Origin of the sequence: Fuerstiella sp. (assembly GCA_022447225.1) — a bacterium.
In the GTDB taxonomy this organism is placed as follows: Bacteria; Planctomycetota; Planctomycetia; order Planctomycetales; family Planctomycetaceae; genus S139-18.
The window spans coordinates 1-57,671 of the sequence record JAKVAZ010000008.1; the positions used below are offsets into that span (position 1 = coordinate 1).

39 protein-coding genes (1 of these 39 running past the window's edge) are annotated in these 57,671 nt (G+C 53.0%); 16 read left to right on the plus strand and 23 right to left on the minus strand.

Going from position 1 to position 57,671, the window contains the following annotated elements; all coding sequences use genetic code 11:
• A partial coding sequence (locus tag MK110_09430) for a hypothetical protein (GenBank protein ID MCH2211512.1) occupies positions 1–357 on the plus strand: 357 nt, incomplete at its 5' end.
• 298 nt (positions 358–655) lie between these two features.
• Entirely contained in the window at positions 656–1,102 is a 447-nt protein-coding gene (locus tag MK110_09435) for a hypothetical protein (GenBank protein ID MCH2211513.1), read from the plus strand.
• A gap of 320 nt (positions 1,103–1,422) precedes the next feature.
• On the opposite strand, the gene MK110_09440 is transcribed toward MK110_09435, so the two are convergent.
• From MK110_09440 to MK110_09465, 6 genes are all read right to left on the minus strand, one after another.
• Positions 1,423–2,550, minus strand: coding sequence for a lactonase family protein (locus tag MK110_09440; GenBank protein ID MCH2211514.1), 1,128 nt, complete (start codon positions 2,548–2,550; stop codon positions 1,423–1,425).
• Between the two features lie 144 nt (positions 2,551–2,694).
• Positions 2,695–4,521 (minus strand): hypothetical protein, encoded by a 1,827-nt coding sequence (locus MK110_09445; protein ID MCH2211515.1) that lies wholly within the window; start codon positions 4,519–4,521, stop codon positions 2,695–2,697.
• A 277-nt stretch (positions 4,522–4,798) separates the two neighbouring features.
• Positions 4,799–6,199: a DUF1552 domain-containing protein gene (locus MK110_09450; protein MCH2211516.1), complete on the minus strand. Its 1,401-nt coding sequence runs from the start codon at positions 6,197–6,199 to the stop codon at positions 4,799–4,801.
• 89 nt (positions 6,200–6,288) lie between these two features.
• Entirely contained in the window at positions 6,289–9,018 is a 2,730-nt protein-coding gene (locus MK110_09455) for a DUF1592 domain-containing protein (protein MCH2211517.1), read from the minus strand.
• 329 nt (positions 9,019–9,347) lie between these two features.
• Positions 9,348–10,229 carry an alpha/beta hydrolase gene (locus tag MK110_09460; GenBank protein ID MCH2211518.1) on the minus strand — a complete coding sequence of 294 codons (882 nt, stop codon included), beginning with the start codon at positions 10,227–10,229 and terminating at the stop codon, positions 9,348–9,350.
• A 120-nt stretch (positions 10,230–10,349) separates the two neighbouring features.
• The gene (locus MK110_09465; protein ID MCH2211519.1) at positions 10,350–11,654 is read right to left on the minus strand and encodes an MFS transporter; all 1,305 of its coding nucleotides are present in this window, start codon (positions 11,652–11,654) and stop codon (positions 10,350–10,352) included.
• Between the two features lie 204 nt (positions 11,655–11,858).
• Here MK110_09465 and MK110_09470 point away from each other — a divergent pair, with 204 nt between their 5' ends.
• Positions 11,859–12,875: a hypothetical protein gene (locus tag MK110_09470; protein ID MCH2211520.1), complete on the plus strand. Its 1,017-nt coding sequence runs from the start codon at positions 11,859–11,861 to the stop codon at positions 12,873–12,875.
• A gap of 27 nt (positions 12,876–12,902) precedes the next feature.
• Here MK110_09470 and MK110_09475 read toward each other — a convergent pair whose 3' ends face one another.
• The gene (locus tag MK110_09475; GenBank protein MCH2211521.1) at positions 12,903–14,699 is read right to left on the minus strand and encodes an MBL fold metallo-hydrolase; all 1,797 of its coding nucleotides are present in this window, start codon (positions 14,697–14,699) and stop codon (positions 12,903–12,905) included.
• A 520-nt stretch (positions 14,700–15,219) separates the two neighbouring features.
• On the opposite strand from MK110_09475, the gene MK110_09480 reads away from it, so the two are divergent.
• Both MK110_09480 and MK110_09485 read left to right on the plus strand, forming a co-directional pair.
• The gene (locus MK110_09480; protein MCH2211522.1) at positions 15,220–15,672 is read left to right on the plus strand and encodes a hypothetical protein; all 453 of its coding nucleotides are present in this window, start codon (positions 15,220–15,222) and stop codon (positions 15,670–15,672) included.
• A gap of 467 nt (positions 15,673–16,139) precedes the next feature.
• The gene (locus MK110_09485) at positions 16,140–16,907 is read left to right on the plus strand and encodes a class I SAM-dependent methyltransferase (GenBank protein ID MCH2211523.1); all 768 of its coding nucleotides are present in this window, start codon (positions 16,140–16,142) and stop codon (positions 16,905–16,907) included.
• 423 nt (positions 16,908–17,330) lie between these two features.
• Here MK110_09485 and MK110_09490 read toward each other — a convergent pair whose 3' ends face one another.
• The 5 genes from MK110_09490 to MK110_09510 form a co-directional block, all read right to left on the minus strand.
• Positions 17,331–18,152, minus strand: a complete 822-nt coding sequence (locus MK110_09490) for a putative capsular polysaccharide synthesis family protein (GenBank protein ID MCH2211524.1) — start codon at positions 18,150–18,152, stop codon at positions 17,331–17,333.
• Between the two features lie 420 nt (positions 18,153–18,572).
• Positions 18,573–20,213, minus strand: coding sequence for a hypothetical protein (locus MK110_09495; protein MCH2211525.1), 1,641 nt, complete (start codon positions 20,211–20,213; stop codon positions 18,573–18,575).
• 346 nt (positions 20,214–20,559) lie between these two features.
• Positions 20,560–21,420, minus strand: coding sequence for a hypothetical protein (locus MK110_09500; protein ID MCH2211526.1), 861 nt, complete (start codon positions 21,418–21,420; stop codon positions 20,560–20,562).
• A 127-nt stretch (positions 21,421–21,547) separates the two neighbouring features.
• Positions 21,548–22,750: a glycosyltransferase family 4 protein gene (locus tag MK110_09505; protein ID MCH2211527.1), complete on the minus strand. Its 1,203-nt coding sequence runs from the start codon at positions 22,748–22,750 to the stop codon at positions 21,548–21,550.
• A 92-nt stretch (positions 22,751–22,842) separates the two neighbouring features.
• Positions 22,843–23,028 carry a hypothetical protein gene (locus MK110_09510; GenBank protein ID MCH2211528.1) on the minus strand — a complete coding sequence of 62 codons (186 nt, stop codon included), beginning with the start codon at positions 23,026–23,028 and terminating at the stop codon, positions 22,843–22,845.
• A 1,182-nt stretch (positions 23,029–24,210) separates the two neighbouring features.
• Between MK110_09510 and MK110_09515 the strand changes: the two genes are divergently transcribed.
• The 4 genes from MK110_09515 to MK110_09530 all read left to right on the plus strand — a co-directional run bounded on the left by MK110_09515 (position 24,211) and on the right by MK110_09530 (position 29,931).
• Positions 24,211–25,470, plus strand: a complete 1,260-nt coding sequence (locus MK110_09515) for a glycosyltransferase family 4 protein (GenBank protein ID MCH2211529.1) — start codon at positions 24,211–24,213, stop codon at positions 25,468–25,470.
• Between the two features lie 240 nt (positions 25,471–25,710).
• Positions 25,711–26,484 (plus strand): class I SAM-dependent methyltransferase, encoded by a 774-nt coding sequence (locus MK110_09520; GenBank protein ID MCH2211530.1) that lies wholly within the window; start codon positions 25,711–25,713, stop codon positions 26,482–26,484.
• Between the two features lie 185 nt (positions 26,485–26,669).
• Positions 26,670–27,791, plus strand: coding sequence for a glycoside hydrolase (locus MK110_09525; protein ID MCH2211531.1), 1,122 nt, complete (start codon positions 26,670–26,672; stop codon positions 27,789–27,791).
• 442 nt (positions 27,792–28,233) lie between these two features.
• The gene (locus MK110_09530; protein ID MCH2211532.1) at positions 28,234–29,931 is read left to right on the plus strand and encodes a hypothetical protein; all 1,698 of its coding nucleotides are present in this window, start codon (positions 28,234–28,236) and stop codon (positions 29,929–29,931) included.
• A 6-nt stretch (positions 29,932–29,937) separates the two neighbouring features.
• On the opposite strand, the gene MK110_09535 is transcribed toward MK110_09530, so the two are convergent.
• The gene (locus tag MK110_09535; GenBank protein ID MCH2211533.1) at positions 29,938–31,386 is read right to left on the minus strand and encodes a DUF1501 domain-containing protein; all 1,449 of its coding nucleotides are present in this window, start codon (positions 31,384–31,386) and stop codon (positions 29,938–29,940) included.
• Positions 31,387–31,471: 85 nt separating this feature from the next.
• Positions 31,472–33,667, minus strand: coding sequence for a DUF1549 and DUF1553 domain-containing protein (locus tag MK110_09540; GenBank protein MCH2211534.1), 2,196 nt, complete (start codon positions 33,665–33,667; stop codon positions 31,472–31,474).
• A gap of 287 nt (positions 33,668–33,954) precedes the next feature.
• Here MK110_09540 and MK110_09545 point away from each other — a divergent pair, with 287 nt between their 5' ends.
• Complete coding sequence (locus tag MK110_09545) at positions 33,955–35,127, plus strand: glycoside hydrolase (protein ID MCH2211535.1); 1,173 nt, start codon at positions 33,955–33,957, stop codon at positions 35,125–35,127.
• 165 nt (positions 35,128–35,292) lie between these two features.
• Here MK110_09545 and MK110_09550 read toward each other — a convergent pair whose 3' ends face one another.
• Both MK110_09550 and MK110_09555 read right to left on the minus strand, forming a co-directional pair.
• Positions 35,293–36,981 carry a response regulator gene (locus tag MK110_09550; protein MCH2211536.1) on the minus strand — a complete coding sequence of 563 codons (1,689 nt, stop codon included), beginning with the start codon at positions 36,979–36,981 and terminating at the stop codon, positions 35,293–35,295.
• 126 nt (positions 36,982–37,107) lie between these two features.
• A complete protein-coding gene (locus MK110_09555) occupies positions 37,108–37,614 on the minus strand; it encodes a hypothetical protein (GenBank protein MCH2211537.1) in 507 nt (168 codons plus the stop codon).
• A gap of 601 nt (positions 37,615–38,215) precedes the next feature.
• Between MK110_09555 and deoC the strand changes: the two genes are divergently transcribed.
• Positions 38,216–38,944 carry a deoxyribose-phosphate aldolase gene (gene deoC / locus MK110_09560; GenBank protein ID MCH2211538.1) on the plus strand — a complete coding sequence of 243 codons (729 nt, stop codon included), beginning with the start codon at positions 38,216–38,218 and terminating at the stop codon, positions 38,942–38,944.
• Positions 38,945–39,117: 173 nt separating this feature from the next.
• Here deoC and MK110_09565 read toward each other — a convergent pair whose 3' ends face one another.
• From MK110_09565 to MK110_09590, 6 genes are all read right to left on the minus strand, one after another.
• A complete protein-coding gene (locus tag MK110_09565) occupies positions 39,118–40,365 on the minus strand; it encodes a hypothetical protein (GenBank protein ID MCH2211539.1) in 1,248 nt (415 codons plus the stop codon).
• Between the two features lie 88 nt (positions 40,366–40,453).
• Complete coding sequence (locus MK110_09570) at positions 40,454–42,466, minus strand: serine/threonine protein kinase (protein ID MCH2211540.1); 2,013 nt, start codon at positions 42,464–42,466, stop codon at positions 40,454–40,456.
• Between the two features lie 100 nt (positions 42,467–42,566).
• Positions 42,567–43,142, minus strand: a complete 576-nt coding sequence (locus MK110_09575) for an FHA domain-containing protein (protein MCH2211541.1) — start codon at positions 43,140–43,142, stop codon at positions 42,567–42,569.
• A gap of 444 nt (positions 43,143–43,586) precedes the next feature.
• On the minus strand, positions 43,587–44,405 hold the full coding sequence (locus MK110_09580) for a hypothetical protein (GenBank protein MCH2211542.1): 819 nt from the start codon (positions 44,403–44,405) through the stop codon (positions 43,587–43,589).
• Positions 44,406–45,241: 836 nt separating this feature from the next.
• Entirely contained in the window at positions 45,242–46,885 is a 1,644-nt protein-coding gene (locus tag MK110_09585; GenBank protein MCH2211543.1) for an anion permease, read from the minus strand.
• A 6-nt stretch (positions 46,886–46,891) separates the two neighbouring features.
• On the minus strand, positions 46,892–48,013 hold the full coding sequence (locus MK110_09590) for an aminopeptidase (GenBank protein MCH2211544.1): 1,122 nt from the start codon (positions 48,011–48,013) through the stop codon (positions 46,892–46,894).
• 221 nt (positions 48,014–48,234) lie between these two features.
• On the opposite strand from MK110_09590, the gene MK110_09595 reads away from it, so the two are divergent.
• The 3 genes from MK110_09595 (at position 48,235) to MK110_09605 (ending at position 52,295) form a co-directional block, all read left to right on the plus strand.
• Positions 48,235–49,371 (plus strand): glycosyltransferase, encoded by a 1,137-nt coding sequence (locus tag MK110_09595; protein MCH2211545.1) that lies wholly within the window; start codon positions 48,235–48,237, stop codon positions 49,369–49,371.
• Position 49,372: 1 nt separating this feature from the next.
• Positions 49,373–51,310 (plus strand): asparagine synthase (glutamine-hydrolyzing), encoded by a 1,938-nt coding sequence (asnB, locus tag MK110_09600; protein MCH2211546.1) that lies wholly within the window; start codon positions 49,373–49,375, stop codon positions 51,308–51,310.
• Between the two features lie 97 nt (positions 51,311–51,407).
• Positions 51,408–52,295 carry an alpha/beta fold hydrolase gene (locus MK110_09605; GenBank protein ID MCH2211547.1) on the plus strand — a complete coding sequence of 296 codons (888 nt, stop codon included), beginning with the start codon at positions 51,408–51,410 and terminating at the stop codon, positions 52,293–52,295.
• Between the two features lie 138 nt (positions 52,296–52,433).
• On the opposite strand, the gene MK110_09610 is transcribed toward MK110_09605, so the two are convergent.
• Positions 52,434–54,437, minus strand: a complete 2,004-nt coding sequence (locus tag MK110_09610; protein MCH2211548.1) for an HlyD family efflux transporter periplasmic adaptor subunit — start codon at positions 54,435–54,437, stop codon at positions 52,434–52,436.
• A 240-nt stretch (positions 54,438–54,677) separates the two neighbouring features.
• Here MK110_09610 and MK110_09615 point away from each other — a divergent pair, with 240 nt between their 5' ends.
• Together MK110_09615 and MK110_09620 are read left to right on the plus strand one after the other, a co-directional pair.
• Positions 54,678–55,532 carry an efflux RND transporter periplasmic adaptor subunit gene (locus MK110_09615; GenBank protein ID MCH2211549.1) on the plus strand — a complete coding sequence of 285 codons (855 nt, stop codon included), beginning with the start codon at positions 54,678–54,680 and terminating at the stop codon, positions 55,530–55,532.
• 45 nt (positions 55,533–55,577) lie between these two features.
• Positions 55,578–57,671 carry the 5' portion of an efflux RND transporter periplasmic adaptor subunit gene (locus MK110_09620; GenBank protein MCH2211550.1) on the plus strand. Its footprint extends 126 nt past the window's final position, so 2,094 of the gene's 2,220 nt are visible here — the first part of the coding sequence; its start codon is at positions 55,578–55,580; its stop codon lies beyond the right edge, outside the window.

The following is a 57,671-nucleotide window of genomic DNA, read 5'->3' on the forward strand; positions in this document are numbered from 1 at the left end:
GACAGCGCGTCGGGAGCAGACCCGAATCCGCCAAATCCCGATCCACCGAACCGCAAAGTCATCACGATGCAATGGCTGCGGATGGTAGCGGGGTATATCGCCATCTATTGGTTCTCATACTGGATTAATATCCTGTGGCGACAAGGTGGTTCCTGGATGCCCAACCTGTTTCACTTCTTTTTTCTTGGATTCCTGTTCCCCCTGTTTTTCATCGTGTGGACCAGGAGTTTTCTGAGACGTCAACATAACCTTGGTCGCCGGTATACGTGGATCTTATTGTTGGCAAGCATCATCATTTCTGTCGGGTTAGGATTTTATACCGTGTTATCCTGTTTCTACATCTTCGGAAGTGTTTAGACAGGCCAATTCGGGTGCACGCCTTGACATCGTTTCCGCCGTCCTCGCAATGAATCGCAGAACTTGCCGAAGCGTTCAGGTTGTCTGATCTGTTGAGCATTCCGTTGCCGCAGTTGCTCAACCGTCATGTTGTTGTGTGGGTCATCGGTCGGTTGATGCAGTTGCACCACAGGCAATACCGATCTGACAGTGACGAAAGTCGAACAGCTCTTGCAAATTTTCCGCCGAAGACATCATCAAGGATGTCTTCGGTGAGGTAACGGTCATCACAATCCGGGCGACGAAAAGAGATCACCGCATGGACCGATATGGGATCAAACAACCGGTTGGCTGGGCCCTGATTGTATTTTCGGTGTTTATCATGATCGGCACGCTACGAAACAAATACGGGGGAGGTCCACCGCTGCAACAATTGGTCCCGTACTTTGGGATTCCATTCGTTGTTGTGTATCTTATTGTTCAATCCGGACTGTGCTGCTGGTTCCGAACGAAAATAGGTTTTGTCTGGATGGCTGGTGCGCTTGTTGTTGGTCTGATCGGCGGAAGCATCGGTGAATCAGCCTGGAGCGAGAGAACGACCCCGCAAGTGAATCCGGCCGTGGAGCGAGTCCTCCAGGAACAAGGTGTTGCGACTTCCAGCTACGATTGGCCAAGCCAGTACGATTGGACGAGACACAAACTGATCTGCGGCGTTTGTCTAAGTGGAATTGCTCTCGGGTTCGGATTCATCCGGGAGAAACTGTAGTCCGAATCACCGACCGAGTATTTGACCGGGATCATCGATGCAAAGGTCTTCAGCATAAGATTCTCAGCACTTATCTTGCTGCTTTGCGCAGGGGGACCTGGTGGCGGATCAGGTAACGGCCACACCTGTGACTGGTCGTCACGCACTGCATCATCGCCCGCCTCTCGGGAATTGATTCAATTATCAAGGCGCGGCGTCAACGATGGATTTTTCCGGGTCAGCAGACAGGAAAGCTGAATACACAGACCTCTGGCTGAACAGTGTCTTCCGGTGGCTGGCGACGTTTAACTCACAAGACGTGCCCACAGTCCAGTCTGTTATTACGGCTCGACGTGGCCGCACACAACCCACAGAGGCATACCATCGGTCTCATAAGTGGCAGAGTGATCAAGCTTGCCGGTGGACTGGTCAATGCCGTACGCGAAGAGCGTCAAAGAACGCTGTCCGCCCGAATACACGAAACGACCAGTCAGATCGATGCAAAACGACCGTGGAAAGTAGGCGGTCGGAAAGTATCCGATCAGCTCCATCTCACCAGTGGACGGATCCAGAGAAATGCCGGCCAGGGTGTCCTGCATCGGTTCACCTTCAGCGCGTTTGGTTACGTCCCGGTTAGAGACATAAGCGAAACGACCATTTGGTGTAATCTTAATATCCGCGGCCGCACTGCGGCCTTCAAAGTTCGGCGGCACTGTTGACAGTGTCCGCAGTTGCGTGAGTTTTCCTGTCTCCGCGTCGAACTGCCATGCGGTGATCCCGCCTCCTTTCTCATTCGACGTGTAAGCAATGTCCAGATGCGGGTGATGAGCGTAGTGCCGCGGCTGGTGGTAGTTGTGTTCGGTGTCGGGGCCCTCGAGGTACGGTGGGTCGTTGGGAACCAGCTTTCCGTTCGACTGGTCGAGCCGATACTGGAACAGCTTGTTGGGCGTGGTACACGGGACATAAACGAAACGTCCGGAGGGATCAATCTCGACACTATGTGCCGCCAGATCGGCTTTCTGACGGTCGAGCAGTTCGTCGGTACAGATCCCGTCCACAATTCGATACACCGTGGCATCACCATTGCCATAACTGCAGGCTATCAGGTATCGCCCCTGTTTGTCGGTGCACAGATAGGGAGCGCCGCTGGAAATTCGCGAGGTCGCCAGCAGGGTGAGCGAACCATTGGCAGCTCGCTTAAACGTGGCAACACCGGCATGGTCACCTTCAAGTCCTGAAACCGCCGCATATAAAAATGCTCCGTTCGGCGAAATCCTCAAGGGACCGGGACTGACCGTCAGGTCGGTCGTGAACTTCCTGGTCAATGCGCCTGTGTCGTCATCCACAGCGTAGACGATAATCGATTTTGTAGTGGCCGAAGACAGATAAAGCACCTGGCCGCCCTGCACAAACGAGGTTGTGACAAACAGAATCGCCAGGAAAAACGCAGTCCGCAGAACATTCATCATGGTTCTGACTCGCAAAATTTCCAAAAAAATTACCCATTACCAGCTGCTGTGATACGACTCCAAGTGTATTGACAGAAGTCCCGTCAGCATACGCGATCAGCATACCCGGTGACAACGCGCGATATTAGTTTACCTCCGGTACCGCTATCGTGACAGCTGGTGCTGATCCCATGGAAACGTCATCGTCGGCTGATTGACGTAGCGATCCATTTTCAGAGTAAGGCGTCCACCACAGCCGGGGCCGAGTTCTACGGAAAAGTGCGACGCATCGATCTCCACACTGCTACCGGCACTCGAAGCCGATACGAATTGATGCTCAGCGTAACCTCCGGCCTGGATGACGACCGTCCGTGAGTCAAGTTGATTAACATTGACAAGCGTAACGACGACCTCATCGTCGGTCATATTCTCGATCAGGGCGGCGACTCCCTCAGGGACTCCGGCACGCCGTTCGGACGGATCGAAGTAGCGTAGCCGACAGCGCAGAGTCAATCCGTTCTTTGAAGGATAGAGGCCGCCCAGCATCAGTTCGACCAGCGATCGAGTCGCAGCCGGATTGAATCGCATAGGGTCATCGGCAAGCCGCGTGTCCGGAGTCGTTTCGTCGGCGCGCATGCCGGCGACCGCCCTTCGGATGTGTGCAAAGTCGTCCCGCAGCACCTGCTGCGGGTAGTTGGGATTCATTCCATTGAGGTACTTGAACCACGGATGAGACGGAACACGGCTGAGATCATCGTCTTTCATGGTTACGTAGTAGATCTCTTTCGTGCCGGCACTGTAGGGATCAGGCCGAAAGTTGTACCAGCCATCATCGCCGTACTTGTGCGGATAGAGTGTCTTTCCATCCACGATCTTTTTGTTGGAATTGACTTTGATAATCTGCTTCCGCCACAAAGTCACCAGACTGCGATCGCCTGTCAGCAGAAGTGCATTCATGAATCCTTCAATACCACGATTGAACGTGCTGCGGTGCGCCAGCGCGCCGGTTTGGGGAACGACAACCGTGAATCCCCAGCCATAGACCCCGCCATACCATTTGCCGTCAGCCGCGCTGCCGACTTTCCCGTCCAGTCCAATGTTCGTGGGAATTAAGAAGTCGTTCTCGATCATGCGTTTGCGCCAGGCCTCAACGTAGCCCACTATCCAGTCTTTGTATTTCGTGTCCTGCGTGATCATGTACGCGTTGAGCGCCAGTGCCGTAGCCAGCAGGTTCGACGGATGATCACCAACGATATCGTTGTAGTCTTTGAAGTGAGCGACCATCTGTTCGTAGGTGTTTTCACCATGTCGGGCGTCAAAGCGGCCTTCGACCTCGATCGGATCACCGGCCCAGTCGAGGCCTGTCGCTTTACGCAACAACGGACCTCTGCTGCCGTTGAACATGCTGCGAATCATCTTGTGTTTAAAGTCATAATTTGGAGCTTGCGGATCTTCATTCAAATAGAAGCCGGCGTAGCGTCGCACACGCTTTTGAAACTGCTCGTCGTACGGATCGGACAGTCCCTGCAGATTGAAAACGGTCAGACCTTCACTGTTGTGCAGCCAGTCGAACATGACCGGAAACTCTTTGTAGTACATGCCGTCGCGGGCAAACGGAACGTCAACGGTCCTGGCTTGTGTGAATTGCCGCAGGTGACCTTCCCACGCTTTCTTGTACATGTGCAGGATTGAATTCGGGGCACCTGCGGCGTGCAAAATGGGCCAACGCAGGAGACTCTCGATCGCGTCATCCGGACCATCGTTGCCGCCCCAGCGTTCAACGCACAGCAAGTACCCACGCTCATCGAAGTAGCGATCGAAATACTCCTGGCAAGCCACCGTATTGGCTCGCAACAGCTCGCGTTCCATCAACGCCCAGTTCGGTGGTGAGATCAGCTCATCAATCGCGATGCGGTGGTCCGCCAGACCGAGAGTCGGTGACAGCGCAAAACTGCAGAGACCCCAGAACAGAATACGAGTGAACAGTCGCATTTTTATCTCCCATGGAATTCGTTGATATGCCGATCGCACATCATGATGGAATCGCGACCTCACTCTTCGTCATGAGATGCACACGTTTTGAGGGGGAATTCCACCATCGTACGCGAAAGTGCGGAACAAAGTATCGTGGGAGAATCCGCTGACTGTCCGGCACTCAGGTCATCTGTGATGATCAACGGCATTCACGTGTCGTCGCTGGTCACTCCGCGCCGGGCCCCGGTCCGTGTTGTGAATATCCGATCAGACCGCGAAGCTTCGCTTCGGCACGTCAAACGGCATCCACCGTACCGGTGCTGTCGGCGAATCGGTCGGTCTCGACACCAAGTCGCTGCAGCATGGTCACAAACAGATTTGAAAGCGGGATGTCCTCGTGGGCCACCACTCTTTGCCACGGTTCCGGTGATTTACCGTCCCAAGGACCGCCCGCCGGCCTTTCAGGTCCATAGTTGAGATACTGTCCGTGGCGGAAGCCCATGTTCTTTCCACCGGACATAATCAGCGGGTAGTTGCGGGAAAGATGGAAGGCGCTTGATGCGGAACCGAACAGAAGCAGAGAGTTGTCCAGCATATTACCATCCATGCCAGGCTCGGGTGTGTCCTTCAGTCTTCCGACAAATCGTCCAAATTCTTCATTGAGAAAACGACAGTAGGTACCGAATCTCTTCCAGCCGTCTGGTCCCTTGGTGTCGTGTGACAGACCGTGTGATGCACTGAACCCAACGGCGCGAGCGAGATAGTCACTGATCCCCACGCCGTTCTCGCGACCAATCTGGTACGTCGCCACTCGCGTGGAATCGGTTTTAAACGCGAGATAGATCAGTTCATACATCGTCTGAAGATATGCACGGGGCTCTTCAGGAGTGAGGTCAAGTTTCAGGTGATCGGCATCGACTTCGGGAAGCGGTATGTTGACCCAGTGTTTTGCTTTTTCGACTTTGATTTCTGTATCGCGAACCGACTGGAGATACTCATCAAGTGTCTTCTGATCGTGGGGAGACAATGTCCTTCGCAAAGATCGTGCATCGGCCAGAAGGGTATCCAGAGCATTGTGGCTTAGCGCCAGGCGTTTTGCTGCATCGTCATCACTCTTTACAAACAGCATATCGAAGATGCGCTTTGGTCGATGTTCCGCCGGAATGGCCCGACCACTTCGATTAAAGGAGGCTGTGTGCGCACCACGCGGAGTACCAGTGCCTCCATCGGTTGACATGACCAGTGATGAGAAGCGGGTTTGATCTCCCACATGCGCAGCAAATTCCTGATCGAGGGAGATGGAGTTTCTGTAGTCTCCATTCGCGCCCGTGTGCCCCCCGGTGAGGAACTGATCTGCATTTGAATGCCCATGCGTACTCCGCACTGAAGGATGAGAAAATCCGGAGAGCACGGTCAATTCGCTGCGCAACGGTTCCAATGTTTCAAAGCATTTGGTGAACGTAAAATCCTCCCCGCTCCCATGAGGAAACCAGGCCCAGTCTTTGTGAGCCGGGTCCTCGGCCAGCGGCATCGGCACGCCGTCAGGAAAGTAGAAGCACGCCAGGCGTTTCGGCCGGGTCCGCTGTTCGGCAGCAGCGGTTGCCTGACGAGACGACTCGAACCACGGCAGGGCAAGGGCTACTCCGGCGCCACGAAGAAAGAAACGGCGGTCGAGCGAATCAATTTGGATATTCATAGCAAACGTCCTTCTGTGAGTAACCAAATTCTACCGCGCCGGTGCAGCCAATGCTACAGGACATCGCCGTCTGCCGCAGGACGGTGAAATCACTTCGACCGAAACAAACTGCTCGTGACAATCGACGTAACCATTGTGGCCAGTCCATCCCCCTGGCTACGAAGATCGGCGGTGATCCGGTCAACGTCTGACCGATCTGCAAACGTCAACGGTCTGCCAAGGGCGTAAGTGGTCATTTTGTGAACCATGGCGCGCACAAACTGGTCCTGACGATTTGCCAGCAGAAAACGTTTCAACCCGTTCATGCCGTCCAGTTTCTGTCTGTTAAACAGCAGACTGGTCGCATCGACGGGTTCTCCGTCGATCTGCGTGCGCCAGCTTCCCACCGCGTCGAAATTTTCGAATGCGATTCCCCATGGATCGATTTTTGCGTGACACGAGAGGCAGGCGGCATGATTTCGATGATTCTCAATCTGCTGCTTCAACGTCAGTTTTGCGATCTCAGGGTCGGCAAGGTCGATCTCAGGGACCGCCGGTGGCGGGGGTGGAGGAGGATCGTTCAACAGTCTTTCGAGCATCCAGATTCCTCGTTTGAGCGGATGGGAGTCCGTGCCGTCTGAATTCATCGCCAGCAGACCGGCCTGTGTCAGTAATCCACCTCTTCTGTGCTGTGGCTCGTAGTTCACACGGCGAAAATGGTTGCCATACACATCATTCAAACCGTAGTGCGCGGCAAGTCGTTCATTGGCCATGGTGTAATCAGCGTGGATGAAATCGAACACACTGTTATTTTTCTGCAGTACCTCATGGAAGAAGGCGACGGGTTCCTGCTGCATCGCTTCTTTCAAAGCCGAATCGAAGTTCGGATACGCGTTCCGGTTGATATTCATAAAATCCAGCAACTGCATTCCCAGCCACTGCCGCACAAAATGTTTCGAAAAACGCCAGGACCGCGTGTCTGCCAGCATACGGCTGACCTGACCGGCCAGAATATCCTGTTCACTCAGCTGTCCCTCCGCTGCCAGGTGCAGTAACTCGCTGTCAGGCGTGCTGGACCACAGAAACATGGACAGACGAGTTGCCAGTTCCGAATCAAACAGGCGGTCCTCGGATGAGCTGCCGTCGGTCTGGTTTGCCTGGTCCGACCGGACCAGATAAATAAATTTTGGTGAAGAAAGCACGGTTGCCAGAACTTCGACCATGGCATCCTCAAAATGATCGAACTCAGGACGAATCTTTTTGAACTGAGTCAGTTTCTGATCGACTTCAGCAGGAGTCACACCACGGCGCCATGCACGCGACATAAAACTCGTCAGTACTTCACGGGCGTAAACGTTTTCTTCGGCTCTATTGGCACTATCGATAAAAACTCGATTGTGCGAATCCGGCGGCCAATGTTCATAAACCGGCGCTGTGATCTCCACATAGTCAATCTGAATATCATCCTGTGACACCGAACTGTTGACCAGCTTCACAAACTCAGACGGATTAGGTGTGGCACCCATCTTTGCGGTCCTGCGCACCGAATTGCGGGGATAGATTTCACTCAGCGGAATGTCCCACTGCACAAACGTCGGGTTATCCGGAGCGGCATCAACCGCCAGGTCGTACTCAGAGATTTTTACAGATGCGGAAGAGTCGTTGCTTGCCTGCCAGCCAAATTCAAGCTGCAGACTGGGATGCCTGTCGTGCCCGACTGATGTCCGTGAAGCTCTAACACGAACACGAAGTGTCCCCGTGTCAGGAACCTGATTACCAAGTTCAACGATCAGTTTCTGTTTCGCCGGAATAACGGCCACATAATCGAGGACCGACGGTACCTCGGGACGTGAGTTTGTCGGTTTCCTTGCATATTTTGCACCATTGTAAGACCAGGATGCCGCCGCAGTTCGACCTGTCTTCTGATTTCTGTAGTGAGCGCGGGGCGGTCTGGCCTGATATTCAGCAGTCCGACGTTCAAGTTCCTGTTCCAGCTTTTCCGGATCGTCCTTGTGCGTTTCCCGGATCTTCTGCAGCTCCTGTTCCTGCTTCTTCCATTCACCGGCCGCTGCAGATTCGAACGACACTCCCCAATAGACAGGTCCCGGCTGTTCCCCGTGCACGGTTGCTTTCTTTAAGGCGTTTCGATTCAGTTCGCGATAAGTGCCAAACTGAGTAGTCGACATGTGCAGCAATTCGGAGCTGTTTTGAAAGCCGTCCGGTGATGTCGATTCCGGCGGCAGATCCCGAGTGAAGTTGTAGGGCAATCCCAGCAAATCCTGCAGCACATAGTTGTACTCATAACGAGTCATCCGTCGAAACGATGAATGTCCCTGTTGAGCACGACGAAAAGCTGAAGCCGTCTGAATCTCCGAAGACAGCCACTGAATGACTCTGTTGCGATCGTCATCCGCCAGTGGAGCTTCATCTACCGGAGGCATTTCACCATTGCTCAGCACAGCAAAAATTTCGAGCCACCAGTTTACATCGTCCCCCTGCAACAGATTCGCATCCAGCGTGTCGATGCGAATATTGCCCTCCTGAATGTCAGGACCGTGACATTGAACACAGTTTTGATTCAGGACAGGCTCGACGTCTGTTCGGAAACCGTCCAAATTCGGTTCCGGCGTTTCAGCACCGGCCGGTGGCCGCTGCTGATTGCGATAACTCGATCGGAGTGCGCCTTCTACTCTGAGTTCAGCGAGTGTCCGGGGCGCCGGATCACTTTCGTCGACTCCACCGGACCGTGGCCCTGCCGAGGGCGCTGAGCCGGCTCCACCGTCGTCCTGGTCCGCCGCAACTTCCCCCATAGCGCCCAGCAGAGCGATAAGTAAGATCACGCATCGACAGGCCGATTCAGTACTGTTTACTATCATGTCGATTCTGAAGCCGTCGTTTCAAACCGTTTTGCATTCTGCTGTGATTGTTTCCATCAGAAAATCCATTCTACCGCGCCAGCCAGGCATGAAGCAACTGGTCCTAAGTCATAACGTCAAAGCAAATTACGTCACACTGTCGTCTCGATGATGAGGGCAAATGGCACAACCGGTACCGGCCCCCATACGAATCCCCGGCGCGAAAGGCTCGGTTGTCGGAATACTGACCGGTATCGTACCGGTATCGTACGGAGACACAGTGCCCGAAACACCCTGATTCAAAACACGCCGTTCTATTCTCCTGCGGTGACAGCGTCCAGAAATCTGTAGACTTCCAGCGTAGCCGGGTCACCATGTTTCCCAAGATCATTGTTCAGACGGCTGTGATTGCTGTCTCGTTTGCCATACACGGCGGCCGGGATGCCGGCCTGCTTCAGTACGACTTCAAGATGCCGCGCCTGAGCTTTAGTGTCAGGATTACCGGCAAAGAACAGGATGAGGAACGGAGGGATGCCTTTGTTCTTTGCGACATGTGTCACAGCAGAAAAATCGACGTGTTTGTCCGGGTCGTTCCCAAACTTCTGGCGATGACCAAATGTGAACATCCTGCCGCCATAAAGAGTCTGCCGGTGCTCTGCCGTCATGATGATTTTGGGAATATCGTACGTGTCACCATCGACCGGCAGGCAACCTTTAAGGACATCAAAAGAAACGCCTTCTTCCCCCAGGAAACGATTATCGATACAGATCAATGCCGCGAGTTGAGCGCCGGCGGAATGTCCACCGACAAAAATTCGCCCTGGATCACCGCCATATTCAGCGATGTTCCTGTGCACCCAGCCAAGCGATTTTGCGACGTCGCGGATCAGCACACCCATGTCGACGTCGGGCAACAGCCGGTAGTTCGTTGATACGAAGACAAATCCCCGCTCGGTCAGTACCCTGGGCTTTAGGGCAACGTCGCTCTTGTCGCCAACCTGCCATCCACCACCGTGGATCCAGAACATGACCGGAAGGCTCCCTCCGATTGTTTCTTCGGGCGTATAAATGTCGAGAACCTGTCGTTCGTGACCGTTTTCAACGTAGGGAATGTCAGGCGTTAGATTCTGTGCACTGACGACACTGCAAAAGCACAGAGATAGAAGTGCAAAAGCGATGATGAGTTTACTGTTCATGGTGAAGACTCAATGAGTATAAAAACTGATCCGGATGCTTTACCTGACGATGGCAATCCAGTTGAGCGACACCACGGGTGTCGTCTGGCCATCACCGGTTCGCTGACAGCGTCCCCGGATTCACTCTTTCGATTGTTCAGCTTCCGCGTTTTCCGGTTTCCCCAGCCCTGTGAAAAAGGCAATGATGCCGAAGGCAATGAAACCGGCTGCGGCAAAGGAAAGTGCGACACGGTAATCCCCAGTCTGATCTGCTACTCGCCCGGTCATCTTCAGCATGGCATATTTGGCCACTTCGGCAACCAGGTAGGCTGCCGCGAGAACCGTTCCGAGACTGGCCATCGAACGCGATGACAACTCACTGACCAGCGTTGGAAACTCTGCTGCAAAACAAAAACACGCCATTGTATACAGTACGGGAACATACAAAGCGCTGCCCGACCAGATCGACACGATCACAATGACTCCACCAATCGGACCGGACAGACACAAAATGGCTCGTTGTGCGACACGCTCGGGCAGCACCGACAACAAACTACGAGTGAACAGGTACGCCAACCCGTGTCCGGCGACCGCCAAAGCAGGTTCAATCGGCAGATCATGAAAATGATTCTTCATAAACATCGGCAAAAAAATGTAGACCGTGTTGTCAGCTGACGCATGAAGACAAATCAGCACGATGACCAGTATTGATCGAGTGTTCAGCAGTCGGAACAGGCGGGTCCTTCGCGATGTCTGCTGCTGGTCCAGGTCTTGTTCTTCACTTTCAGTTGATTCCTCTCCGGGATTTCTTTGCAGACTCATCAGTAGTCCGCCACCAACAAGCGCGCCACCGACAATCAAAAATGGAACCCCAAGCACCAGTCGGAAGGTCTCATCTCCGCCGCCTTCGGACCAGTGCAGCATTGCACCGGCGAACAGCGGCAACAGCACCGTCGGTGCGGCCACCGACACCAGTCTGATAGAAAAAATTCGCCGTTTGAATGCCGGGTACAGTGCAAACAGGAACGCCGGATGAGCGACACTGCTGACGCCGATGAACAGACCCAGCAAGGTCAATCCGGATTGGAACATGATAATACTGCTACTCACACCGAGCAGCAGGAAGCCGACGCCAAAACCGACAAACCCCAACTCGGAGATCCGTCGCACGCCATACCAGGAAATCAATGGTCCGACCATCAGCAGCGCCAGGATGCGTCCCAGACTCTGCATGCCCATCAGAGACCCGAATTCCTCGGCTGACAGCGAAAATAATTCGGTGATCCGTGGACCAAATACCGGAAACACAGAGGTATACGCAGTGAAACTGCTCAGAAAAATCAGCGTGGCGGCCAGATTCCGACGTTCGGCACCGGGGGCATCTGTATTGTGTTCCTGAAGTTCGTCAGTGTGAGCGTGCGGATTGGATTTCTTTGGTAAACTCACCGCGAAGGTCATCCTTAATCTGTCGTTCTGGCCTGTCGTCACTCACCATTCGGTGTTTGCCTGGAACGCGACTGAATTCTCCACGAGTATATCAAACGTGAGGGTTTGGTGAGGTGTCACTGATCGGTTCCCCTGGGATCAGTAAACAGACGATGCCCCACTGAGTTCACTATCAAACGTCCCGACTTTGATCTGGAAAATGGTGTGATCGAGCGAATTGATCGGAAGCGACTGGCTGCGGCCAGGGCCATCATTGACTACGTGGTCCCTCGAGTGTCCGCAGAGGGGTTGTTTCACCCGGAAGACTCACTGTGGGCCGAAAGCGGTGTTTACCGATCTCAGCATGCGGGCACACTGGCTGTTGCCGGGCAGCTGCTGGATGACGATCGCTGCATTGAGGCAGCCCGGCGTATGCTGTATCGGACGATTGACGTCCGAATTCACAAACTCTGGAGCACAGACTGGTGGTGGGATCACCCGGTGTCAGAAACCGTCGCGGCTGACTGGAAAAACTGGCAGGAACAGAACCGTGTTGTTGAGGAAGGTTATGCTTCTCCTACCAACCTGTTCAATCTGGGGCTTTACTATCGCATCACGGGTGACGACTACGTCGTTGAACCATCGCGCGAGAGCATGGCCGCCATGTTCGCTCGCTGGGACTACACTCAGGACAACTGGCATCACATGACACCTGAATTCGCCGGTCTCGCAGTCTGGGCGTGGGAAGAAACGTTTCCCCAGTTCGCCTCAAAAAAGGATCCCATCGTTCGCCGCGTCATCGACAGGTTTGTCAAAGATGCCACAAACGATTTCCCATTTGTTCTGGCGGTGCGAATGACTCTGTTGCTTGCGGTCACCGGGACCCGGTACCTCCAATCGGTGCTCAAGCCGGGTATTGACGCTCTGCTCGCGGCATCTGCCCGGCGATACGAACAACGGCCGGACGACTTTCGGCATAGTGCTGTCACATCCGATCACATCAATATCCGCGCCAACATGGCCGTGGCCATCATGATGAAGCATTATGACCTTGCAGCAGGCGAACAGGTCTACACAGGCACTCCGCTGTATGCGTCACTCAGTGACTGGATCGACCTCATGAGAGCACCCGGTGGCAGCTATTATGAATGTCAGGACATCGTCACCGGTCGGAAGTACGGTCAGGGATCCCCGGCGCACTACATTCCGCTGTGGTGGATCCTGGCGGCGCGCCTGCCGTGAAATTCGTGGGCTGTCACCGACGATGCACTACCACCACGCAATGGCTTCCGCCAGTTCACCAAGTGTATTCCCCTGCCAGGTCACATCAGCCAGTACAGGTAATGAGTGAGTGCTAAACACCTGCGGAAATGCGGCGGTGACCTGACACGAAGCTGTACTGCCACCGGCAACCTCAATGACTGTTGCTACGGGAGTGAGTTCCACTCCCGCCACAGAACGAAACTTAAGTTCGCAGGTCCTGGTGTCCGGCTCATGATTAGTGATCCGAACAGTAAACTCGACGGTGTCTCCCGGTCGAATTCGGACTTTGTAGGGGTAGAATTCCACCCAGCCAGGGTCCATGCCTAAATTCGGATGAGACTGATCAATGATTTGCGTAAACAGATCCTGCCAGCGATTCATCCAGACCTGCCAGCGTTCGGTCTGCCTCCGGTCGTGATTGACGGCCCCGCCGTGGCCGGTCAGCAGCATGTCAGGGTCTGCCTCGAGAATCTGTCGCGGCATGTCTGCGTAGCTGGTCACCGGTGTCCGGTTCTTTGGAATAAACGAATGGATGTGGTCTCGCTGCTCCTGAAAACACATCCCTGAGATATTGTCACCGACTACCAGAAATCTCATGTCATCAACGTCAAAACGAATGAGCTGATGGTACAGAGTCTGCCCCGGATGCTGTTCAATAAAAAAATCCGTGCCACGCCAGTGGAACGCATCTCCCCGGCGGACCACCCGGTCCACATTCAGACCTCGAGGATCCAGACAGGGCATATCGTATCGCTCAGGGTGTTCGAGGATATCTTTCACCTCCGGAGACGACACAACACCGGTACCGTATCGATGTCGCAGAGCCGGATAACCCGCCAGATGATCATCGTGATAATGAGTTGGCAGGAACCATTCGACCGTGCGGATTCCCAGTTCGGGTTCCAGTGCTGGTGTCAGGTGATCGATAAAACGTGACGGGTTGGCCGAAATGGAGTCAGTGGAAACGTATCCGCAGTCAATAAAAACGGCGTGGCCGTCGTCGTCCTGAACAATGTAGGTGAACGCACCTGAGTTCGACACTTCGATGACATGGTCTGAGATGTGTCGAAACTGTGGCTGAAACCAGTCATAAGGTCGGGCGTAGAACAGTTCGTACAGTTCTTCAAGTGGCTGCTGAAGACTGGTGAATGCATCCTCAGTCGATTCAAACGGAGTGCCGTGTCCCGGCATAATCAGGTCCGACTGAAGCGATGCCGCCGTTTTCAGACTCTCCAGATGATGCGTATGCCCTTTGAAATCCATGTACTTCCACTGACTCGAAAAATATTCATGAAGTTTGCCCGGAGCCGACATCAAATCACCACATGCAAGCACACGTTGATTGTCGCACGTGAAGAGGTATCCGACCGAACCAAATGTATGTCCCGGCAGCGGAACCACTTCAAACTCCAGATCCCGCCACATCACTGATTCGTAATCGAACGCGTACCGTTCCGTGATGACATCACTGAGTATGCCGAAGTTCGGATAGTAGCTTTCATAGTTGTGCCAGGTGTCGTAGGACGCCTTGAGCAGATCACTCTCCTCGTAGAACCTTCGTTCTGTGAAGGGAACAACGATCTCAGCGCCCTGGTCCTGCCACGCTGCTGCCGCGGCACACTGATCACGATGAAAATGGGTCAGCAGGACGCGTTCGACCGGAGGGACTCCGGCATCCTGCAGCTGTCTCGGCGATACGTGCGTTCCGCAGTCGATCAGTAGCGCCGCATCACCCTGAGTGACGACATACACGCTGCAGGTGTCCGGAATCCAGGCAAGACTGTCAGTAATTTTCTGCAACATATTTTTCGATTCCCGCGACTTCCTGAACACTGTGATACTGACTCAGATTTTAACAACGCAACGCCTCAGACCACAGGCACTGTCGTCAGCCCGGGACAGATGACAGTTATTGCAAATAGTAAAACGAAGATGAAAGTACCGCTGGAACACCGGTGCCCACTCAACACTCTCCGACAGCACAAACAGAAAATGTCGACCATACACAACGTGCTGCAGGCGAAAACCACTGATCACAGGTGAAATTTTTCAGCAACATGATTAACAACCCGGAAGGTCAAGACCGGAACAACGGCAGGTTGCAGGTGTTGCCGCAGAAAAACCTGGATCAAATCCGGAAGCAGGTCGGTACAGGAATGTTGCAGATAGTCACCCGGACCATCGAGGAAGCAAATCCGGAATCAGGGGCAAAGAACTGCCCTGATGGATATCGATCCATAATGATTTTGATGAAGATAATCTGCGGTCAGAGAATGAGTCGTCCGGGACCAATTCACTGTTTCATGATGGTTGCGGGAATAACATGAATAAAGCATTCGTTCGTGAACCGGAAATCGACAGCCGACCGCGCTGTCCACGATGTGGATCACTCGGGGATTCGGTCGAAAAAGCCACACTCGATCATCATGTGCAGCCCGATTCGCGACGACAAATCGATAACACCGCATGGTTTTGCACCTATGCGCGCTGCGACGTGGCCTATTTTGATCTGTTTGAACGATGTGTGACCGTCGATGAACTGCAGGCTCCCGTTTACCCGAAGGATATCGACGCACCGGTCTGTGCGTGCTTCGATTTTACGATCGAAGACATCGACTCCGACGTTCAGGCAGGAACACCAACCCGGATCAGAGAGTTGCTCAAAAAATCCGAAACTCCCGATGCTCAATGCCATATCTGCGCAGCCAACGGTCAATGCTGCACGCGTGAAATCCAGCGTCTGTACATGAAGCAGACAGCAGAATCCGATCTCTAAGTAATCAGACTTTTGCAGTGGCTCTCGTGCAGAATGCTGCATTGCGTTTCGGCATCAGTTTCGAATCTGGCATCAACAGGAACAGAACCCCGCTGCGGGTCAAATGAAACCAGGAATCTGTTCGCAGCGAACACCGTAGCTACCAAGAGCCCGACAACTCGTTTGGCGACGGATTTCAGTGCTGAATCGGATGACGTTCCGGAGTCGCTGCCCCGTATGTTGTAACTTGCTGAGATTTCTGTCTGCAGAACCTCGACACCCTACGCACCACCGACAGAAACCTGAGTCGAATCACTTCGCTTTAGAACACAGCGATCGGTTATTCAACTCCTGTGATCCCGAGTCTCTTCAATCGAACATATACCATGGCTTCCGGAAATTCTGACAGGTGCCTTGTGTCGGTGAGGTGATGGAGATCAAATGGGTGCTGTGTCGTTCACGAGTTGAGGAGAAATCCGGATGTTCAAATGGAAGCGGCAGAGGGATGGGTATTTTCAGCAATGAATGAATCAAATGTTAATTCACCCACGTTTCTTTTCGACGAATTGCCGCTTCACTGGCAGATGACCCGATGTGAGAAACTCGCGTTCGCGTCCATTCTCGACGCGGCTGCACCTGAGATCGCAATCGAAATAGGAACTTACAAAGGCGGCAGTCTCCAGCTGATCTCTCGTAAATCAAAGCAAGTGTACTCGCTCGATATTGCGTCGCTTGACGACACACTTGCCAAACACTTCGATAACGTGGAGTTTCGGACCGGGCCATCGCAGCAGTTACTGCCGGCACTTCTGCGTCAGATCCAGGAAGAGCGTCAACCGCTTGGTTTTGTCCTTATTGATGGTGATCATTCAACAGAGGGAGTACGCCAGGACATCAATGCGGTCCTGCAGTACGAACCAATTCGACCACTCTACATCGTTTTCCACGACAGTTTTCATCCTCCGTGCCGCGAGGGCATCCTGTCTGCATCATGGCAGGATTGTCCATGGGTTCACTACGTCGAAGTCGATTTCATTCCCGGCGTGTACCACTACGAGGCATTTGATACCGCCGAACCGCGTTCAATGTACGGCGGTCTCGCAGTTGCAGTGATGAAACCGACACGGAGAACCGGAGCACTGACAATTCATCAGTCGCAGTCAGGGCTTTATAACACAGTCTTTCGCGATTCGAGACATTCCCCGTCGTCCTCGCTCCTGCATCGGGCAAAACGATGGCTGACACGAACAGAATAGAGATTCGAAACGCACGGGCCGGTATGATTACGTAACAGAAGCGAAGTGTCTCTTGCCGGCGATCGCGACCTAAACCGGGCAGCGACACTGTTTCCTCTCATTCATGCCGCGGGACCCGGATGCTCCTGCGCGGGCCACGTAATCGTCCGTAAGAGGAACTCACTCAGCCTGCGTCATGGAATACTGCACGGGTTCTGCCGCGACGAATGCCGGACCGTTACTGAAACGCTGTTGCGTTACTCCCGGATTTCTTTCACAGGTTTCATAAGAGCTTCGAACCGGTGACAGGTCAGAATTGAGCCGGAGGTCATACTGCAGCGGATTCAGCAAACCGGACAGGATTTCATGGTGCTCTTCACCGGAAATTCCGGACGCCGGAATTCATGAATTGACTCCCCGTCATACGGTGCCGGCAAGCTACCTTCAACGATTCACAATCCTGTTATATTTTTCGTGAAATCCGGCTATATCTTCATCTGAAAAAAAGTGGTGCATGAGTTCCTCGTGCAGCTCCATTTTGCGATTGAACAACTCACCTGGAATTCGGACCTGTTCCTTAAACTGAGCGTAGATATCGGAGTACCACTTGTCTTCCGACACATTCAGCGGGGCAAAACGAAAGTATTCCAACTCGTCAGCATACAGATGATCACGAATCGTCGCAGGCCAGCTGCTGATCCTGTCGAACCGCAGGACCAGTAAACGAACACTTTGATTCTCGTAAAAACCGTACCCACGATTTCTGTCAAACTCTTCCTTCATGATGTCAATACCGCCCATCAGAGGCAGTTCATGATGTGTTTGATATTCCTCGAACCCGTCAAATATCTCAAGAAATCTCTCTACAAATCGCTGGACAGGCAGATCAACCAGCAATTCCTGTTTGAGTTCCATGTGCGTTTCTATGTTTTGAAAAAACGATGAGATTGCCCGAAACACGGGCTCTCTTATTGAAGTGAGGACGAATGGAGGTCTGCCAAATTCGATCCTGCTGTTCTCGAGAACTTCCTGGATACTTAGAGTTTGAATTTTCGGATGAATTTCTTGGAAATATCCATTTGTGTGGGAGTGCATCACGTGTTTTGTGAATGAGTTCTCAAGCGTAGCACTGCCTGTCTTACCGGATGACAGCACAAAAAAACGGATATCGTCCAGCTTGTGGCGCTGAATCTCTCGACGTACTCCTCCCGACAGCCGTTTCACACGCTTCTGACTGGGACGGTTTTTCTCTGCTGAAAACCACATGCGGATCTGCTTGAGAATGGCACTGCTCCAGATTTGTGTACCGTGGTTGAAGTCAGACGGACCGTTGTGAAATACGTCACATTTTCCAGTGGTAGTGGCCCGTAGTTTTCCACCTTTATGCCGGGCTCAGTCGTAACTTTCAAGTCGGACAGGCAGAGGTGATGGTGAATGGTCCTTGGCTCGGTCTTTCAGACCCGCGCTGAGGCCATACGTACTGCGCAGTACTTTCGGTGACAGGTTGCTTTACTGATCTTCAAAATCTGAAGTACGGTTACAAAATCTTTCCCGGCATTCAACATTTGGTCTGCATCGTGATGATCTGTTGCAAACTGTTTCGAGTAGTGTCAGGCCCTGCGTGGTGTGATTCTAACTGAACCCTCCGGTGGAAATTCCAGGACTTGTGTCCGGACACGCCTTAGATTATCTGTCAGTACGATCCACAGGCAAATCAATTTCGTCCAGCCCGTCCCGCTGAGCGTACGGTCGCACCTCTGAATACCATTGGCGCCAAACGCGGGATGCCTTGTCTTTCCAGACCTGGGCCGCGTTGAGCTTCGCAGCCTTGTCAGCATCCGCAGGCAACTGGCTCAGCGGGTTAAGCGAAAGACCGAATCCGTCTGGTCGTCGGGCGATGTATCGCAGGCTGGCCACGGCTTCGGTACTGACCTGAAAGTTGGGATCCTGAATCCCGTCGAGCATCAAAGGGATCAGATCGAAATCACGAGTACGTGAAAGCGCCCAGTAAGCGACCTGACGATTGCCCGGATCGGGACTCCTGACCAGTACCTTCAGTTTTTCTGCTTCTCCAATCAGTTCCTTCCTGTCAGTGAATTGAACGGTCTTTACAACATCGCCGATCTCCAAATCATCCGGCAGATCACTAATATTGAGCCGTTCAATCTGAGTCAGTAATTCATCCAGTGGCAGAATTTTTTTCCGGTTTGCTCCTCCTGGCCGGACATGCGCCAGCAGGTCCCGCCCTCCTTTCAGAACACCCTTGCCATAGTTAAAAATCTGATCCGTAGCCTTGGTGAAATACAAAATGGCAAAACAGGTCTCGACAGCAGCGCCATATCCAAGGCTCTTTCCTTCGAAATGCCCATCCGCTCGCTGAAGAGTCAACAACCCGTCACCGTAGAACGTAAACCAATCATCCCGGATATTCACGAATGCGGCAGCGCGTTCAAGCGTGTAGTAGAAATACAGTCTGTGTCCGGGTATGGGTACAGGTGCATAGCGGACCTCATTCCAGGCTACCCCCCGAGCGATACATTCATCAATTAAACGTAAGCTTACATCGGGGTTGTAATCATGATATGCAGACACCTCCATCTCAACTTCGCTCTGATCCAGAACTCCTAACCGTTCTAATTGATTAACTCTTGCCGAATCGGCGGGGGCCTGCCCCCCCCCGGAAAATAACAGCATCCGACAGATCCCGATTGTTCCCAACCCGGCAACCGTCATATTAATCCGACTAGGATCAGATGCCCCTGTGATTGGGATTTTGTACGGCCAGCCGCCGCCTGGATTTTCATGTTCGATCAGGTAGGACGCAGCTTTGTCAAATGTACGCGGATTGACTTCGCAGCCAGCACGTTTTGCCGCCCAAAGGGCCAGAACACAATATTGCGTCAAGCTGATATCCGCTGGCCCCGAAGGACCAAGCCGGGGAGAATTATGCGGCCAGGAACCATCTGACCTCTGATAAGACTCAATCATTCTCGCGATTTTCTGAATCACCCTCCGGTATTTCCTGCCATCTATATCGGCCAGCAACATTGCGTCAACTGCCGCAAGGTACGACCCGGAATACTGGTCATACGTAGCCACGTCGGCCCGCTGCCGGGCCTGGTGAATCCCCTGGACCAGTCGTGGTTCCGAACGATCAACTCCTGCCTTCAGCAGGGCATATGCCACAAGCGAAGTCTCTCGTTCCTCAAGCCCTGGCACGGACTGAAGAAACGAGACAGCCCTGGCAAGAGCGTCATCGTATCTGGGAATGCTCGTTGTTTTCAGTTCAGCAACAGCCGATGGCCAAATTACCGCTGCAAAGGACAAAGCGATGCAGATCCTGAAAACATTCAGTCGTACATTCACCCGGCACCTCGAATCTTTTTCAGTGCCCGACCGCAGTCACTGATATTTGCGATGTTTGTCGCACCAACCGTGACGCAACGCTGAAAACAAAGAAGAAAGGACATTCCCCTTCAGGAACAACAACACGTTACAACGCACAAGCACGCATAACAGCCACCGGCATACAACTGTGCATCGGCAGATTATACACAGTTTGACAGCAGACATCGACACCTCCGGAGCCAGGGTTGGGCGGAGCCCGTGACAATCCACAAGATTCTCATATCCTCAGATATCACCAACGGTCAAAGACAGCCTCACGGTTTTGCTACAGCCGGTCAGGAGTAAACCTGGCAGGTACGCGCAGCTGGAAGCTCGGTTTATAACGTCGAACAAGCTCAACGTATCGTTCCAGATAGGGCTTCAGACCGATGTCACGTCCGTGGAGAATCTCTGCGATTGTCCAATCCGTAAAATGAACAAACATGACCGGATCCTGTCCATTGATCAAGGTTCCTCCGTCGCTGACGACTCGTTTGTTTTCGTGCCAGTTCCATTCAGCAACATTACATCCGCGGTTTCTTAGAATTTTTGTCCCACTCCAGTACACGGGCAAAAGGTCCAGGAACTTCTGATCAACATAAGTTCCGACCGCAGGATTCTTGCTCATGTCCCAAAGACAGGCTTCCGCCCACCAGTCCAGAAATTGGCAGGTGCCGTGGCCCACTCCCAGAAAGCCTGCCTGAAAGATCCCTTCTGTAAAGTTCTTTTGAAAATCTATTTCATTCGTGGACGGTCGGAATGCACGAAAGTGAGGAGACAGCAGAACGGTGTCTGATTCAATCATGTCAAACAGGGGTTCCGGATCCTCAAAGAACATCAAATCGGGATCACACCAAAGGACTTTCTTGGCGCTGTGCTGAATACAGTAAAGCAACAGCTGTGATTTCAATGACCAGCGTAGAGCGTCTCCACGGTCCGATTCACGGTATTGCTCAATCATTTGCCGGGCGCGCGGCAGCTCCTCACACAGTGTTTCAGGACCGACTGCCCATTCGGGGAGTGGTGTGTCGGGTACCGGATCAATGACGATTGCCAGAAACCCAATCGCAGCATTTAACTCCTCAAATGCTGCCTTCAGGGCCTTGGCGTAGTGAAGAAACGAAGCCGTCACAATAGTGACAGCCATGTTGTCTCGAATCGTCACGGAAATTTTCAGCCCCGTTGAATCTGTAGACTTGTCAGCAGTCGCCACACTCGTAGCGATCAACTGAACTGACACAACCTAACACACATCGTAAAATGAGTGAACAGAATCATCCCTGTCCGAAAAATGCCTTCCGGATTCTGTGGAGAAATGAACGACAGAGTCTGACTGCCGGAGAGGATTGCAGTGCGATCCGCACTCGGCCACGAGCAGTCAGGCGTTTTTTGGCCTGCTGACGGCGAGGCGGAAGACGCATCAGTCCGTCAAAGACCTGCGACAATACATCAACGTGACGATCCATAGAAAACGGAACGATAGTTTCCATGGCAGCCGCGCAGACCTTCCGGCGGAACTCGTCGTTGCACACAATACGCTGAAGATGGTCGGTTGCTTTCTGCACATCACCAATTTCGAAAAGCAGGCCGTTAACACCGTGATTGATAATTCCTTCCACACCACTATCGGTACGTGTCACGACCGGTATACAGCCAAATCCCATCGCTTCAAGGATGCTGTTGCTTGTCCCTTCAAACTCAGAACACAGTAACACGACATCAGTGTTTTTCCATACTTCATTCATCTGTTCAGGATGAATGCGACCGCAGAACCGCACTTTTCCCTGAGCAACCTGTGTTTCAAGGCAGGCTCGAAGAAGGTGTTCTTCTTTGCCATCCCCAATGATTTGCAGTTCGTAATCAACATTCCGATCGTCAAGACGATGTGCGATCAGAGCAATATCCAGAATTCTTTTCTGGTGTTGAATGACACGACCGGCATAGACCATGCGTAAGGGACCTGAGAACTTGAGGTCCCCCCGGTCCGGGGACACATATACACCGGTCGGAAGCATGGTAATGTCGCTGCCACGCGATGGTATCAACGACTCCAGTTTTGATGCACAGGTGGGACTCACCGCTATGAAATGCGAAATCAAATCAGCCCGTTTCTGAAGCGGATCGTAGTATTCCTTTTTACTGTCGGCGCGACAATAACCCAGAATCCGCCATTCCCGGCCTGAGGCGATTGCTTCGCACATCGGGTAAAACAGGTCCCACATGTAATTGGGGATAATGACACCACTGCCCAGAGTCTCAAGCAATGGAATGATCTGGCGAGGTCGCTCATACGTGTGATCGAAACGGATTGTTCCGTCGCCGGGACCATGCGTCGAGACGAGCCTCACGTCATAATTTTCGTTCCGAGCGAATGCTTCCTGAACGCGCAGTGCCCAGGAAACAACACCGGAAACGACCGGAGAAATAACAATTAGTACAGGGAGCTTTTTCAATTTCTTAACGTTACGTTTTGTCACCATTTGTGACCACAGCAGGGCTGGTATCGTTTAAATTCCGTTTCCTCGGCCACGATGGTATTCCGTATGCAAGAACACTGGACGCGGCCCCTTCATTCAGCAATCACCGGTGTTTTCAGTAATACACCGCGCAGGACACTCGCGTCCCAGCCGATCGAAAACAGCCATTCCATTGACCCGGGTGTGACTATCAACTGGGAAATCGTCGGAACCAGTAACGCCGGCTTGATCAGTAACTCAGTAAAACCGTTACCCATTGCCCTCACACGATGAGACATTTCAGGGTATCAACATGGAATTAGTCAGCTGACGCTCACAGGAACGACCCTAAAAAATCGGCCACCTTCAATAAATTCGCAAAAAGGACCAGGGTGGTCGCCATTTCTGACCGGATGACAGCGAGGATTGTCATCGGAAAATGTTACGTTGATGCTCGGTCGTCTGTTGGAAGTACCTCAGTCAATCGTTCATGTTTATCAACCCCAGATGTACGATTTCCGCATTAAAAGATCACCTGAACGAACACATTGACTGCCCGCAAAAACCGAGTAGACCCTGGAATTGCCTGACCACGACCGGGAGTTAAAGATTGGAACGAATGAAATAAACCTGTTTTCCTGGCAGGAGTGAGTTACTTCATCCACCGATTGGCAGGACGATGACAAAAGTGAGATAACGTTTCCCGGCACACCGGGACATGGAGAGGCACTCAGAAAGACGCGCAGAGCAAACAAACATTCACTGTTTGCTGTAAACAGATCTCTATGCGAATGCGTTGTCTGTCAGGTGAACACTCCCTGTTCCTTGTGAATTCACCACGTGTTTTTTACTGAACCGATCCCGGAGAACTTCTAACTATCCGTATATTGCGGCTTCTGTGACTGAATTCTGACATCGACGTACCGGATCTGACCGATTTTCTCATCAGCCATAAACAGAATGATCTGCTGTACGACAAAACGGATACACGGGAACGAGCTGGGTGCGTGTTTGGCAGCGTCTGAGATGCTCCGGAAACGTCAGAACAAGTGTCCGGCAGTCCGTTCACCCAAACCTTCACGATGAAGTCGACATCAGGTGACCCTGCAGAAATGCTGACGTGGAAAACCCGTTTTCAGGAAGCAGCGGTTCGCTGCCGTTCACGCGAAGCAAAACTAGTCCTAGGTGGAACTCCACGGAAGCGTTTCCTACAACCAACATTCTGATTCCTTCCTGGTTTCCACCAACTATCATTCGGACAATCCTAAACTTCTGATGTTTCAAGATTCGTTTGCAACACGACCGGCGCCGTTTCTCTCTACGGAGTTTTCGGAAGTTCAATATTGGCGGCAGGTCGATGAACTGGATATAGAGAGAATTGTCGCGGAACGACCCGATATTGTGATTTTGCAAATTGTTGAACGATTGCTGCTGCACAATAAACCCAGGCTGAATACCGACATTCTGTCCGGATCGAACAGATGAGAACTCCTGTAAGCACGATCGAGAACGGCGACGACATGCTTTTTCAGAACTCCCGGCGGAAGCGAAGAGGTGATGACATCCTGTTCCTCGGACATGATGCATCCCGGACGGGTGCGCCCATCGTCCTGCTTCGAATGCTACGCTGGCTGCGGGAGAATACCGATCTTTCGTTTTCGGTCATCCTGGGTGCGGGGGGACCGCTTGAGCCGGACTACAGCGAAGTCGCAAACACGAAAGTTTGCTACCTGGCGACTCAAACCGAGTCTCACTTTCTGCGTCCTTTGCTGAAAATTCCCGGACTTCGCCGGGTCATTAGTTATTCGCACAGACGACTGTTGAGGCTCCGGCTGCGGTTTCGGAAACCGCAAATGATCTATGCAAATACTTCAGCAACGGGTGACATGCTCGAGTTCTTTGATTTAAACAATGTGCCAACGGTGACACATGTCCATGAACTGGAGGTCGTCCTGCGCACGCTGATAGGACTCCGTCAGTTTGCTCAAACAATTCGACATACGAATCGTTTTCTGGCGGTATCGCAGGCGGTCCGTCAAAATCTCATGCAGAACCACAACATTAGTGATGATGACATCGAAATGGTTCCGGAATTTTTGCCGATCGGTGAGCATTCCCCGGAGAACTGGAAAAACGCAAGGCTCAACTTCGTTCAACGTTTTGATATGCCGGAGGACGCGTTTATTGTCGGTGCTTCCGGAACACCCGGGTGGCGCAAAGGATCCGATCTATTCGTTCAGGTCGCGGGGCACGTGGCGAGGACTCACCCTGAGGCACCGATCTATTTTGCCTGGATTGGTGGACCTCTGTCCGCCACTGAGTCGGAATACCTTCTCCATGACTGTGACCGTCTGGGAGTGAGAGAACGGATTCGTTTCATCGACACGCAACCGGATCCAATTGCGTTGTTCCAGGGACTCAGTGTGTTTGCCATGGTGTCACGCGAAGATCCCTATCCAATCGTTACCATCGAAACGGCTGCGGAAGCGGTACCGATCGTGTGCTTTGACCAGGCAGGGGGAACTCAGGAACTGGTGGAAGACGACGCAGGATTTGTGGTTCCTTATCTGGACACAGCCGCAATGGCCAACCGAATTGTAGAGCTGTTTGATGCGCCAGGTCTTCGGAATCAGCTGGGGAATCGAGCCAGAGAAAAGGTTCTGGAACGCAATAACGCGGCCGTGGTTATGCCTCTGATTGCCGATGTGATTCGTCGGAACACAGGAAACCGTGTCGATTGAACCACACCCTTTCTGTATCACAGAGACAGAATTTCACTTCCGTTTCTTCCGGAAACATTGGTGCTCATGTCATAATCTCCGCTTTGAATATACGTGTTTGAAAGTTAGCGGTAATTTTGGCGACGCGATTTTTTCAGTGCATTCAGCAGGAACCAGACATGATTCCTGCTGAATGTTTGTTGTTCTGATCAAGGAGACCGAATCATCGGAACCAAGCACGATGTCTTAACGGAAACCGAATTGAGTCAGTATTCTGTCTCACATAATATTCTGTCCCGACTCACAACACTCCAGGCAGAACATAACAGTCCGACAAATCAGATCAATGTGCTCGACTGGGGCTGCGGACGCGGTCGTACCGTGGCAAAGCTTCGGGAAATGGGATTCAATGCGTTCGGAGTCGAGATTGACAGAACAACCATGCAAAACGGTTTCAGGCTGTTTGAGAATCGGGACATGAATCCGACAGAGATGCTGCGTCACGTGGACGATCTCGATTCATTTCCGGAATCGTTTTTCCATTTTGTCTGCTCAGAACAGGTATTCGAACACGTTGCGGATCTCAGCGTTGTTGTTGCTGAACTGGCCCGCCTGACAGCTGACCAGGGTATTGGTGTGCACAATTTTCCCAGTGCTCGCTGTGTTATGGAAGAACATTTGTTCATGCCGTTTGTGCACTGGTTACCAAAAAATCGCCTGCGAAAAGCGGCAATTCGGCTGATGCTGTCACTGGGACAGGGACCAAAACCGGACTGGCCCGAAGTCATCGAAAAAACAGCTGCCGGCCGAACTCAGGTTTATTTTGATTACACCGTTCAGCGAACCTTCTATCGTGATATTCGGGATATCGTTGAGTTGTTCGTATCAGCCGGATTTGACGCAAACACGACGGTTCGTGACACCACAACGTTCTGGAAACGGCTGCTGCTTCCGGACTATCTGAACCGAAATGGATTTCCCAATCAGCGAACAACGCTGGTAACGCGACGAATCCGCAGTAACGACGATACCTGATCATTTCTAAAAATGAGTTACTGCAGATGACAGGTGGAATTCATCCATGAAACTAGCGGGAAATGTGATAGCTCATTTGAGGGACCCGCGCTACTAACGTCCCCGCTGCCGGCTGGCATTGCTGTCTACCTGAAAACACGTAACAGACACAGGCGTCTCAACTCAGGTCCAAAGGTGGCAACAGAATGCGAATTGTGGAAAGAGGGATCATCAACACCGGAGAGCGGGGTACCAGCCGGGCGGTTGGGACATTTCCCGCGACAACCGCGATGGCGGATGGTTCACTCCTTGCCTCCTACCGCATCGGCTCCACCAAGGATTCGGCCGATGCCACCGTGGAACTGCGACGCTCCACCGATAGCGGCCGCAGCTGGAGCGATCCGGAGCGTCCGTTCCGCACCGACTTTGACGGCATGAAAGGGTCGCTGCGCTGCGTCTACCTTACTGTCCTGGCTGAGAGGCATCTCATTGCCGCCGGGATGTGGATCGATCGCACAACCTATCCGGACCAACCGATTTTCAACGAGAACACTGAAGGCTGCCTGCCGATCAAACTGCTGCTTTCGGAGTCAGAGAACGGTGGCCGCAGCTGGTCTCCCTGGCGGCACATCCCGACAGGAGAGGACATCGGACCGCCCAGCCTGACAAACCCGATCCTGCTGTTGCCCGACAGGAGGCTGGCGCTAAGCATTGAAACCAACAAACAGTACCACGATGACTCACCCTGGCTACAACGCGTGGTCTACATGTACTCGGAAGACGGCGGCTACAGCTGGGGGAAAACAACAACGATCTGCCAGGATCCAAAAGGACGGATCTTCAACTGGGACCAGCGTGCCGGTGTCGGCCCTGACGGCCGTCTGGTCACTTTCACCTGGACGTACGACAGCCGGACGACCCGCTACCTGAACATTCACCGTCGCATCAGTGCAACTGAGGGCAACAGCTGGACGACGGCGGAAGACCTGGGCTTTGCTGATCAGCCATCGGTCCCGGCCGTACTGCCGGACGGCCGAGTCGTCCTCGCCTGGGTCGATCGCTTCCGCAGCCGATCGATTCGTGCCCGAATGGCACCGGCCATCGACGCTCCGTTCGCACCCGAAACCGAGGTAGAACTCTACAAGCCTCATGCAGTAACGTCGACGGTGGTCGGCGGAGAGGATACAGGCGAGTTGCTAACCGAGATGGGAACGTGGAATTACGGCCTGCCGCATGCAGAAGTAATGTCGAACGGTGACGTTCTGGTGGTGTACTATGCCGGTGAAGACGACCGCATGGACGTCTGCTGGGTGCGACTGACGCTGTAGAACCGAGGTGTTGACGAGGAGAGAATCAATTTGATGTGTGCAGAACATCCACGTCAATTTCAGAAACATTCGAAGCAGGCATGTCTCCTTTCACTCACGGTCAGCTGAAATTCCCGCGCCAACTCAGACAGTTTTGAAACAGCCTGTCAGTATCCGATGAACACTGGCTTTCCTGATTCTATGCATCGATTCCAGGTTCTCCCGCAATCGGAAGAGGCAGCACCCGGAAATCAAGTTTTTTTTATATTCATACGGAGTCACCCGGACCATCATAAATTAGGAATTGTCTGTTGGCATCCGTCCGGTTAACCTGACTCGTCCTGCCCGCATGTCGTCTCTGCCTGTTTTATTCTGATCAACTCCGACCTGACGGATCATCCGCACAAAACATGTTTTCCTGTGATACGCAACCAGCCGGTCCAGTCGATTACCTGAGAAAATGATGAGAAACCTCACCCGACGCCAAGCACTCCAATATGCCGGTTCCAGCGCAGCGGGTGCTCTCGTACCCTGGAAATCGGCATCGGCAGCCATGACAAATGATCGTCACAGGCTGCTGTTCAACTGGAACGGCTCGATGATCCATTGCTTCGGGCGAGCAGCACTGGGAGTTGAGGCGGAACAGCTGAGTCCGGATCAGTTTCGTTCATTGGTGTTTTCATCTCTGGATGAACAAGCTGTGGATACGGTGCTGTTCAGCTTCGGCAGTGGCAATGTTGCCGAATACCAGAGCAACGTGCTGGAATGGCCCGGTCAGGCCGATCAATTCACATTTCCGAAGTCAAAAACCTGGCACGGTGGTACCGAAGTTGATGCTGCTGATCAGTATCGAAACCCCAAAGCTCTGGCCGATGCCGGACATAACCCTCCTGAAGTTCTAGTCAATGAATGTCATCAACGCGGAATGGCCGCCTTTATTTCACTGCGAATGAATGACTGTCACGACGGACAGCACGGCCCCGGGACGCTGCCCAACCCGGAACTGGCCACGTTTAAACGCCAGAATCCGGACTGGCTGATTGAGGACCTGGACTGGTGGTCGGCACTGAACTTTACTCATCCACGTGTGCGTGCACTGAGACTGCGTACTATTGAAGAGTTCTTCGATCGCTGGGACTTTGACGGAATCGAACTGGACTGGCTGAAGCACACTCTCTATTTCCCGCGAGGGACAGAACGAGAGAATGCACATTATCTGACAGAATTTATGCAGTCCGTTCGTGAAAGTCTTCAGCGTCGAGCGCAGCGTCGCGGACGACCGATTGAACTGGCGGTACGAGTACCGGAGCGACTGTCCTGGTGTGAGAATGGTGGATTCGATGTGGCACGCTGGGTTGACGAAGATCTTGTCGATATGCTTATTGTCGGACAGTCTCTGACGGATTTGCCGACACTGGGGGAGTTTCACGAACTGTCGACAAAACGTCATGTACCCGTCTACCCGTGTATTACACCATTTGGAAACGGCTATCGGGTCAGTCCGGACGAGGTCATCCGTGGAAGCGCGTCCAATCTTTGGGCCGATGGCGCTGACGGACTGTATATGGGCAACTGGTGTTACCACGGATCATGGCGACGTCATTTGCTGGGTCAGATCTCCAGCCCGGATACTCTGGCCCGACTGCCCCGACGCTACATACTTTCGCACCGCGTTGCAGTCCCGCGTGGACAAACCGGTGCAGACTACATTCGCTACAACGTTCAGGGACAGGACGCACCATTACCAGCACAGCTGAAAAAGAATATCCCTCAACGGTTTATTCTGAGTGGCGGAAAAGCTGCTGCTGCAACGCGGGTTCAGCCTGAGAAAGCAGAACTGTGGCTGGGCGTCGATTTCCTGGGCGACCAAGATGTTTTGAGCGTGACCATCAACGACCGTGTACTGAGCGTGCCGGACAGGGACGGACGCGTGGCTCTTTCAGTTCTGGGCGGGCGTATTCAGGTTCCTGCTGGTAACGGTGTGCTCGGGTTCCCGGTTCAGACGTCAATCGACGAGGAGTTTCAAGGCATCCGTATCAACGTGCCGCCGGAAATACTCAGCCAGCATCACAATGAGCTGGAAGTTGTGCTGACAGAACGTTCGCCCGGCCTGAAGTACGATCTGCGGATCAACCGGCTGGAACTCGATCTGGTGTTTTAAGCCTGCTCAAGCCAGTGCTTCTGTAATGACCTGTCCGCCCAGATCGGTCAGACGTTTGAACCGTCCGGCATGATAGAACGTCAGTTCCATGTCATCCAGACCCATCTGATGCAGGATCGTGGCGTGTAAATCATGTGTGTGGTATGTGTTATCCACTGCGTTGATGCCCAGTTCGTCTGTTCCCCCAACAACGGTACCGCCCTTGACGCCGCCACCTGCCATCCAGGCGATCATGGCCCGCTTATTGTGGTCGCGACCGGGACTGGTGCGGAAAAAGTTCATTGAGTTATCTGCAGTCCGGCCAAATTCTCCACCCCACACAACCAGAGTGTCGTCCAGCAGCCCGCGCTGGCGAAGATCGGTGAGCAGACCGGCCATTGGTACATCGGTTCGCTCAGCACAGCGACGATGGTTGCTGGCAATATTTTCGTGAGAGTCCCAGCCGTTGCAATAGATCTGAATAAACCGGACGCCTCGCTCCACCATCCGGCGTGCCATCAGACACTTGCGCCCCATCTCATCAGTCACCGGCGAGTCCAGTCCGTACAGTTCCTGAGTCTGTTGTGACTCCTGAGCGACGTCCAGAGCATCCGGCACAGAAGACTGCATTCGAAAAGCAAGTTCATACTGTCTCATCCGCCCAATCAGATCCTGATTCCGAGGGTTCAAATGCAGCGTCTTTTCATTCAATGTGTTCAACATCCGAAGATTATTGTACTGCCGCTGTCGCCCGATTCCCTCGGGCTGCAAATCCACGATCGCCGGTCCGACAGGATTGAGCAAAGTCCCCTGGCATTCCGTGGGCAGGTACGCATTTGACCAGTTCATTGCGCCACCAAAGACGCCGCCGGAAGTATCAGGCAGCACAACAAATCCAGGCAAATTTTCGTTTTCGCTGCCAAGTCCGTATGCCACCCAGGAGCCGACTGAAGGACTGCCGGGAATCGGCATCCCCGTATTCATGAAAAACGTCGCTGTCGTGTGTGATTCAACACTCGTATGCAGAGAGCGGATGATCGCCATGTCGTCGACACACTTCGCAAGTCTCGGGAAAATATTCGAGACTTCGATGCCGGATTCACCGTGTTTTTGAAACGTAAACGGACAGGCAACGTACAGTCGTTTGACAAGGCTGCCGTAAATCCGTGTGACAGGCTGACCGTGAAGTCTGTTCAGCTCCGGTTTCGGATCAAACGTATCCATTTGACTCGGAGCACCGGACATGAACAGGAAAATGCAGGATTTAGCTTTGCCCGGCAGGTGTCCCGACCGCGGAGACAGGACGCCCGTATCGTCTGCTCTGATCACACCGTCACGCTGCAGTAACGACGTCAGTGCCAGTGCGCCGACACCGTTTCCGAAATTGTACAACATGTTGCGACGATCCGGTCTGTGGCGGTAATCGCCCGTCGCCGTCGCTGACTGAACCTGACTCTGCTGCTGGCGTTGTTTCATCGCGGCATCGATTCTTTGTACTTTATTGTTTGAAACACTGCTCTGCTGATCCCACAGTCAGCCATTGCAGTCTGCTGCCACACTGTCACTGAAGGTACAGAAACTCATTGCTGTTCAGTAAGACAAGACACAAATCAGTGAGTGAACCGGATGGTGCCAATGCGTGGTTGAGTTCAGTGTTGCTCCCGGTCGTCGTAATTTTGACTGATTCAGTCCGTTCGAGGAATTCCAGGCAGCTGTCGAGCTCTTCTGAGGTTGGAGATCGTTGATACGCCAACTGGTACGCATATTCCACCTGCCGTGAAGAATCAGAACCAGCCTCGCGTGTGATACGTCCGGCAAACTCGGCACTCTGCTGCTGCATGAACTGACTGTTGAAGAGTGCGAAAACCTGAGGCGTCACCGTTGTGACATCACGAACCGGACAGCTTTCGTCAATATTGGCCCCGTTGAATACCTTGAGAAAAGGAAGCTGAAGAGAACGACTCTGCAACATGTAAACCGTACGTCGATGGCGCTGATCCGGTTCAGCAGGTTCCCACCAGGTTGGTGCCCGCTGCATCAGTTCGTCATCCACGGCAGGAAAGAACGGAGGACCACCCATTTCACGATTGAGCGATCCACTTACTGCCAGCACACTGTCACGAATCACTTCAGCTTCGTGCCGGACCGGATTGCGTACCCAAAGATATTTGTTCCTGTTATCAATTTTATCGAACTCGGCTGCCCGCGGGTGAACCATAGACTGCCGATAGACGTTCGACGTCAGAATCAGGCGGTGCATTTCTTTGATGCTGTATCCGCTGCGGCGGAACTGAACGGCAAGCCAGTCGATCAGATCACGATACACCCCGCCACTGCCGTTCACTCCAAAATCACTTGAAGTGGCAATGAGCCCCTTCCCGAAGTGATACTGCCATATGCGGTTGACCATAACACGAGCCGTCAGAGGATTGTCAGGAGAAGCAATCCAGTCAGCCAGCAGTCTGCGACGTGTGCCCGGTAATCCCGTCAGATCCACAGGATTTGAGCTTCCGGTTACGGCACTCAGAAATCCCGGTTCAACCGCATCTTCTCTCAGCTTGTAACTTCCGCCGGACAGAACATAAGTCGCCACGTCGTCTTTGAGAGACGAATCTTTCGCGAGGTAAGCTGTCGGCTCGAAGTAGTCGCGATGGTTAGGATTTGCAAAGCGTGCTGTCTGGCGTTTAATCTTCCTGTAAGTGGCAACCTCTTCAGGGGTAAACAGAATCCCCTCATCCATTGCCATTGGAAGGTCACGGGTGCCGTCTTCAGCAACGACATCTTTAAGCTCAGCAGTTGCCGCCGGTCGATATCGTTTTCTCAGACGTTCCCGATACGATTTAAGCTTCTGATCCTGCCATTCTTTTCGTTTATCCAGCAGCGTCAGCCATCCCTGTTTCTGCTGCTCCCACGTCTCCCGGTTACGAACCGGCTTCTCATACTGCCCAAACGGAAGTTTTTCGGGACCTACAACAAGCGGAGCAAAGAACGCCTCCATCCGATAGTAGTCGCGCGTTGGAATCGGATCATATTTGTGATCGTGACAGCGAGCACATTCCAGAGTGACACCAAGAAATACAGATCCGGTGACACCCACTACATCCGTCAGAAAATCTCGCCGCGATAACTGAGATTCAGATCTTTCCACCGGAACCCAGAGATGCAGAAATGCCAGACCGATGCGGCCCTCATCTCCGTATTTAAACGCATCGCCCGCCAGTTGTTCACGAATGAACCGATCATACGGACGATCCTGGTTGAAGGCACGAATCACGTAGTCACGGTATCGCCAGATATGCGGACGCGGATAGTCGATGGCTCCCCCACGTGTGTCAGCATAGCGAACGAGGTCCAGCCAGTGCCGCCCCCAGCGTTCCCCGTAACCCTCATCATCCAGCAGTTTCTCGATGAGTCCGGTGTATGCCTCGTCGGACGGATCAGCAACGAACGCCTGCATTTCCTGTGGACTGGGAGGGAGTCCGATCAGCCCGAACTGTAACCGACGCAACAACGCGTCCGGAGAGGCTGGCGGAGCAGGTGTCAGCCCCTTCGATGTCAGTTTGGAAAGTACAAAGGCATCAATCGGATTCCGAACCCCGTCCGTCGTCGTCACTGAAGGTACAGCAGGCTCAACCAGCGGTGTCCACGGCCACTCCAATGTATCTTTCCCCACTGCTGAGTGGTCCGTCACCGGAACCAGCACAATCAACAGTGCAAGATGACCTGCGGAGTGGAAGATTGGCTTCGATAGCTTCATACTCAATTACCTGAACCTGTCCCGCACGATCGACGTCGGATTCACTAATCCTGTCGTAAGATTAAGACGCCATTGTTCTTTAAAATACCATGTTTTGCCGGGCCAATCAAACTTTGATCGCAACCATTGGATTCAGCTGCCCGCCATCACGAAAACGATTGTGAGTTGCTGGTCACCAACATGGGTAAATTCGGCAAAAAAATGGCCTGAATCGAACTGAAACTTCATTCACCCTGCCATTGGTTAATCGTCGTTTGTCTTTAAGTTATCTTCAGAAAATCGTGAATATGCCCTTTGTTATCCACCGATTTGTTGCCACAGCCCTGTTACTGATCACTGGATTCACCTGTTCGCATTCTGTCGCGGCTACTCCTCCAACAATCATAAGCCACATTCTGGTCCATGGTGCAGACGGAAAATTTGCGGGTTGGCCGGCAAATCACGGCATGTGGATCTGGGATAACGAGATCCTTGTCGGTTTCAGCACAGGGATTCACAAGAATCTGGGCAAAAAACACAACATCGACCGTGACAAACCCGAACACCATGTGCTTGCACGAAGCCTTGATGGTGGTGAGACATGGACGATGGAATTTCCGAATGACCGAGGGATGCTGATCAATGAAGGCGGCCAGCGCCACGGAATTACGGATCCACTGCACTCAGAACCGTCACCCGTAACAATTTCAGAACCGATTAACTTTGCTCATCCACATTTTTGTATGACCATGCGGTTTCAGAATATCCACGGAGGCACGTCGCGTCTGTACTACTCCTATGATCGCGGTCACAACTGGAAAGGCCCGTTTGTCGTTCCATCGTTCGGTCAGTCAGGCATCATGGCCCGGACCGACTACATTGTGAACAGCCAGACTGACTGTCACGTATTTCTCACAGCCTCCAAGAGCAATCAAAAGGAAGGTCGGGTCATCTGTGGACGTACAACAGATGGCGGAATCAACTGGCATTTGATTTCATACGTTGGGCCGGAACCGAACGGGTTCTCTATCATGCCGTCGACAATTCGGCTTAACCCCACAGAACTGCTAATGACAACCAGGCGACGGGAAGGCAAAGGTGAAGACCGTCATCGCTGGATCGATACATGGGGATCGTCGAACAACGGGGAAAGCTGGAAGTTTCTCAATCATGCCGTAGCTGACCTCGGCGAAGGCAATCCTCCATCGTTGATTCAGCTTCGTGACGGCCGCCTGGTACTCACCTACGGGGATCGCCAGACTCCTTTTGAGATCCGTGCACAACTCAGTAGCGACGGTGGACGAACATGGCAACGCTCGTTCGTGCTGAACACCGTTGGGGGTGGTCGCGACATGGGATACACGCGTTCCGTCCAGCGACCGGACGGCAAGGTCGTAACACTGTACTACCACTACACGTCGCAGAGCGTCTACCGACGTATCAGTAACACCATCTGGGATCCGGGTACCAGGGAACTGTGAACCTGTTGAGCAGGACCTGTAGCCGGTACTAAGATCGGACACGTGTGGAAACGAGGCCCCCGACAGCAGGCTCATCCTCTTACACAGTCATTTCTACCAGCCAATCCCGTGCAGCACACCTCGAACACCTGATATCAATTCACTATATCATTCAGAACCGGTTCATTATTCCAGTGGTGGAGGTGTGGCGATCGCTTTTTCAATTTCTGTCAGCAGCTGTTCAACACGAAACGGCTTATACAGGACTGCTTTCAGACCGTGCTGTCGTGCCTTAACAATGGAATGCGATGCGTCATATCCAAAGCCTGTCATGAAAATGACGGGGGTATGTGTATCGATGTCTCGCATACTGATGAAACATTCAAAACCGGTCATATCGGACAGTCGAATGTCTGCCAGCACCACATCGTAAGTCTGGGAACGCATCATCCGACAGGCCGCAGCCCCCGTTGGCACCGCCTCCACCACACATCCCTGCGGGTCCAGCAGCTTATGCGCTTCCGCACGTACGGCCGGATCAGAATCCACAACAAGGACTCGCTTTCGGATCAGGTCAGATCGCAGAGAACGGTGCAGTCGAGGCTGAGGTACGGCAGTATCCTCTGTCGGCACCTCCGTGACTTCACCAATACATGAACGAATCTGTCGAACCTTTGTCAGGATCCGCTGCAGCGTTTCCGACACGTCAGGATCGTGACCAATGTACTTTTCAAGGATCGAAGTCGCGTCAGTCAGGATATCGTCCGTTGGACCGGCAACCTGCTGCTGAAGACGTGTGACATGCTGTTCTGCGGTTGTCGCCTTTTCTGCCATCATCAACTGCAGCTGATTGAGTGCCATTGCGACGACAGCACCAAAATGCTCCAGAAACTCCAGGTCGGCTTCGTCAAATGTGTCAGCACCAGGGCCTTCCACATTGAACGTTCCCAGAATGACATCATCCAGTCGCAACGGCACTGTCAACGAACTGCGAGCATATTCCGCTCCTCGCAGATAACGAGATTCTGACTGAGTATCCGCACACAGATAACTGCGCCCGGTTGCTGCCACATATCCGGTCAAACCGTTCCCATCCTGCCGGGCGTACAGCATTCGGCAAGCAGCTTCATCCTGCATCCCTTCCTGCAGCAGAGGAACCAGTTGTTGTGTTGCCGGATCCAGCAGCCGAATTTCAATGGTGTCGAATCCCAGGATCTGCTGCGAGAACGTAAGGATATTCTCCTTCAGGATTTCGATACGGTCTTCATTCGACATCATAGCGACTTCATCCGGTCTCAAATCGCTCAGTCGCATTCCAGCGTCATGAATGGCGGCACTTTTTCGGCGTGCCAGTTCCTGTTGTGTGATGTCACGAAGACAAACAGAAGTAAATCTGGCCGAAATTCCCTCTGGTGTCGGCAGTTGTGCACAAGAGGCCAGAGCTTCCACGTAACGCCGACTGGACAGCTGAATCGTGACACAGCACCCGGATCGCCCCCCGTCCGGCCATTTCCGGCGAAGCAGTGCGATATTATCCTCGTCTGCGTCAACTGATTCAAAAAACGGCAACCCGGTCAGCGGCTGACCATCACGGGAGATCTCTGCGAATACCTGATTGTGCCAGACAACGCGGTGATGATCGTCCACCAGCGCCAGTCCGACGGCAACGCTGTCCAAAAATCCCTGTGCGCAAATCTGGAGGTCTGCCGACCGCTCCGTCTGCGTTCCGGTAAACAGCACACCATCAATTGATGATGAATCCTGATCTTTTTCTGTCCGAATGATGTCGACAAAGTCACTCAGATTTCGACAAAGATCAGAAGTCACATTGTCCACGTCACCGGACACCAGCAGACGCGGTCGCGAGGTTGACACGCTTGTTTTCCTGGATGACTGGAGTCTGAAACAGTCCGTCGATTGTCCTGCGATTAAAACTCAACAACGAACCCGCCGAAAGGTCAACTCAGCACGTTTTTCATGAATCTTAATGAAAGTCTCAAATCATTCGTTTGGTCCGTCAGTACCGGCCGAACCCGGTGAAACAGAGTGCTCCTCGTTTTGCTTTTCAATTCGACCGAACATGTGACCACCAATCGTCCCGTGCTGCCAGGTTCCGGCGTACCGATCGTCATGAAAAATCACCCGACATGAAAATCCGTCTCCCAGCCCCGGGAGTCGGGCATCTGTCAGCGTCACCACCGGTGTGTCGCCAGCCCATTCCACGGGAACGGGAATGGGCAGTGTTGCATCGAACTTCATGTATTTGACACGGGCCGTAAACACCCAAAGATTGCCGGTCGATTTTTCAACACTGTTGATTTCGTATCGTTCTTGTTTGGGAACAGATCCCGTTTTTTGGCCATCAATCGTGAATGAACCCACCAGAACAGTTTTTGCCATACGTTCTGAAAACTCTCTGTCACGTTTCTGACGGGATTCTTCCTGAGATTGAGCCGGACTGCACAGGAACAGACTGAGCAGTATCAGTCCCCACGGACGATTGAACATTCTGAGCATCTCCTTCCTGAGGATTCGGACAGTTTCTTACTCTTTGCTGCAACGCTGTTGACACCGGCAGCCACCAAAATATTACTCTGATCACACGGTCACGAAACCGCTGAATACTCAGATTTTCCGCGTAATTGTTTCCGGCAGTGTCCGGACGAGTACTGAAACACCACCGGAGTTCCGCGAATCAGATCACCAACGGCTGTGGATCACCCCGGTCAACGGCCCACCCGAAAAATGCAAACATTTTCAGTAGATCAGTCTGCTGCCACCTCGTACCGGTATCCCGGTATCAATTTATCGGGTTTCCGTATCAAATTCATGCGGCAGACCGGAACACGATTCGCACCCGATGTACAGAGCCTCTGTTTGTCGAATCACCTGAACACCAATCTGACATCCAGGTTCCCGAAATGGGTACATCCGGTACCGTCAAATTGCTAAATTCTGTTCTGTCATATCGTCGAAATGAAACATAGTTTGCAGCAGGTGTGACAGACATCTCGCTTCCACTGAGCTGCTAACGTGAGAAACCCGGATTGTCTCAATGCCGATGAATTGGAAGACGTCTGAAGAAGACAGCCGACTGTAAGGTCTAGCGATGAACTGGGACTATTCCGACATTTCAAAAATGATCGACCACGCGTTGCTAAAGCCAACGCTGAAGACGAATGAACTTGAGGCAGGGTGTCTCATGGCTCGCTCCTACAACGTGGCCAGTGTCTGCATCATGCCGTTTGCAGTAAAAAGATGTACAGAGCTTCTTGCCGGTTCCGACGTGGTCCCCTGTACGACCATTGGTTTTCCTCATGGTGCCTCAGCCATCCACAGTAAAGTTGAGCAGTCCCGAATCGCACTGGCTGACGGCTGTGCCGAACTTGATATGGTGATCAATATCTCTAAGGCACTGAGCGGTGACTGGGATTACGTCCGCTCGGAAATTGAGGCCGTGGTGGATCTTGCCCATCGTGCCGACGGACGGGTCAAGGTGATATTCGAAACCTGTTATCTGTCGAACCATGAAAAAATCCGGCTGTGTGAAATCTGCGGACAGCTGGGTGTCGACTGGGTCAAAACTTCGACCGGATTCGGTTCCGGCGGTGCCACACATGACGATTTAATACTGATGCGAAGAACCGTACCGAAAACAGTGCAGGTCAAGGCTTCCGGAGGAATCCGCTCTCTGGATTCACTCCTCTCAGCACGTAAGATCGGAGTGACCCGAATCGGGACCAGCAGTACGCAGGCCATTCTGGATGAGGTACGCCTCCGTCTGCAGCTTGCACCGATTGAGTTTGTCGGATCGACCGGCGAAACACCGGAATACTGAAACAATCGGCTTAAACAAACTGACAATTTGACCGACGGTGATCTGAGGCAGGCCAAACGCCGCCTGCAACAGCTTCCGGACTCAACCGAATTCCACGAATATTCACAGTCCTGCCCGCTGTCACACTCAACAGGCGACTCCTGCTGAGTACACCTCTGATTCTCACTTACGGATCAGTGATCAGCGTGTTCCAAATCCGTTTCGACGACCGTTACAGGAAATTCAAATGGTGAAGGAAAATCGGTGTCCCGGTTGGTGACCACCTGATGAACCAGCTGGCTGCTGATTGCGGCACCCGGCAGTATCAACAATGTAATCAGCGGAATACCGCACCACCGATTGAATATGCTGGAACTTCCGACCAGCTGCAGCAGTCCCGCGGCCAGACTCACCACAAGTGCCAGACTGACGGCTGCTGCCGTGACTGTCCATGTGCGCCGAGTCTGCACTGACCGCTTCACGTGCCGAACAGCCTGGTCTTTCAAATTTTCCGGAAATTCAATCAGAGCAGCTGTTCTAAACATGCGTTTCGGACCGCTGCCGAGTGAAATCGGGACTTCTTCAGAAAATCGATCCACGATGCTCGCTCCAACCGCGTTGTCCCCCATGGAAAAGGTGTTCTGTTCCAATAGAAATTCCGAAGCTTCTGAATCCACCTCACTCATCGCCTCTTCCAGCAGTACTCGGGCGATTTCAGCAGCCAACTGTGCCTGGGCCTGGTCCTGAGTCTCTTCAAATTCACTTCTGACTACGATTCGGGTGTCCGTCATGTCCTCCAGCCATGAAGGTCGTTCCATTTCGGACGGTGCACCAATCGACACTCCCGATGTCTCCGGAAAGCCGACAGTCGCCGTTACTGTGGCAGCGGGGACTGTCAGCCGGAACATCGCGGTGACCAGTGCATGGAAACCGGACAAGGCTTCACTCCGGGATCCAGGGAGGGCATCGAACCGCAGCAGCTCTAAAAGCACACCACAACTTCGGTTGTGACGGACAACGGTTCCTTCCGTCCCGAGTAAACTTTCGAGAGTTGCTGCAGATGAAGCTGACAAAATCCTATTGTTACATTCAGTCAGCTCAACAGGGAGCGTCAGGGGATCGGGCGGAATGTCTGCGGCTGCAACCAACCTTCGATCCACGCCCGCCGGTCTTTGTCCGACAGCTGCCGCCGGGCCGGGAAACAGCACTGAATCATCATTTACAGCGGCACGGTGTTTCATTGCCATTTGTGGAGGTAACATCGTTTGAGATTCACAGCGATTTGTCATCATCAAACACAGGCCGAAAACCACAACGCCCAGTACAGACATGACAGGTCCGGCGGACCACAAAGCTAAAGCAGGAACTCGACCGCGTGCGATAATCTGACGAGCAGCAACTGCGGTGACGCTGATGATCAAAATGGCGATAACCCTTGACATAAGTTTCACTTCTGAATCACTGCGGCCGCATCCTATTCGATTTCAGCGCCCGCTGGTTACGTAACCACTCCCATTTCAATTGAGGCGTTTACTCGGCACAGTTATTGATGGTGACGTGACTGGAGGATGTTCGCCCAAATGCACCGACCTGTGGTGTCTGGAACGCAGACGGACCGGAAGTCTTGTGAATCAGGTCTCTTTGAGACGGTGGCGTCCATGCTGCAGAAAGTTGAATGACTGCCGAGATTGCCAGCGCCCATGTGGCACCCAGGGCACCAGGAAACTGCAGCAGTCCGGCAACGACCACACCTGCGAGCAGCGTCATCAGAGCGCTTGAGATACGAAACCGTGATTTTCGAAAACTATCGGCCTGCCACCACCATCGACGAACCGCGAACAGAATTCCAAAGAACATCATGAACGCAGAAAACGTCGGGTAGCCGCTGCCGTCTGCCAGATGAATTCGGCCGACAACCCGGGACTCACCTACCGAATCGGAAACATGAAACAGCGGATCCCCTGAAAGCATCAGATAGTTCTGTAGTCCGGCTGCCAGAAATCCAACTCCCAGACCAAGCACCCCCTGTGTCACACGCCGGACGAACACTTCTCCGGACCGGCCTTCACGAAGTTTCGACGGAATCAGCAGCGCCCACGCGGCCAACATCGTTACGCTTCCAAAAAACACAGCATGAACAGGCTCATGCAGGAGACTTGTGATCTGGTAGACCGCAAGAGTCACCAGGATAGTTGCTGCCGCAGAGATGGACAGTGAATTAGCAAGATCGGAAATTCGCTGACGTCGGGAGATGATGCGTGGAGTTGCGGGATTCAAGCCAACAAACATTCGTCTGCCGCGATAATGTCGACGGACCGTAGACGACTGACCGGAGGCCCTTTCGGAAACAGCATTAACGACTTCCGGTTGCGGTTCAGGTACGGATTCCCCCTTTGCGATTTTTGAAAGATCCTCGCTCCTGATCGATCCGGGTGATTCCGGTCTCCACGGATAACGAACGGCCAGGTATCCGGCGTAGGCGACAATGCCCAGAAATGCGCCAAACGTAACAAAGCCCAGAACTCTTGCTTCCAGTAAAATTTGCAGCAGCATGACAGCAAGGATGCCACCAACAATCCATTTCGCCGGAGCTGGAACTTTTGTCCAGTAGCCCGCTAAGTCCGCCGTAGTCACCGGTTGTGGATCTGTCTGTACCGAATTGCCGGTAACAACAGTGGACTTTGGTTGACTCACCGGGCTTAGCGGAGGCAGCCCGGATCCCAATTCCAACACGGAGTCCGCAGGATTCTTCAAGGCGACTGCGTCACGAAATCGTCGTTCCAGTTCTTCGACGTCCTGGATCCGCAGTTCCGGATCCTTTTCCAGCGCAGCTAAAATGACCGTTTGCAGACGTTCCGGGAGGTCGGACAGTTCCGGCTCAGCCGTCATATGCTTCATCAGAATTTCAGCCGTGGTTTCCCCCTCGAACGGAACCTGCCCCGTCAGCATCTCCACCAGAATGATTCCGAGAGCATAAACGTCGACTTCGCGTCCGTATCGACCGCGACACACTTCGGGAGCCATATAGTAAACCGTGCCGACACTCTGCGTCTGGGCACTGCGGTGTGATTCCGAAATATACTTGGAAAGCCCGACATCTCCGATTTTAACAGTGTCCTGATCGCGGAATACATTCGCCGGTTTGAGATCCCGGTGCACGAGACCTCGATCGTGCAGAAAACTGAGTCCGGCTGTCATTCCGGACAACCATCCCAGAACCTGATCAATCGACATTCCGTCCGGATATCGCTGCAGTTCGTCGTAGAGCCCCCGACCTGCGATGTATTCCATCACAATCCAGTGGTCCCCGTCCCGATCCATACGAATGTCAAAGATCGTCACCAGGTTCTGATGCTTGAGGTTGAGACACTGAGATACACCGCGAAGCTCCACTTCCAGATTGTTGTGCAGCAGCTTCAGAGCGACTTCTTTCCCGGAATCGCTCAACGCATAGTAAACTTCTCCAAAACCTCCGCGATGGATCGCACGTTTAATGGTGTACCCGTCAAGCGGACTGGCTTCGGGACCAAAGGTGAATTTCATGGATTCGGATCCGCTGTACCACCAGAAGTGATTTGGGTTCCCGGAACTGGAATTATGTAAAACACAGGCTGAGCCTGACCGGTTTAACGGACAATCGGACTCAGTGGATCTGTTCAATTCGAAATCTCAGGTCTTTTCCGTCAACAACGGATCCGTGCTCAAGGCGAACCGAATCCGACGGCGGTCTGCCATCGACCTTCAATGAAAGTGATGATCGACACCGCAACGATCCATCCAGGACATAAAACACAACCACGTCCGGCCAGTCCGGACAGAAGATATGCTGCTCACGTCCGGGACCAAGCAGACAATGGTCGACCATCAGAACAATGCCGTCAACGCTGTGTACAGGTCGATGATTGCTTTCAAAATCGAGGACCGCAGTGGAACTCAACACACTGGGGAGCCGGAATCCAAGCTTAACCCGGTCGCCCAGACGCAGCTGATCACCACTCCGCAGAATGGTTGCAGAATTAACGGTTCGGCCGGACACACTGGTCCCGTGTCTGGCGATTACCTGCCAGTTTTCTTCCACGCAGTGAAGGGTCGCATGTTGGCGGGAAATATTGGCCTGCAGAGTGATATCTGCAGATTTGCCTTCACATGTGGGAGCCCCAATCGAAAACGAATGTCCCACGTAAAGCTGCCAGGCACCGACTCCGTCGATCCAGAGCATGTAACATTGAATGCAACCGTTCGACACAACGCATTTCCCTGAATTTACCGCTTTTGCTGACCCGATTTTTGTACCGAACCGCCATCGTCCGATTCCGACATACGGTCGAATGTTCGCTGTGCTGTTATTGATGAACTTCGACATGGTGACGTATTGGATAACAGGTTACGACTCTGTGGATTTTTTACGATCGGATCGATCTGCAGACTCAAACCCGCTGCACAGAATTCAATAACCTGAACCGTCGAATCCTTTCCGTAATCCGGATGCCGACGTCGCACACCACAGCAGTTCAGCCCCGAAATCCGAACTCTTCCTCGCGCGTATCGAACATAAATCATCATGAGTACAAAAATGGCCCCGGACTTTCAGCTGTCGCGCTGTGTCCGGAGCGGCGTGTGTCCGGGTCGGTTTTCTGTGACGTTCGTATCATCGGCGGCTCTGTCACAGGTTGTCGACGGATGTCAGGTTGGTAAGACATTCCAAATCAACCGACAGACCAAAGTGTCGATCGATTTCACCAATAACATCTGTCTGCGGAATCACTGGCTCTTCAACCGGAATTCGCCCCAGAACATGCCCTTCGGTTTCCAGCAGAGCTTCCCGAACATCCATGTCATGGTTGAGTTCCCGAAGCTGTTCTTCGACCCGACTGAGGTGTGTATCGTCCACTTCAAGCGAATTGACTGTCTCTGTGGCCTGAATCTGCTTCAGTCGAGCTTCGGCCTGTGAGACCTTAACCGCCAGATCCTGTTTGCGCGACATCATTGAATCCAGGCTCGTCCGGTTGGCATTGAGCGTTTCTTTGGTTGCAGCCAGAATCTTGAGGTCGCGATCCAGTGACGCCTCCAGTAGCTGATAGGCACTAAATCGCTCAACAAGATCTGATGCCACTTCATGTCTGGTGTACGAAACCTGACGGTAAGTGAACTGGTCCTGACCGGAATCAAGATCCGATCGCAAAGCCAGAATCGAAGCCTTCTGGCTGTTCAGCTGATTTTGTTTTTCGGTAATGTCGGTCTGCATATTTCGGATGTCGACAACCTGTTCTGCCACAATTTTCATGTGCTGTCGAATCTCGGGCATCAGACTATCGACCTGATCGCGGATACTGTCGAGCTTGAATTCCGATTCGATTTCTGAACGAACGGTTTCCCGTACATTCCCCCAAAATGTGCGGGCGTAGCTGCAGGCATCTGTTCCAAGAAGCACCACACTTCCAATTCCCAGTAGTACTGCAGTTGCAAGTGATTTTCTAATCATCTCAGTCCCCTTCCGTTTCACACGCTGAATGATTTGCTCGTTTGAGCAGACATAGAAAGTGATTCGCCGGCGGACCGATTTTCCTGGACGATTCCACAGAAAATTGAAAAGAAATCGAGCGGCCCGAATCTCAGTAAACCGGAACCCCGAAAAGGTTTCCGAACTTCCCCGAACCGTGATTCGCTTCAACAACACAATTCCTGGCCGAATTTTTGAACCAGGAGAAAAACTTCACGTTTTTGTAGACGTTCGTCCTGCCGCAAACGGAACCGTGAGCCGCGCGACCGCAACAATTCGGTCCCTGTCAGCTGATCAATATTCGACGGATATCAGGGCCCGCAGGAATCGGCGTCGAAGTAAATAAGGAAACGCAGTTTATGATCGCAACACTTCAACAGCCGAACACCACTCAAAAACACAATGCTCCACCGGTCAAAGGCCGCCGAAATTAATCGTCAGCCGCAGTTGAGAACGACATCTGCCGAAGGAACAGAGGCCGTAAATCAAAAAAGAACGCTTCAACGAATCGCACCTCCGGCCAAGATTCCGCCTCCGCAGGTGAAAACGATGGATAAACGCCGTTTCACATTCGGTTTGCTGCTGAGCTCGTCCGGCGTACGTGTTTTACTTTTCATAGCCGCGAGAAGTTGTGTCACCCCGGAAATCGTGGTTGGTTGTCGCTGCCCACAGTCACAGTGACAGCGATCACGGCAGTCATCATGCCGGGTGGAGGATTCGGCATGATGACTGCTGCATCTGCGGGCCTCGACGAGGGAGAATTCGAACGGTTGATGACCGCCGGTAATATTTCGAACGTCTGCCGGGAGCGTTCGCGATCATCGTCCGGCTCCACTGACACCCAGTAACGGCCCTATGTACCAGCAGGCAGCAGCGGTCAGTAATGGAATACCTACCAGATTGAGAACCACCCCGTACCGCGCCATCTGACCGGCAGTGATCCGTCCTGAACCAAAAACGATAGCGTTGGGTGCAGTGGCTATGGGCAGCATAAACGCACAGCTTGTTGCCAGCGTTGCCGGAATCAGCAGCAGCCGCGAATCCATGTCCAGCTGCTCACTGATGATTAACAACGACGGTAACACAGTACTGATTGTCGCCACGTTACTGGTGACTTCGGTCAGGAATGTCATCATCAGACAAATCACAGCGATGACCAGCCACGTCGACTGCCCCTGCAAAGGCCCCTGAAGAGCCTGTCCGAGCCAGCTTGCGAGTCCTGACACATCGTCAGAAAAGCCACCTGCAAGAGCTAACCCTCCACCGAACAGGAGAATGATTTCCCATGGCATCCTGACAGCCGTTTCCCAGTTCATAAGAGGCACGCGACGTCCGAATTCGTCACGAGTTCCGGAAGGGATGAAGAACATCATTACCGCCAGAGCAATCGCAACAGTGGCGTCTGATGCAAATTTTTCTGTGTGAACTGAACTAGAAAAATCGTCACTGCGTCCCAGCAGCTGAAACCACGAGTCCAGCAATGACGACCACCCCGGTACCAGTGTCCAGTTCCCAAATTCCAGCGGCTGTCTGAGTACCCACAGTACTGCAACTCCTGCGAACACAGCAAGCATGCGTACTTCTGCAGCAGTAATTGGGCCCAGCGCTTTGAGACGTCGCGTCAGTTCGCGACCCAGTTCAGCCTCACTGCTGCGTTCGCGTTTCAGAGACCACGTCAGAACCAGCCAGACAATTCCGAAATAAACCACTCCAACCGGAATCGCTGCCATCATCCACCGAGTCACTGACAGTTCCGGAGCCTCCGGCAGTCGAGTCTGATAGATGGCAACGGCCGCAGTGTTGGTCGGCGTTCCCACGATAGTCGTCATTCCGCCAAGGCTCGCGGCGTAAGCGATCCCCAGCAACATCGGCAGGGCCAGTTGCGTGGACATGGATTTTGTACGATTTGACTCTGAATCCGTACGGCTGCTGTCGACCGTTCGGAGCAGGGCCAGTGCAATCGGAACCATCATCAGTGTTGTGGCTGTGTTACTGATCCACATCGACAGCGCTGCCGTGGCGATCATCATCCCAAGAACCAGCTGCCGGGGCCTGACCCCCACGCGGTTCACGATATGCAGGGCGATTCGACGATGGACATGCCACCGTTCCAATCCCAGGGCTATGATAAATCCACCGATAAACAGGAACTGCATGTCACTGACAAACGCCCGACTGACTTCTTTGGCCGACTGAATTCCGAGCAGGGGAAACAGTACAAGCGGCAGCAGACTGGTCGCAGCCATAGGCACAATCTGACTGACCCATAACCCTGCCATGAGAAACGTAACAGCAACCATACGCCAGGCTTCCGGCGACATGGCCGTTGTCACGCCGTCTGGCCCGGTCAGAGCTGGAGCAGGAGCCAGCAGAATCAGCACAAAGCCGGTCAGCAGTGAAGCCAGAACCACTCCCCGAGGAATTTTCCAGGTTGTTGATGATGCAGCCGGCAAGTCATTCACCGTGGTTTATTCCGGCAGTCCGATATTCAGCGGCTGTAAATCTTCGGGAACAAAACGCCCGTCGCGCCGAATGATTTCTCCATCGAACCGAATTTCACCTCCACCGTAATCAGACCGCTGAATCAGTACAAGGTCCCAGTGGACTCGACTTCGGTTGCCGTTATCCGCTTCGTCATAGGCATTACCAGGAGTGAAATGAAATGAACCGCCGATCTTTTCGTCGAATAGTGTGTCCAGCATCGGATGCAGAATTCGATTGTTGGTCCCGAGTGACCATTCACCGACATAGCGAGCGCCTTCGTCTGTGTCGAGAATACGGTTGAGTCGCTCGGAATCGTTGCTGCAGTTGGCAGTGACAATCCGCCCATCCTTCAGTTCAAACTCAATTCCATCAAAGACCACTCCCTGATATCGAGATTTCGTATTGAACCTGATCGTACCGTTGACACTGTCACGAACCGGAGCTGTGAAGCATTCACCGTCGGGAATATTGCATTCACCGGAGCAGGGCACGACCGGAATATTCTCAATTGAGAATGTGAGATCCGTTCCAGGCGCGGTGATCCGAACTTCCCGGGCATCCTCCATTCGAACCACCAGTGGTTTCAGATCTTCTGCCATACGAGCATAATCAGCCGTGCACACCTCGAAGTAAAAGTCCTCGAACTGCTGCGTACTTTGTTGAGCCGCCTGGGCCATAGAGGATGTCGGATAGCGCAGCACCACCCATCGCGTACCGGGCACTCGGATGTCGATGTGGACCGGCTGCCACCAGTGTTTGGTATACAGTTCCATTTTTTCCGGAGAGACATCAGACATTTCTTCGGAATTTGCTGTGCCGCGAATACCGATATAAGCGTCGGCCAGCTTCATCGCGTCGGCCTCCAGTTGCCCTGCCAACGTCATCGACTCAACTGTCGCAGAGCGATACAGACTGCGAAGCACAGAGTTATTTTTCCAAATCACCAGCGGAATCGCACCACGTGCCGTGGCTTCCTCAATCAATCGGCAGACGAGACCGGGTTCGGGCAGGTCAAATGCTTCGATGATGACCTTCTGTCCGGCTTTCAGCCGACAACTGTGGTCGATCAGCGTTGTGGCAAGCCGACTTATCCGTGGATCCTGCATTTCCAACCTCTACAACGGCGGCAGACAGATCGAATCCGAATAATAATAGTAACCGCTGTGCCGCAGCGACAATCGATTCGTCCAACTGAAGCCAGGGATTGTGCGTAGAGATGATCCTGCGGCAGAAACGGAGGGTCTTGTGATGCGACCTGCTGTAGCATCCGGTATGGTTCTCCTGCATTTCCATCCGCAGCTCCCTTTCACACTGACCAGGCACATTTGTGATTCGTATCGTCTACGTGATTCCCACACTGGATCAGTCCGGTGCCGAACGCCAACTGACTCTGCTGGCTACGGGCCTGCCTCGTGACGAATATGAACCCCATGTGATTGCTTTAAATCGGGGGGGACACTATGCACAGGTGATGCGGGATCACGGAATTCCGGTCCATGTACTCGGAAAACGATTCCGATTCGATCCACTGACCTGGTTCCGCCTTCACTCACGACTGAAAGCGATCCGGCCGCACATCATCCAGTCCTGTATTTTTGCTGCCAATTCATACGTCAGACTGCCAGGTGTTCGTCCCGCAGGCTCTCAGTTGATTGTTTCTGAGCGGTGCGTGGACAGCTGGAAAAGCGACTGGCAAAAGTCTCTTGACGTAAAACTCTCCGGGCGTATGGATGTGATGACAGCCAACTCACAGAGTGTTGCGGATTTCTATCGCGACGAAATCGGTATCGCAGCGAACGTCCTGCACGTCATCCCGAACGGTGTCGCTGAACTGCCGGCAGCAGAACCAGGCAGACTGCATCGGGAAATCGGTGTCTCAGACGACTATCGACTGATTGGGTTCGCAGGGCGTCTGGCTCCACAGAAGAATCTCCGCGATCTTATATGGGCGTTTCACCTGCTCAAACAGGCGGTTACAGTTCCCCTTGGACTGGTGCTCATCGGTGACGGCCCGCAGCGTGACAGTCTGGCAAAATTTGCCACGGATCTGGGCAGACGCGACCAGGTATTTTTTACGGGCCATCGTGATGATGCTGCCAGCCTGATTCCGAACCTGGCCATGTTTTGTCTGCCCAGCGCTTTTGAAGGAATGTCGAACAGTCTGATGGAAGCAATGGCCTGTGGACTGCCCTGTGTGGTCAGTGACATCTCTCCAAATCGGGAACTCATTCAACACGAACAAAACGGTCTGGTGTTTCCGGTGGGCGACACCACGTTGCTGGCAAAGACCATGTTGCGATGTCTCGACGACCAGGATCACTGCAGTCAGCTTGGACAGACAGCCAGGGAAACGATTTCACGAGAGTACAGTGTGATGGCCCTCGTGCAGCGTCATCAGGATCTCTACCAGCGACTTGTTGAGAACTCGCAGCGAGGTTCCGCAATCTTCTCGGAGGACCGATAGCGTGTGTGGAATTGCAGGAGCTGTCTGGTGGAACTCAGCCGCAGAAATCAAACGCCCCGTCCTGGAGCAGATGACGGATGCAATTCGCCATCGTGGTCCGGATGCCGATGGACATTTCTTTACCGGTAGCGGAACGCCGTCATCGACGGGAGTCGCACTCGGACACCGTCGACTGTCCATCATCGACGTCGGTGGCAGTGTTCAGCCCATGGGCAACGAAGATGGCAGTATTCAAATCGTGTTCAACGGAGAGATCTACAATTATTGCGAACTTCGACAGCAACTGACCGGTTCTCATCAGTTCCGCACCGACGGCGATACCGAGGTAATTGTCCACCTTTATGAACAGTTTGGTCTGGATTTTGTAAAGCACCTGCGCGGCATGTTTGCCCTGGCGATTTGGGACAACAACCAACAGCGTCTGGTGCTTGCACGCGACCGCGCAGGACAAAAGCCTCTCTTTTACCGCAGAGACCATGATCGATTTGTTTTCGCCAGCGAACTCAAAGCGTTGCTGCAGATTCCTGGAATCTCTCGTGAACTGGACCGCCACAGTGTCCTTGAGTTTCTGACGTTGCAGTATGTCCCGGCACCTCGTTCGATACTGAAAGGTTATCGTCGACTTCCGCCCGCCCATATCGCCGTCGTGCAGCACGGCGAATACCGTGAATGGTCCTACTGGTCTGCTCCGTATGACCAGCCGCAATTCAGCCGCAATTCAGTCGCCGACTGGAAGGACGAACTCCGTTCTGAACTCACTGAAGCAGTTCGGCTGAGACTTCGCAGTGACGTGCCGCTCGGAGCATTTCTGTCCGGCGGAGTTGATTCCACAGTGATCTGTGGTTTGATGCAGTCGCAACTCGACCAGCCCGTAAAAACATTCTCGATCGGATTTCCGGTCAAGGCATTTGATGAGCGTGCTTACGCCCGGCAAACAGCGGAGATGCTCAACACGGACCATCATGAATCAGTGGTGGCACCGGATGCAATGGAGATGCTGCCACAATTGATCTGGCACTATGACGAACCATTCGGTGACAGCAGCGCAATTCCAACGATGTATCTGTCGCGAATGACCAGAGAGCACGTCACGGTAGCACTCACTGGTGATGCCGGCGACGAACTGTTCTGCGGCTATGATCGTTATCGAGCCGTTCGGATTGCCGGACGGCTCGATATGATTCCCGGTCCGGTCCGCAATCTGCTGAGCATGGTTGCCGGACTACTCCCGTCTAACGTACGTCAAAAATCATTTCGAAGGCGGCTCAAACGATTACTGGAAACCCTGACTCAGGACCCGGAACGCCGATATCTCAACTGGATCAGTATTTTTAATCACGACAAGCTGCTCGAACTGGTAAGCGAAGAGCTGCGCGGACTCACTGAACTCCAGGACCCGGCTCAGCACATCTTCGATTCCTATCGCCTTTGTCCCGATCGTGATTTTGTGACCCGGACCACTGCGACTGATCTGGTGTCCTACCTGCCCGGAGATCTGCTGACCAAAGTCGACATTGCCAGCATGTCCACCAGTCTGGAATGCCGCAGCCCGATGCTGGATCACAAGGTGATTGAGCTTGCGGCCCGAATGCCTCTGGAAGTCAAGCAGTCAATGAATCAGGGAAAACGAGTTCTGATCGAAACGTTTGCGGATCTGATTCCTCAGGATATTCAGTCCCGCCCAAAAATGGGATTCGGAGTGCCAATCGATCACTGGTTCAGAAATGAGCTCAAAGAACTGCTGTATGACGTGCTGCTCAGTCAGAAGGCAACAGATCGCGGCCTTCTGCAGCGACATGTTGTCCGGCGATTAATTGACGAACACGTCACCGGCGTGTTTGATCATGCTTATCGTTTATGGAATCTGCTGTGTCTGGAACTTTGGCAGTGCATGTATCTTGATGAAACGCCACCGATGTCCGCACCGAGTTCGCTGTAACCCGCAGGCATGGATCCCTGGACCTCAAGCATCACGAACCGGACTTCCGGAAAATCTCACCAGTGATGTCTCCAGTCAGTGACCGCGAAAGTTTGCCGTGTCGGGAATTATCCAAACATTAAAAACCTCTTGGGCAAAGACTCTGGGCGGACGCCAGTTCTGGAGCGACGTCAGTTTCTTTCGAGGCTGGCGGATCCAGGAAAATGCATTCTCGGATCACTACCGGCTGCTGGATCCTGACAACCATCGGTACGCGTCCGGCAGTCTTGAACAATGCAGTACGATTCTGAAGACTGTCCGTGAAAAAAATCAATTGCCGCAAATGAGCGGTCACGCCGTTATTCTTGTACATGGCCTGATTCGCAGCTCGCGTTCCTTTGATTCTTTGGCCCGCAGGCTGCAGACGCATAACTTCACAATCGTGCCTTTCGACTATCCCAGTACTCGCCGGTCGATCCCCGATGCCGCCGACTGCCTGTCCCGGGTGATTAAGTCACTCGAAGGGATCAAATCAATCGATCTCGTGGTTCACAGCCTGGGCGGTCTGGTGCTGCGATATTACCTGCGGGACCGTTGTGATGACAGAATTCGTCGAGCAGTACTTCTCGGCGTTCCCAATCACGGTGCACAAATAGCGGACCGATTCCACAAAAACGTGTTTTACCGAATGCTGTACGGACCGGCCGGACAACAGCTGACGTCTGAAGAAAGCGGCCTGATTGCCGGTCTTCCGGCCCCCAACTTCGAATTCGGAGTGATCGCCGGAGGACGAGGCCGCGTCCGGGGTTTCAATCCTCTGTTGCGAGGTGACAATGACTCGACGGTCACGGTTCGCAGTGCGCGTCTGACGGGAGCAGCCGATTTTATGCTACAGCCCGTGATTCATTCGTTTCTGATGTCCGACAGACGCTGTGTACAGGCAATCGCTTCATTTCTGGAATACGGAAAGTTTGATCCGGACCGGGAACCTCAGCCGATCATGTAGTCTCTGCACGCAACTGCAGCCCTGTTCCGGACGCGATCCCCCGGCCACAACGCATCGGAATCGGAATACGTGTCCAGGGTTCCGCCTTCTGCTTTATCAGATCCAAGTCAGGTTCGCCGTTCAACTTCGCAGTGAGATTCAGATCCACACAAATCGCTGAATAAACTCCCAGACATCGCCGAACAGAACATACCCCAGCGCCTGTTTCCCGCAGGCCACTTTTGCCGTCGCCTCGCCTCCGATCCGCTGAAACGGCAATTCGGATTTATCGATGTCGACCTGTATCTGAACCACCACCTCAGAATCGTATTTTACTTCAGATCGTGATGCGATATCGGCACGGTTCAGATGCCCGCTGAACGTTCCTGACGCATCCGTTGCAAGGACATATTCTACGTCGAGCGACTTTCCTTCGCTGGAACCGGCTGCTCTCAGGAGATGTCCCATCCGGTGTTCCGGCATTCGAAGCTCCAGGACCCAGTCTTTGGTGTCATCCATAATTTCCAAAAGATGTTCGCCACGGGTGACCGGACGATCTCGAAGCTTTTCATCCAGCTGATAGGTTGCCACAACTCCATCGATGGGAGCCGTCACACGAAGCGAATCCTCACGCTGTCTCAGAATGGTAATTTGTTTCTTGAGTCCGTTGATTTGCAGACGAATCTCAGCCAGTTCACCTTTCAGCTGTACGGTGTCTTCATCTGTTGGTCCACGGGCTGCGTTGGTGATCTTCGACCGAAGTGTGAGCACCTGCTGCTGCTTTTCGTTCAGGTCATCTTCAGCGGCCACCAGTTCGGCATGGAGTTGATCATTGCGAATCCTGAGCACTTCGTCTCCCTGAGAAACCCGCTGACCATTGTTCACACTAACAGCCAGAACAACCCCGTCCCATGGCGCAAAAATGTGACGCTGGGTTTCCGGCATAATCCGTCCCTCAGCTTCAACCCGATATTCCCAGGGGACGACGACCAGGGCCACAGCAACGGCCATGATCAGCCCCAGTATCAGCAGAGTTTTTGCCAGCGTCCGCCCCCGGAAGTAATTCAGGCCTTTCCCCAGCAGTCGTCGGGTGGGAAGTAAGAATATCTGCTGCTGAGATAACGAATTCGCCAGTGCTGCACCGGCAGCGTCAGCGACGACCTGAATGCGATGTTCACGATCAGGTTCCAGCCGGCTTTGCCGAAACTGCTCAACCAGCAGACAGCCGACGACGCGCCGAATCGGCTCGCTGCGCGGGTCGTTGTCTTCTCCCGGACGTCGTGATGCGGGCGCATACAGAGGAATGGCAAGCATCAATTTTGCTGCTGAAAGCTCGACATGATGCGACAGCGTTTCAAGAAGATGAGGAGTCACCTCAGATCGGTCGGCTCGAAACTCGATAATCTCCCCAACAGACACACATTCCCTGGCAATCTGTAACAGAGACCTGACCTGCTCCGATCGTCTGTTCACCAGATCCTGACCGGCAACCGCAGCAATCGTGGTTTTCCTGCCATGCAGTACAGCGATCGACAGTCGATCACAGCGAAGCAGCTGACGACCGTCGTTGACTGCCACTTCCGCAACTTCTGAAGTCACCAGTGAACGATGAATGTTGTAGCTAAATTCTTCGAACTCCGGCCAGAACGGGTCGTCGACTGGTGTTTGCCGTTTTCCGGATTCACCTGCATTTCTTTCGGTCTGCCGCAATCGTGATTCCAGCTCCTGTCGGCGTTCCTGCAGTGCAGAATCCGAAGTGCCGGAAGGCTGAATATATTCAAGCACCCCGTACAGCACCCCCTGATGATGTACAGGCAGGGCCAGAATGGAACGGTCAGCCCACGGGTCACTTTCGCCGGCATCCGTATGATGCAACACGACGTCATTGGTGGCCGCCGACTGCAGCACGTGAGCAACCTGGTGTGTATCGCGCCCGACAATTGCCTGCCGCAACTGTGCGTTTCCACACATTCCCTGCGGAACCAGTCTGTCGGAATCCGCCGGAATGACCCAGAGGACTCCCGCCTCAGCAGAAAGCGTCTCAAGCCCTGATTGCAGAAACTGTTGCCATAATCGTTGCGGCGGTAAACCCTCGTCCGGCAAAGCATCAGGAATTGCCTTGACGTCGGGATCAGCGTAGCTAGTTTCTTTAACGTCGGACATAAACCCGGAACTACGCAGAAAAAAACGAACGAACACCAGTCGTGAAACAGCAGCAGAGACCGCTAATTCATCTTTTCCCAAACATCGACCCTGTCAAGTCTTTGATCCTGCTCTGAGGAATTTCTGTCCTAGATCTGCTGCCGATAATCGCATCTGCAGCCTGGCGCGATTGAAGTTAATACGTTTTTTACGGGTTAGAACGCGAAATTCGTCGAATTAACGAATGACGGGAGACAATCCTTGAGGTACTCATCCATTGCGATTGTTTTGACGGTTGCAGGCATATTCGTACACCCTGAATCCGATACGTTTGCTGAGAACAGTCCGGCAGTCACAAGCATCCCTGAATGCCAGATTCTTTTGGTCGATCACCCCCTGCTGGCCAGCGGACAGAGTGGAATTGTTGCCCGTGTTTACGTGCGCGAAGGGGACCGGATCACGAAAGGACAGCTGCTGGCTGAACTGGATGCGTCAGTTCCAAAGGCAACACTGGCTGTGGCGACCAAACAAACCGAAAACGATGTCAACATACGTTACGCACAGGCCGCTGCAGATGTAGCTCTTGCAGAATACGAGGCTGCGCAGGAATCGAACAGAATCCAGCCAAATACATTTCGGCGGATCGAAATGCGAAAGCTGAGACTGGAAGAAGAACGCAGCCGACTGGAGACAGAAGTATCGATTCACGAATTCGAATTGAATGAGCTTCGTCGTGATGAAGCCGCCGCACTGGTCAGAAGCTACAGAATAGTGGCTCCGATAGACGGAGTCGTTTCGGGTGTGTTCAAGTCCCCCGGAGAAGCAGTGCAGGTCGGCGAAGCCATGCTGCAGTGCCACAGTACTGAAAAAGTCCATATTGAGGCGTTTGTTGAAATTCCAGTACTGCGTTCCCTGAAGAAGGGACAACAGGTCAACATTATTCCGGAAATCCCCAATCCGGCGATCGATTCCGAAAAACCAAATGTTAAGGGCACCGTGTTTTTCATTGGCGTCCTGGCAGAAGTCAATACGGTTCGGGTTTTGGTGGAAGTTGATAATCAGAATGGCCTTTTACTGGCGGGAACGGACGCTGTTATCGAAGTTCCGGTCGACTGAACGTCCAAACGTGTCTGAAAAACACAGCGTGAATCAGGTTCCGGCATGTCATTGATGACGCAAAACATGCAGCCGACAATGCGGCGATCGATTCCGCTGTGTATGCGTAACGATCTGAAAATGTCATCGATGCAGTTTCGGGGACGTCCCTACTGGACTGTCAAAGATCCGGTTTCACTGCGGTACCATCGACTGAGAGAGGAACAGTATCTGCTGCTGACGCTGCTTGACGGAAAACGCACACTGGAAGAACTGCAAAGGATTCTGCAGCAGAAATTCCCTTACGCACACTGGGGTCTGACGGATCTTCAAAGTCTCGTCAGTGACCTTCATGAAAAACGACTGGTTGTCAGTCAGCGCAGGGGGCAGGCCGAAGGCATCAACAGACAGCGACAGAAAACCCAACGACAAAAACTGTTTTCTGCAACAATGAGTCTGTTGTTTCTGCGTTTGCCCGGTGTCTATCCCGAACCGTTTCTGAGACGCGGTTATCCCTGGATCCGCTGGATCTTTCATCCCCTGGCAATTCTGACCGTGATCGGCATTGTCGTGTCTGCCATGGGGCTGCTGGCGATTAACTTCCATGTGGCGATGCGACAAATGCCGGAATTCCAGCAGTTCTTTGGATGGCCAAATCTTCTCTACCTGTCAATGACAATCGCGGTGGTCAAGGTCTTTCATGAACTTGGACACGGTTTTACCTGCCACCATTGCGGAGCCGAGTCACACTCAATTGGTGTGATGCTGCTCGTCTTCAGCCCGACGCTTTACTGCGACGTCACAGACAGCTGGATGCTGCCCGGCAAATGGCAGCGGATCGCAATCGCTGCTGCGGGCATCTATGTGGAAGTATTTCTGTCGGCAATCGCATTATTCTGCTGGTGGTATACCGAACCCGGATTGCTGCATCATCTGGCACTGAATGTGTTCTTCGTCACATCAGTCAGTACAGTCATCATTAATATGAATCCACTCATGCGGTTCGATGGATATTATTTACTGAGTGATTTCCTGGAGATCCCCAATCTGCAACAGCGGTCATCACAGGCAGTCCTCAACTGGATAGGATGGAACTGCTTTGGCATTGAACCTCGACCCGATCCGTTTGAACCGGAGCGAGGCAAAGCGTGGCTGATGTCGTTCGCAGCTGGTTCCGGGATCTATCGCGGTTTCGTGATGGTCGGGATCGGAATATTTCTTTACACGGTGCTGAAGCCGTATCGGCTGCAAAATCTGGGAGTGATGCTGAGTGTATTTTCTATCAGCATGATGGTGGGACAGTTTCTGTATCGGGTGGTGACGATGGTACGAGTTCCACGGTCAAAACAATTAAGCCGCAAACGAATGGCAGTATCAGCTCTTGTCGTGGCAACAGTCGTCCTGGCTGTCTCTCAAATTCCGGTTCCCCTGTACATTCAGGCTGCTGTCATGATCCAGCCGCACGATGTGAAACACATATATACAAAGACGGCAGGAACACTCCGTGAAATTCGCGTACAGTCAGGTGACCAGGTCCGTCAGGATCAGGTCCTGGCGACTCTGACCAGTCCGGAACTGGACGATCGTTTGCGGGAACTGGAAGTGGAGATTGCAGTTCAGAGACAGCGCAGACGCAACGCTGTGATTCAGCGTGACCCGGCTCAAAAGCAGCTCGCTGAGAATGCTCTTGCCAGCAGGCTCGATCAACAGCGTGAAGCTCTTCAGCAACATGAGCGATTGATCCTAAAATCCCCCGTCAGTGGAGCCATTGTTTCAGCAGAAGTCCAGCCAAAGGAGCAAAAACCCAGCGACGATCACTCTCTGGAGCAATGGTACGGAAATCCACTGGAAACCCACAATCTCGGAGCCTTACTGCTTCCGAACACTCACCTGTGCAGCATTGCCCCGAATGACCGCCTGGAAGCGGTATTGTTCATTGACCAGTCCGATCGTAACGATCTGCAGCCGGGGCACCCGGTCCGTATCAAATTTGATCACCTGCCGAACCAGGTCTACGAAGGCGATGTGACTGACCTGTCTGCACAGGCTGTTGCCTATGTGCCTTCCATTCTTTCCAACAAGACAGGTGGCCCACTGCCCACAGTCACAGAAGAAGGACGTGAACGTCTGACCGGCGTTGCATGGAAGGCGCGTGTTATC

What these genes read in the sequence shown, in the direction of transcription:
- MK110_09435 (MCH2211513.1), top strand. Translation starts at nt 656, where the DNA reads ATGGACCGATATGGGATCAAACAACCGGTTGGCTGGGCCCTGATTGTA.
- MK110_09440 (MCH2211514.1), bottom strand. Translation starts at nt 2,550, where the DNA reads ATGATGAATGTTCTGCGGACTGCGTTTTTCCTGGCGATTCTGTTTGTC.
- MK110_09445 (MCH2211515.1), bottom strand. Translation starts at nt 4,521, where the DNA reads ATGCGACTGTTCACTCGTATTCTGTTCTGGGGTCTCTGCAGTTTTGCG.
- MK110_09450 (MCH2211516.1), bottom strand. Translation starts at nt 6,199, where the DNA reads ATGAATATCCAAATTGATTCGCTCGACCGCCGTTTCTTTCTTCGTGGC.
- MK110_09460 (MCH2211518.1), bottom strand. Translation starts at nt 10,229, where the DNA reads ATGAACAGTAAACTCATCATCGCTTTTGCACTTCTATCTCTGTGCTTT.
- MK110_09475 (MCH2211521.1), bottom strand. Translation starts at nt 14,699, where the DNA reads ATGTTGCAGAAAATTACTGACAGTCTTGCCTGGATTCCGGACACCTGC.
- MK110_09480 (MCH2211522.1), top strand. Translation starts at nt 15,220, where the DNA reads ATGAATAAAGCATTCGTTCGTGAACCGGAAATCGACAGCCGACCGCGC.
- MK110_09485 (MCH2211523.1), top strand. Translation starts at nt 16,140, where the DNA reads ATGGAAGCGGCAGAGGGATGGGTATTTTCAGCAATGAATGAATCAAAT.
- MK110_09490 (MCH2211524.1), bottom strand. Translation starts at nt 18,152, where the DNA reads ATGTGGTTTTCAGCAGAGAAAAACCGTCCCAGTCAGAAGCGTGTGAAA.
- MK110_09500 (MCH2211526.1), bottom strand. Translation starts at nt 21,420, where the DNA reads ATGGCTGTCACTATTGTGACGGCTTCGTTTCTTCACTACGCCAAGGCC.
- MK110_09510 (MCH2211528.1), bottom strand. Translation starts at nt 23,028, where the DNA reads ATGTCTCATCGTGTGAGGGCAATGGGTAACGGTTTTACTGAGTTACTG.
- MK110_09515 (MCH2211529.1), top strand. Translation starts at nt 24,211, where the DNA reads ATGAGAACTCCTGTAAGCACGATCGAGAACGGCGACGACATGCTTTTT.
- MK110_09525 (MCH2211531.1), top strand. Translation starts at nt 26,670, where the DNA reads ATGCGAATTGTGGAAAGAGGGATCATCAACACCGGAGAGCGGGGTACC.
- MK110_09530 (MCH2211532.1), top strand. Translation starts at nt 28,234, where the DNA reads ATGAGAAACCTCACCCGACGCCAAGCACTCCAATATGCCGGTTCCAGC.
- MK110_09535 (MCH2211533.1), bottom strand. Translation starts at nt 31,386, where the DNA reads ATGAAACAACGCCAGCAGCAGAGTCAGGTTCAGTCAGCGACGGCGACG.
- MK110_09540 (MCH2211534.1), bottom strand. Translation starts at nt 33,667, where the DNA reads ATGAAGCTATCGAAGCCAATCTTCCACTCCGCAGGTCATCTTGCACTG.
- MK110_09545 (MCH2211535.1), top strand. Translation starts at nt 33,955, where the DNA reads ATGCCCTTTGTTATCCACCGATTTGTTGCCACAGCCCTGTTACTGATC.
- MK110_09555 (MCH2211537.1), bottom strand. Translation starts at nt 37,614, where the DNA reads ATGTTCAATCGTCCGTGGGGACTGATACTGCTCAGTCTGTTCCTGTGC.
- deoC (MCH2211538.1), top strand. Translation starts at nt 38,216, where the DNA reads ATGAACTGGGACTATTCCGACATTTCAAAAATGATCGACCACGCGTTG.
- MK110_09565 (MCH2211539.1), bottom strand. Translation starts at nt 40,365, where the DNA reads ATGTCAAGGGTTATCGCCATTTTGATCATCAGCGTCACCGCAGTTGCT.
- MK110_09570 (MCH2211540.1), bottom strand. Translation starts at nt 42,466, where the DNA reads ATGAAATTCACCTTTGGTCCCGAAGCCAGTCCGCTTGACGGGTACACC.
- MK110_09575 (MCH2211541.1), bottom strand. Translation starts at nt 43,142, where the DNA reads ATGCTCTGGATCGACGGAGTCGGTGCCTGGCAGCTTTACGTGGGACAT.
- MK110_09580 (MCH2211542.1), bottom strand. Translation starts at nt 44,405, where the DNA reads ATGATTAGAAAATCACTTGCAACTGCAGTACTACTGGGAATTGGAAGT.
- MK110_09590 (MCH2211544.1), bottom strand. Translation starts at nt 48,013, where the DNA reads ATGCAGGATCCACGGATAAGTCGGCTTGCCACAACGCTGATCGACCAC.
- MK110_09610 (MCH2211548.1), bottom strand. Translation starts at nt 54,437, where the DNA reads ATGTCCGACGTTAAAGAAACTAGCTACGCTGATCCCGACGTCAAGGCA.